The organism is Nocardioides sp. Z21_20, from assembly GCF_059766585.1.
Genome location: NZ_JCBAJX010000009.1, coordinates 1 through 55915, shown reverse-complemented (window position 1 = coordinate 55915; position 55915 = coordinate 1). Strand labels below are relative to the sequence as shown.

The following is a 55915-nucleotide window of genomic DNA, read 5'->3' as shown; positions in this document are numbered from 1 at the left end:
CCTGCGGCGGGCGGCTGAAGGTGCGACCGAGCTCCAGCAGCAACGCCGCGACCCCCTGCCGGGCCAGCGCCGCGACGTACGTCGTGATCGCGGCGTCGCCGACCCCGACCAGTCCCAGACCGGTGGTCAGCAGCACCTCGCCACCCTTGAGCAGCGGCGAGATCTCGTAGATCTCCGAGGTGTGCACCCAGCGCACCACCCGCCGGTCCAGGTGCTCGCCGACCACGACCTCGGCGCGCGCATCGGCCATCAACGGCAGGTCGAGCAGCTGCTGGAGGGTGAAGGACATGGCGACATCCTGCCGCCCGCGACGGCGCGGTGGGCGACGAACCGTCCGTCTGTAACCCCGACGAAACGACAGGTTGTCCCTTGTTGGCCCCCGGCTCCACGCGGTTGACTCGGCTCGCGCCCAACTCGCAGCGTCAGCCCGCTGCCCCGTCGGAGGAGTCCCCATGTCGCTCACCCTGTCCCGCGCCCGCGCCACCCTCGCCGCGGGAGCGGCGCTGTTGCTGCTCGCCGCCTGTGGCGGCGCCACCGGCGAGGAGGAGGGCGACGGCGGCTCGTCGAGCGACCTGCCCCTGGTGTACGGCGTCTTCGCCACGCCGCTGGAGGAGCCCTGGGACGGCGCGATCCACGCCGCCCTGCAGCAGGCCGCCGACGACGGCACGATCGAGTACAAGCACGTCGACGACCTGAGCACCGCCGACGTGATGGAGCGCAGCCTGCGCGACATCGCCACCAACGAGCAGCCCGACGCCATCATCGGCGACGCGTTCGCCGCCGAGGAGGCGGTGCGCAAGGTGGCCGCGGAGTTCCCCGAGATCCCGTTCGCGTTCGGGTCGGGCGAGAAGCCGGTCGAGCCCAACATGAGCGTGTTCGACAACTGGCTGCAGGACCCGGCGTACCTGGCCGGGATGCTGGCCGGCGGGGTGTCGAAGTCCGACACCATCGGCGTGGTCGGTGCGATGCCGATCCCGGAGGTCAACCGGATCGTCAACGCGTTCGTGCTCGGCGTGAAGGAGACCAACCCGCAGGCCACGGTGAAGGTGTCGTTCATCAACAGCTTCTTCGACCCCGCCGCGGCCAAGGACGCGGCCGAGGCCCACGTCGCGGCCGGCGCGGACGTGCTGTTCGCCGAGCGCGACGGGGTGATCGCCGCCGCCGAGGAGGCCGACATCCCGGTGATCGGCATGATGGTCGACCAGGAGGAGGAGGCCCCGGGACACGTGATGACCTCGCTGCTGTGGCACATGGGCCCGACCGTCGAGGCCGTCGTCGAGCAGATCACCGACGGGCCGAAGGCCGTCGACCTGGGGGAGTACTCGTTCATGAAGGTCGGCGGCTCCGAGCTCGCCGAGATCAACACCCAGATCGTGGGCGGGATCCCCGAGGCCCTGGTCACCCAGGTGGAGGAGAAGCAGGCCGCGATCATGGACGGCAGCTTCGAGACCCCGGTGGACGAGAGCGCGCCCGCCAAGTCCATCGACGTCTCCAGCAAGTGAGCGCGCTGCTCGAGCTGCGCGGCATCACCAAGCGGTACGGGGACCTGCTGGCCAACGACGCGGTCTCCCTCGACGTCGGCGCCGGCGAGGTGGTCGCGATGCTGGGTGAGAACGGCGCGGGCAAGTCGACGCTGATGAAGATCGTCTACGGCCTGGTCGGCGCCGACGCCGGCACCGTCGCGATGGACGGACGGGTGCTCTCGATCGGCTCGCCGCGCGACGCGATGGACGCCGGGATCGGCATGGTCACCCAGGAGTTCTCGCTGGTGGAGACGATGACGGTGGCCGAGAACGTCGCGCTCTCCGGGCTCGGCCTCGGACCGGTGGACCGCGGCGCGCTGCGGTCGAAGGTGCTCGCCACGATGGAGCGGGTCGGGGTGCGCCTGGACCCGGACCGGCTGGTCTCCAGCCTGTCCATCGGGGAGCGCCAGCGCGTCGAGATCGTCAAGGTGCTCTTCCACGACTGCCGGGTGGTGATCCTCGACGAGCCGACCGCGGTGCTCACCCCGCAGGACGTGCAGGCGCTGTTCGCCACCGTGCGCCGGCTCACCGGGGCCGGGCTGGGCGTGCTGCTGGTCTCGCACAAGCTGCGCGAGGTCGCCGAGATCTCCGACCGGGTCGTGGTGCTGCGCCGCGGCCGGCTGGTCGGCACCCGGGCCACCGCCGACGTCGACGCCGCCGAGCTGGCCGGGTTGATGATGGGCACCGTCACCGCCTCGGTGACCGACGCCGACACCGGTGCCGCCGTCGGGATCGAGGCCCAGCCGCAGCACGACGCCGGCGCGCGCCGTACGACCGGGCCGGCGGTGCTGCGCACGGTGGGGCTCTGCGCCGCCCACGGGGGGCGGGAGGCGCTGCGCGGCCTCGACCTGACCGTGCACGCCGGCGAGATCGTCGGCGTGGCCGGGATCTCCGGCAACGGGCAGAGCGAGCTGGTCGGCGCCCTCGGCGGCACCGTGCCGGTCACCGCGGGCCGCATCGAGGTGGACGGCGTCGACATCACCCGCGCCCCGGTCGCCGACCGGCTGGCCGCCGGGCTCGGGCGGCTCACCGAGGACCGGCGCGGCAGCGTCGTGGCCCGGCTCAGCGTCGAGGACAACCTGGTGCTCGAGGACCTGCACGCCTGGACCCGCTGGGGGCTGGTGGACCGGCGCGGGATCCGGCGCCACGCGCAGGCGCTGATCGAGCGCTTCGACATCCGGGCCCGCCCCACCGACGCGGTCGCCACGCTGTCGGGAGGCAACATGCAGAAGGTGCTGCTGGCCCGGGCGCTGGCCCGCACCCCGCGCGTGCTCGTCGTCGCGCAGCCCACCCGCGGCCTCGACATCGGCGCCTACCGCTACGTGCACGAGCAGCTGGCCGCCGTGCGCGACGGCGGCGGCGGGGTGCTGGTGGTCTCCGAGGACCTCGACGAGCTGCGCAGCCTCTCCGACCGGATCGTGGTGCTCTTCCGCGGGGAGCTGGTCGGGGAGCTGAGCGCCGCGGAGGCCGACCCCGAGCGGCTCGGCGTGCTGATGGCCGGCGGTGAGGCCGCATGAGGCTCGTGCTGCGCGGCCACGAGCCCCGCTGGCTGGCCCCGGCGGCGGTCCTGGCCGCCGTCCTGGTCACCCTCGCCCTGACCGCCCTGCCGATCCGGCTGGCCGGGGCCAACCCGCCCGCCGCCTTCCAGCGCTACCTGCTCACCCCGCTCACCAGCGCGCACGGCGTGCACGAGGTGCTGCTCACCGCGACCCCGCTGATGTTCACCGGCATCGCCGTCGCGCTGGCGTTCCGGGCCGGCTACTGGAACATCGGGGCAGAGGGACAGTTCCTGCTCGGCGCGGTCGGCACCACCGCCGTCGGGATCGGGCTGCCCGACCTGCCGGCGGCCCTCGCGCTGCCGGCCGGGTTCCTCGCCGGCGCCGTCGGCGGCCTGGCCTGGGCCGTGGTCCCGGCCTGGCTCAAGCGGCACGCCGGGATCGACGAGGTGGTCACCACCCTGCTGCTCAACCCGGTGGCGCTGCTGGTGGTGCAGGGCCTGCTCAACGGCCCCTGGCGCAACTCCGCCAGCGGCTTCACCGACTCCGACCGGCTCGGCGCCGGCTACGACCTGCCGGCCCTGATCCCCGGCACCCGGGTGCACTGGGGCTTCGCCGTGGCGCTGGCGGTCATCGTGGTCGTCGGCGTGGTGCTGGCCCGCAGCGCGACCGGCCTGCGGATCCGGGCCGCGGGCCAGTCCCCGCGGGCCGCGGAGTTCAGCGGCATCGCCGTCGGCCGGCTCCAGCTGCGCTGCGCGCTGGCCTCCGGCGCCATCGCCGGGCTCGGGGGCGCCTCGCAGGTGATGGGCGTGCAGCACCAGCTGACCTCGGGGATCAGCAACAACTACGGCTACACCGGCGTCATCGTCGCCACCCTGGGCGGGCTCGGCGCGCTCGGCGTGCTGCTGGTCGCCGGACTGCTCGGCGACATCACCGTCGGCGCCCAGAACGTGTCGCTGGTACTGCAGGTGCCCACCCAGCTCGGGGCGATGTTCAGCTCGCTGCTGCTGCTGGCGGTGCTCTCGGCGATGAGCTGGCGGCGCTACCGGGTGCAGTGGCGCCGGCCCCCGCCGCCGACGTCGCGACCGGGGCACGTCGAAGCCAAGGAGGCAGCACGATGAGCATCAACCTGCTCGCGCTGCTCGGCGCCATGCTCACCATCGCCACCCCGCTGCTGTGGGCGGGGATCGGCGAGCTGGTCACCGAGCGCAGCGGCGTGCTCAACCTCGGCATCGAGGGGACGATGTACCTCGGCGCGTTCACCGGCTTCCTGGTCGCCGCGCGCACCGGCTCGCCGATGCTCGGGCTGGGGGCCGCGGTCCTCGCCGGCGTCGTAGCCGGCGCCCTGCTCGGGCTGTTCGTGGTCACCCTGGGCCTCAACCAGCACGTCGCCGGACTGGGCCTCACCCTGCTGCTGATCGCCGGCTGCGAGTTCACCTTCCGGCTGCTCTACGCCGGAGAGCGCCCGCGGCTGGAGGAGCGCTTCGCGGTGCTGCTGCCCGACGTCGAGGTCCTCGACCAGCACTGGCTGACCTACCTGGGCTTCCTGGTGCTGGCGCCGCTCACCTGGTGGGTGCTGCGCGCGACCGGGGTCGGGATGCGCCTGCACGCGGTGGGCGAGAGCTTCGAGGCCGCGGACGTGGCCGGCATCTCGGTGACCCGGACCCGCTACGCGGCGCTGATGGTGGGCGCGGCCCTGATGGCGGTCGGCGGCGCGTTCCTCACCCTGGCCGTGCTCGGCAGCTTCACCCTGGACATCGTCAGCGGACGCGGCTGGGTCTGCGTCGCGCTGGTCATCTTCGCCCGGTGGCGCGTGTGGCCGCTGGTCGGCGGGGCGCTGATCTTCGCCGGCACCGACGCGCTGCAGCTGCAGCTGGCGATCTCGCCGGCGTTCGGGGACGTGCCCGGGGAGCTGATGCTCGCCCTGCCGTACCTGGCGGTGATCGCCGCCCTCGCGGTCTGGGGCCGCACCGTGCGCTACCCCGGGTCGTACCTGCAGGCCTACCGGCGGGCCTGACCCCGCGCCCGCCGTACGCCCGACCCGACCGATCCGACCCCACCCCGACCGACCCGACCCCACCCGATCCGACCCTGAGAAGGAGACCCAGATGAGCGACGAAGAGATGCTGGCCCTGGCCGTGGCGCAGGCCCGGGCGGGGCTGGCCGAGGGCGGGATCCCGATCGGGGCGGTCCTGGTCGCGGACGGCGAGGTGCTGGGCGTCGGCCGCAACCGTCGCGTCCAGCAGGGCAGCGCCATCCGGCACGGCGAGACCGACTGCCTGGAGAACGTCGGGCGGCTGCCCGCCAGCGTCTACGCGCGCTCCACGATGGTCACCACGCTGTCGCCGTGCGACATGTGCACCGGCGCGATCCTGCTCTACGGCATCCCGCGGGTGGTGGTGGGGGAGAACCGCAGCTTCCTCGGCGGCGAGGAGCTGCTGGCGGCCCGCGGGGTGGAGGTGGTGGTGCTCGACGACCCGGGCTGCGCACAGATGATGTCGGACTTCATCGCCGAGCACCCGGGCCTGTGGAACGAGGACATCGGCGAGCAGGACTGACCCCCGGCGAGCGTCAGGCGCTGTCGCGGCGTACCAGCTGCGGCTGGATGACCACCCGCATCGGCCGGCCGGCCCGGTCGCCGTCGATCTGCTCGAGCAGCAGCCGGGTGGCCCGCTCGGCCATCTCCTCGATCGGGTTGCGCATGGTCGTCAGCGGGGGACGGGTCTGCTCGGCCACGCCGAGGTCGTCGTAGCCGATCACCGCGATGTCCTCGGGGACCCGGCGACCGTGCTCGGCGAGCACCTTGAGCGCGCCGCGGGCCATCAGGTCCGAGGCGACCACCAGCCCGTCGAGGTCCGGGTGCGCGGCCAGCAGGGCCCGCGCCGCCAGCTCGCCGCCGGACTCGGTGAAGTCGCCGTGCCGGATGGCGTCGTCGGCGAGCCCCGCGGCCCCCATCGCCTGGCACCACCCCTGGAGGCGGTCCTGGGAGACCGTCATGTCGACCGGCCCGGCGATGGTGCCGATCCGGCGGCAGCCGCGCGCGATGAGGACCTCGGTCGCCTCCCGCTCGCCCGCGAGGTTGTCCACGTCGACGTAGGCGACCTTGTCGCCGCCGCTCCACGGCCGCCCGCCGAAGACGCAGGGCAGGTTGATCGCGGCGAGGTGGTCGGCCAGCCCGTCGTCGCGGTGATGGGAGACCACGATCGCGCCGTCGACGTGGCGGTTGCTGAGGTAGCGCAGGGTGCGCTCCTTCTCCGCGCCGGCCCGCGCCAGCAGCAACAGCAGCTGCAGGTCGCGCTCGGCCAGCACGTGGGTGACCCCGCGCAGGGTGGCGGCGAAGAACGGATCGGAGAAGACCCGGTCGTCGGGCTCGGGCACCACGATCGCCACCGAGTCGGTACGACGCGTGACCAGGCTGCGCGCGGCCCGGTTGGGGACGTAGCCCAGCGTCCGCACCGCCTCCTCGACGGCCTGCTGGGCCTTCGCGCTGACCCGGTCCCCGCCGTTGACCGCCCGCGAGGCGGTCGCCCGGGACACGCCGGCCACCCGCGCCACCTCGTCGAGGGTCGGCGAGGTGGACGCGGTCTGGGGGTGGCGCCCGTTCCCGTTCATCGTCGTCACGGTACTGGCCTCAGCCGGCGTTCTCGTGTGCCGGTCCGGGCCCCGGCAGCGCCGGTCCGGGGGCCGGCAGGGCCCCGGTGCGGGCGACCTCGGCGTACCACAGGGCGCTGGACTTGGGCGTGCGCACCTGGGTCTCGTACTCGACGTGCACGATGCCGAACCGCTGCGCGTAGCCGTAGGCCCACTCGTAGTTGTCCAGCAGCGACCAGGCGAAGTAGCCCCGCACGTCGACGCCCTGCTCGATCGCCTCGTGCGTGGCGCGCAGGTGGGCGTCGATGAACGCCAGCCGCGCCGGGTCGTCGACGCTCCCGTCGGGGCCGACCTCGTCGTCGTAGGCCGCGCCGTTCTCGGTGATGTGGATCGGCGGCACCGCGTACTCGTCGCGCAGGCGCACCAGCAGCCGGGTCAGCCCCTCGGGCTGGACCTCCCAGTCCATCCCGGTCACCGGCAGTCCGCGGCGCGGGAAGCTGATGTCCGCGCAGCCCGGGAACGGCGAGCCGACCGGTCGGGGCGCGTGCTCGATGCGCGACCCGAGCAGCTGCGCGTGGTCCGCGACCGGGCGGCCGCACGCGGCGTCGCCGTGGTAGTAGTTCACGCCCAGCACGTCGAGCGGCGTGCTGATCAGGGCCAGGTCGCCGTCGTGGACGAAGTCCTGCCACGGCCGGCCCGCGAAGGTCATCCCCTCGGTGTCGCCGGCCAGGTCGTCGGCGTAGCGGCCGCGGAAGATCGGGTCGAGGAAGACCCGGTTCCACAGCCCGTCGATGCGACGTGCCGCGTCGACGTCCGCGGGCTCGGCGGGGTCGAAGGGGTCGGCCACGGTGAGGTTCAGCGTGATCCCGAGCTGGGCGGTGCTCGCGCGCCGGCGCAGCTCGTCGACGACCAGCCCGTGCCCGAGCATCAGGTGGTGGGCGGCGACGACCCCGGCCACGCCCTCCTGACGGCCCGGCGCGTGCTGGCCGCCGGTGTAGCCGAGGAACGCCGAGCACCAGGGCTCGTTCATCGTGGTCCAGTACGGGACGCGGTCGCCCAGCGCGTCGTGGAGCGTGAGCGCGTACTCAGCGAACCGGTAGGCGGTGTCGCGGTTGGTCCAGCCGCCGGCCTCCTCGAGCGCCTGCGGCAGGTCCCAGTGGTACAGCGTGACCCAGGGCGTGATGCCGCTGCCGAGCAGCTCGTCGACCAGGCGGGAGTAGAAGTCGATGCCGGCCTGGTTGGGGGCGCCGCCGTCGGGGCGCACCCGCGGCCACGCGGTGGAGAACCGGTAGGCGTTGAGGTGCAGCGAGCGCATCAGCGCGACGTCCTGGGGGACGCGGTGGTAGTGGTCGCAGGCCACGTCGCCGGTGTCGGCGCCGAGGACGGCGCCGGGCACCCGCGAGAAGGTGTCCCAGATCGACGGGGTGCGGCCGTCCTCGCGGGCGGCGCCCTCGATCTGGTACGCCGCCGTCGCCGCTCCCCACAGGAAGCCGGGAGGGAAGACCAGCTGCCCGGTGGTGGCGGGCGTGATCATGGTGGTGGGGGAGGTCATCCCTTCACGGCTCCTTGCATGATGCCGGCGACCAGCTGGCGGCCGGAGAGGATGAACAGGACCAGCAGCGGGATGGTGGCGAGCCCGGTACCGCAGAGCACGAGCGCATAGTCGGTGGTCTGGCCCTGGCCGCTGATGGCCAGCTCGTCCAGCGCCACCTGGAGGGTCTGGTTGTCCTTGAGCGCGACCAGCGGCCACATGTAGTCGGTCCACACGGTCATGAAGGTGAACAGCGACAGGATCGCCATCGCGGGGCGGGCGGCCGGCACGGCCACCGTCCAGAAGGTGCGCAGCATCGAGGCGCCGTCGACGCGGGCCGCCTCGATCAGCTCGCCGGGGATCGCGTCGAGCAGGTACTGGCGCATGAAGAAGACGCCGAACGCCGTGACCAGGGTGGGCATGGCGACCGCGAGCAGCGTGTCGTACAGGCCGTAGTCGGTGACCAGGATGAACAGCGGCACGATCGCGAGCTGGGTGGGGACCGCCATCGTCAGCACGACGAAGCCCATCAGCGCGTTGCTGCCGCGGAACCTCAGCTTGGCGAAGCTGTAGCCGGCCAGCGTGGAGAAGAACACCACCGACGCCGCGCAGGCGGTCGAGACGATGATGCTGTTGAACATCGCCTGCCAGAACTCGATGGTGTCGAACACCCGGCTGGCGTTGTCGAGGACGTGCCCACCAGGCAGGAGCGGCGGGGGCATCTCCATCGCCTCGGCCTTGGTGTGCGAGCCGATCACGAACGACCAGTACAGCGGCAGTGCCGAACCGATGACGAAGGCGGCGAGGAGGCCGTAGACGACCCATCCCGGGCGATCGACCAGCTTGCTGCGCGTGCTCATGCGGACTTCCTGGTGAAGTAGCGGGTCAGGGCGAAGTTGAGCAGCGCGATCCCGACGACGATCAGGAAGAGCAGCCATGCGGCTGCCGAGGCGCGCCCGTAGAAGCCGTCGACGATGCCCCGGTCGTAGATGTAGAGCGCCAGGGTCATGTACTGGTGGTCCGCGCCGCCCTCGCGGCTCATCGAGTCGTCGAAGAGGCGGGGCTCGGTGAAGATCTGCAGGCCGCCGATGGTGCTGGTGACGATGACGAACACCATCGTCGGGCGGATCATCGGCAGGGTCACCGAGAAGAACTGGCGCACCCGCCCGGCGCCGTCGAGCGCGGCGGACTCGTAGAGCTCGCGTGGCACCGCCTGCATGGCCGCCAGGAAGATCAGGGTGTTGTAGCCGGTCCAGCGCCAGTTGACCATGCTGGAGATGGCGAAGTGGCTCCAGAGGCGGTCCACGTGCCAGCGGATGGGCTCCAGGCCGATCTCGCGCAGGGTGGCGTTGATCAGGCCGGACTGGTCGGCGAAGAGGCTGCCGAAGATCAGGGCGGCGGCCGCCGGCGCGACGACGAACGGCAGCAGCACGCTCATCCGCCAGAAGGTGGCCGCCCGGAGCCGGTTGTCCAGGAGCGCGGCGATGGTGACCGCGAGGACGATCTGCGGCACCGACGACATCAGGAAGATGCTGAAGGTGTTGACCAGCGCCTTGCGGAAGATCGGGTCGGAGAGGACGAACTCGAAGTTCTCCAGGCCGGTGAACTCCCCGCGCTGGCGGTAGATCTTGTCCCAGTCGTGCACCGAGAGATAGCCGGTGTAGAGCAGCGGGAAGAGGCCGACCAGCATGAACAGGAGGAAGAACGGCGAGATGTAGAGGTACGGGGAGAGCCTCAGGTCCCAGCGGTTCAGTCGCTGGCGGCGCAGGATCCGTCGCTGGCTCGCCGGGTCCGGGGGCGTGATGGGTGCGGACTCGGTGGTCTCGGCGCCGGGGCCTGGACGTTCGTCGATGAGCATCGGCGCCCTTCCTGTGGGTCCTGGGGGTTCAGGGGTGGTGCGGGGAGTGTCGGGCCGCTCGGGGAGAGCTTCGAGCGGCCCGACGCTCCGAGTGCTGCTGGGCGGAGCGTGATCAGTAGGCTCGGGGGAGCGCGATCACTGCAGCGAGGCGACGTCCTGCTCGAAGGTCTTCCAGGACTTGTCGGGCGCGGTGCCCTGGTCGACGCGGTTGATGGCGTCCTGGAACTTCTGCAGGATGTCCGAGTACAGCGGGCCGTGGTGCGGCTGGACGGTGATCGCCGCGGCGCGGCTGGAGAAGATCTCGCCGGCCGGCGCGTTGTTGAAGTACTCGTCGGTGGCGGCGAGGACGGTCTCGTTCTCGAGCGCCTCGACCTGCGAGGGGAAGTTGCCGGTCAGCTCGAAGACCTTGGCCTGCTGCTCGGGAGCGGTGATCCAGGTGATGAACTCCTTCGCCTCGGCCTGGTGGCTCGAGACCTTGGGGATCGTCAGGTAGGAGCCGCCCCAGTTGCCGCCGCCGCCGGGGAAGACGTCGGCGATGTCCCAGACGACGCCCTTGGGGGCCGGGTCGCCGGTGTTCTCCTTGATGTTGCTGCGCATCCAGCCGGGGCAGGCGATCGTCGCGATGCCCGGCTTCTTGAACGCGGAGGTCCAGTCGGGGCTCCACTGGACGGCCTTGCTGCCCAGGCTGGTGTGCGAGGTGACGTCCTTCCAGATCGCCTTCAGCTCCTCACCGCTCACGTCCACCTCGTTGTCGGCGGTCTCGAACGGGAACTCGACCTGGTTGAGCATCGCCTGGGCGATCGACCCGCTGGCGTCGTAGAAGTGGGCGTTCGACTTCTTCTTGAACTCCTCGCCGAGGGCGAAGTAGTCCTCCCAGGTGCCCATCCGGGCGGCGATCTCCTCGCGCTCGCTGGGCAGGCCGGCGGCCTCGAAGAGGTCCTTGCGGTAGCAGATGGCCTCCGGGCCGGCGTCGGTCGCGTAGCCGAGCAGTTGGCCGTCGTCGGTGGTGGCCTCGGCCTCCTTGAAGTCCAGCCAGCGGCCCTCGACCTCGGACTGGGCCAGGTCGACCCAGACGTCGGGAGCGGCCACCACGGCCGGCATGTAGTCACCCTCGACCGAGACGATGTCGGGCAGGCCCTTGCCGCCGGCCTGCAGGCTGGTGGTGATCTCCGCCTTCCAGTCGTCCCACTTGGACACCTTGGTCTGCTCGACCTGGATGTCGGGGTTGGCCTTGTTCCACTCGTCGATCAGCGCGTCGTAGCCGAACTCGCCGAACGTGGTGATGGTGACGGACTCGCCGTCGGCGAGCTTCTCCTGCTCTGCGGACTCCTTCGGGTCGCTGCCGCCGCCGCACGCGGCCGTGGTGGCGCCCAGCGCCAGCGTCGTCAACACGCCGATGGCGAGTCGTGCTCGCCTGCTCTGCCTCGTGTGCACCGTTCTCTCCTGCCCTCACGTGCCGTCCGCCCAGGGTGGGCGACGGGGCGGGCGGTCAAGCGTGAAAGGGTGTGGGAGCGCTTCCATTGATCGCCGTTCGTCACCATGACAGCCGTCACATTCGGTGTCAAGAGAGCGCCAAGTCTCAGCGTGAATCGGGACTTTGGTCCCGCTGAGAGCGCTCCCACTAGACGCGGCGCGGCGCGCGTCGTACCTTGGCGAGAACAGCTCTGTCCGGCCCGCTTCGGGCGACGGACTCCGCACTGAAGGGACCCCCATGGCCACGGTCAGCTTCGAGCACGCACAGCGCCGCTACCCCGGCACCGACCGGCCCGCGGTCGACGACCTGTCCCTCGAGATCGAGGACGGCGAGTTCATGGTGCTGGTGGGCCCGTCGGGCTGCGGCAAGTCCACCTCGCTGCGGATGCTGGCCGGCCTGGAGAGCGTCGATGCCGGCCGGATCCTGATCGGGGACCGCGACGTGAGCAACGAGGCGCCCAAGGACCGCGACATCGCGATGGTGTTCCAGAACTACGCGCTCTACCCGCACATGACCGTCGCGGAGAACATGGGCTTCGCGCTCAAGGTCGCCCGGGTCGGCAAGGAGGAGCGCGCCCGGCGGGTGGCCGAGGCCGCGCGGCTGCTCGACCTCACCGAGTACCTGCACCGCAAGCCCAAGGCGCTCTCGGGCGGTCAGCGCCAGCGCGTCGCGATGGGGCGCGCGATCGTCCGTCAGCCCCAGGTCTTCTGCATGGACGAGCCGCTGTCCAACCTCGACGCCAAGCTGCGCGTCTCCACGCGCACCCAGATCGCGGCCCTGCAGCAGCGCCTGGGGACCACCACCGTCTACGTCACCCACGACCAGGTCGAGGCGATGACGATGGGCGACCGGGTCGCGGTGATGAAGGACGGTCTGCTCCAGCAGGTCGACACCCCGCTGGGCCTCTACGACCGGCCGGTCAACCTCTTCGTGGCAGGCTTCATCGGCTCCCCGGCGATGAACCTGCTGCCGGCCAAGGTCGCGGACGGCCACGCCTGGATCGGCGGCTACGAGATCCCGCTGGAGCGCCACGTCGCGGCGCAGGCGACCGGCGACGTGACCCTGGGCGTCCGGCCGGACGCCTGGCGGCTCGGCGGCGCGGACGAGGTGGGGCTGCCGGTCACCGTCACGATCGTCGAGGAGCTCGGCGCGGACGCGTTCCTCTACGCCCTGGTGGACGACGAGGCCACCCCCGACGACACCCCCTCGCAGGCGGTGGTCCGGCTCACCGGGCGGCCCCAGCTGCAGAAGGGCGCCCCGATCCAGCTGGTCATCGACCCGGGCGCCGTACACGTCTTCGACACCCACACCGGAGCGCGCCTCTCCGCGTGAGCCGCGCGCCCGGCGAGGGCTGAGACGCCGCGAGCCGGTGGCCGGCCGGAGGATGTCCGGCGCGGCCACCGGCTCGCGGGGGTGCGGTGCAGCGGGTTCCTACTTGTTGGCCTTGCGGGCGCGCGAGGCGGTCTTGGCGCGCTCGTTGGCGTCCAGCACCACCTTGCGGATGCGGACCATCTCCGGGGTCACCTCGACGCACTCGTCGTCGCGGCAGAACTCCAGGCACTGCTCCAGCGACAGCTTCTTCGGCGGGATCAGCTTCTCGAAGTTGTCGGAGGTGGCCGAGCGGATGTTGGTCTGCTGCTTCTCCTTGGTGATGTTGACGTCCATGTCGTCGGCGCGGGAGTTCTCGCCGACGATCATGCCCTCGTAGACCTCGGTGGTGGGCTCGACGAACATCACGCCGCGCTCCTGCAGGTTGGTCATCGCGTACGCCGTGGCGGCGCCCTTGCGGTCGGCCACCAGCGAGCCGTTGTTGCGCGAGCGGATCTCGCCGGCCCACGGCTCGTACTTTTCGAAGATGTGGTGGGCGATGCCGGTGCCGCGGGTCTCGGTGAGGAACTCGGTGCGGAAGCCGATCAGGCCGCGGGCCGGAACCAGGAACTCCATCCGGACCCAGCCGGTGCCGTGGTTGGTCATCTGCTCCATGCGGCCCTTACGGGCGGCGAGCAGCTCGGTGATCGCGCCGAGGTACTCCTCAGGGGCGTCGATGGTGAGGCGCTCCACGGGCTCGTGGACCTTGCCGTTGACCTCCTTGGTGACCACCTGGGGCTTGCCCACGGTCAGCTCGAAGCCCTCGCGGCGCATCTGCTCGACCAGGATGGCCAGCGCCAGCTCGCCACGGCCCTGGACCTCCCAGGCGTCGGGACGCTCGGTGGGCAGCACGCGCAGCGACACGTTGCCGACCAGCTCGGAGTCGAGGCGGTCCTTGACCAGGCGGGCGGTGACCTTGGAGCCCTTGACCCGGCCGACCAGCGGCGAGGTGTTGGTGCCGATGGTCATCGAGATGGCGGGCTCGTCGACCGAGATCAGCGGCAGCGCGATCGGGTTCTCCGGGTCGGCCAGGGTCTCGCCGATCATGATCTCCGGGATGCCGGCGATGGCGACGATGTCGCCGGGGCCGGCCTCGGTGCCGGGGACCCGCTCGAGGCCCTCGGTGACCAGCAGCTCGGTGATCTTCACGGTCTTGACGGTGCCGTCGGTGCGCATCCAGGCGACGTTCTGGCCCTTGCGCAGGGTGCCCTGGTGGACGCGGACCAGCGCGAGACGACCCAGGAACGGCGAGGCGTCGAGGTTGGTGACGTGGGCCTGCAGCGGGGCGCCCTCGTTGTACATCGGCGGCGGGATGGTGTCGAGGATCGTCTTGAAGAGCGGCTCGAGGTCGGGGGAGTCGGGCAGCGCGCCGTTCTCGGGCTGCTCCAGGCCGGCGACACCGGCGCGACCGGAGGCGTAGACCACCGGGAAGTCGAGGGCGTCCTGGCTGTGCGACTCGTCGAGCAGGTCCATGAAGAGCTCGTAGGTCTCGTCGACGACCTCGGCGATCCGGGCGTCGCTGCGGTCGGTCTTGTTGACGACCAGGACCACCGGCATGTCGGCGTTGAGCGCCTTGCGCAGCACGAACCGGGTCTGCGGCAGCGGGCCCTCGGAGGCGTCGACGAGCAGCACGATGCCGTCGACCATCGACAGGCCGCGCTCCACCTCGCCACCGAAGTCGGCGTGGCCGGGGGTGTCGATGATGTTGATGACCATCGGCTTGCCGTCGGCGGCCGGGCCGGCGTAGTGCACCGCGGTGTTCTTCGCGAGGATCGTGATGCCCTTCTCGCGCTCGAGGTCGCCGGAGTCCATGACGCGCTCGGCGACGCTCTCGGCCTGGTGGGCGGAGAAGGCCCCGGCCTGGCGCAGCATCGCGTCCACCAGGGTGGTCTTGCCGTGGTCGACGTGCGCGACGATGGCGACGTTCCTGAGGTCGTTGCGTGCGGTGGTTCCAGACATGGGTGAGCGGCGCCGTTCTGTAGGGCTTCTATGGAGGGCCCAGCGGGGCCCGTAGCAGTCTAGTCGCCGAGCCCCACAGGCTCCGAAACCCCGATCGCCCTCGGACCGTTGCGCAGTGTCGGTGGTGGGGCGGAGGGTGGCCCCATGAGCTGCCAGTTCGTGCCGTCCTATCTCCTGGAGCACATCGCCGCCGCCTGCGCCGAGGAGTCGTCCGCCCTCGCCGCGGCGGACCCGTGCCGCGAGACGCTGGTGCTCGACGAGCAGCTGCGCGCCGCCCGCACCGCCCGGGACGCGCCCCCGGAGCTGCTGGTGGCAGCGCAGGCGCCCGCGTGGACGGTGCACACCGCGGGCGGCGGCACCGCCCTGCCGGGGATGCCGGCGCGGGCCGCGGGGGAGCCGGCGAGCGGGGACGCGGCGGTCGACGAGGCGGCGGCCGGCATCGCCGCCACGCTCGCGCTCTTCGCCGAGGTGTGGGGGCGGGACTCCTACGACGGCCGCGGCGCACCGGTGAGCCTCACCGTCCACTACGGCCGCGACTACGCCAACGCCTTCTGGGACGGCACCCAGCTGGTCTTCGGCGACGGCGACGGCCGGGTCTTCGAGCGGTTCACCAAGCCGGTCGACGTGCTCGCCCACGAGTTCGGGCACGGCGTGGTCCAGCACGCCGCGGACCTGGCCTACCAGGACCAGCCCGGCGCCCTGAACGAGTCGCTGTCCGACGCGTTCGCCTCCTGCCTCAAGCAGCGCCTGCTCGGGCAGCAGGCGGCCGAGGGCGACTGGCTGATCGGAGAGGGGCTGTTCCTGCCGGGGGTGCGGGCCCGCGGCCTGCGCGACCTGGCCGCGCCCGGCACGGCGTACGACGACCCGGTGCTGGGGCGCGACCCGCAGGTCGGCCACCTCGACGACTACGTGGAGACCCAGGACGACAACGGCGGAGTGCACCTCAACTCCGGCATCCCCAACCGCGCCTTCCAGCTGGCGGCGGTGGCGATCGGCGGCTCGTCGTGGGACGGCGCCGGCAGGGTCTGGTACGACGCGTTGACCTCCGGCGACGTCGGCCCCGGCACCGGCTTCGCGTCGTTCGCCGCCGCGACGCTCGCGGTGGCGGGCGCGCATCGGGAGGCGGTCGCGTCGGCCTGGGCGCAGGTGGGAGTGGTGCCCGCGGGGGCGGCGGTGCCCGCGGGGGCGGCGGTGCCCGGTGGGCAGGCGGTCGAGCCGTCCCGGTCCGGCGCGCCCACGGCCCCGGTCGACGGCGCCGGACAGGTCGCCGCCGCCCATGTGCTCGAAGTGCGGCGCTCGGGCGGCTTCGTCGGGCAGACCACCGCGGGACGCCTCGACCTCGACGGTGACGATCCTCGGGTCGCCGAGGCCCGCGACCTGCTCGGCCGCGTCGAGCTCACCGGCCTCATCCAGACCCCCGCGCACCCCGACCGCTACGTCTACTCCTTCGTCCTCGACGACCACACGGTCGCGGTCGGCGAGCAGCACCTCACCGACGACCTCCGGCGCCTGGCCTCGTTGGCGCTACCCGACGAGGCGGCACCGTAGTCGGTGCCGCGGGAGTGAGGAGGGGTGGTGGGGCGGAGGACGGTGGGGGTCGCCGATTGGGCGGAGACGGATGGCTGGCGCCGGTTTTCGTCGCCGTTTGGTCCCCAACGGAGGGTGATTCGCTGTCTCGGGGACGGTGGGGTCGCCGATTGGGCGGAAACGGATGCCGGATGCCGGTTTTCGCTCCCGTTGGGGACCAAACGGCGACGGGTTGAGGCGCCGACGGCCCCGTACGCCTCAGCCCAGGGCGCGGTCGAGCGCAGCCGAGACGTGCAGGGCCGTGCTCGGGAAGAGCGGGAGCTCCACGTCGGCCTGCTTGACCAGGAGCTCGAGCTCGGTGCAGCCGAGGACGACGCCGCCGGCTCCCTTGTCCCAGAGCTGGTCGACGAGCTTGACGATCTCGCGGCGCGAGGCGTCCAGGACCCGGCCGTGGACCAGCTCGTCGTAGATGATCCGGTCGACCCGCTCGTGCTGCTCGGGGTCGGGTACGACGACCTGCAGGCCGTGGGAGGCGATGCGGTCGGTGAAGAAGCCGTCGGCCATCGAGAACGCCGTACCCAGGAACCCGACGGAGCTGAGCCCCTCGCGCTTGCACGCCTCGGCGATCACGTCGGCGAGGTGGAGCAGCGGGATGTCCACGGCGGCCGCCACCTGGTCGGCGACCCGGTGGAAGGTCGTCGTGCACAGCAGGAGGAAGTCCGCTCCCGCCCGCTCGACGCCGCGGGCCGCCTCGGCGACGACCTCGGCGAGGTCGTCCCACCGCTCCTCGCGCTGCAGGGAGGTCACCTCGGCGAAGTCCACGGAGGACAGCACGCTCTTGGCGGAGGAGTAGCCGCCGAGTCGCTTCTCCACACCGAGGTTCAGGTCGCGGTAGTAGACGGCACTGCTTTCCCAGCTCATGCCGCCGATGAGTCCGATGGTCTGCACGGGATCAGTGTTGCATCGACGCGGTGACCGCGCGGCGACACCCAGGTATTCGCGCGCCGCAGCGGGGCGGGTCACCGGTGCGCCCGGGGCACGCCGGCCCTCGGTCGGGGCACCGCGAGGTGGGAGTCGCCCACGGTGTGTCAACCCCCGTTGTCTCTTCGGGTTGTCTTTGGGAGTGTCACCCCATGACTCTGAGGAGCACCGTGGGCATCGCCGGCGTTCTGGGCGCCGGAGCCTGGATCGCCCGCTCGGCGCTGTCGCGCGGTGAGCGCACCACCGCGGGCCAGCTCGACGGGCTCTACTGGGCCGGTCTGGTCCTGCTCGCGGTGGCGCTGGCCGGGATCGGGGTCGCGATGGTGCGCCGGGCGCCGCTGTGGCTGCGTGTCGTCGTGGGGGCGGCGCTCCCGCTCCTGGTCTGGTCGGTGTTCGCGCTGGTGCGCCCGGTCGCGGACGGCGGCCTCGCCGACGCGCACGTCGTCGACGCCTTCGCGGGTGCGCTGGTCGCGCTGGCCTGCCTGTGGTGGGCCGGGACCGCGGCTCCCGCCGAGCCGCGGGGGCGCCGGGCGGCGCCGCCCTCGCGGCGGGCGCCGCGCGGAAGCCATGCCCGCTGAGGCGCGCGCTTGGGGAATCCAGGAGAATCCTCCGTGGTTCAGACTGCGGGACTCGATCCCGCAGGAGCGACGGAAGGGATCACGTGAAGCTTGCGCGAGTGCGCCGGGGCAGCGAGCCCGCCCTCCACGTCCGCGGTGAGCAGATGTCCGGCGACGTCTCCCGGGTGGCGATGATCAGCCTGCACACCTCACCCCTGGACCAGCCCGGCACCGGCGACGCCGGCGGGATGAACGTCTACGTCCTCGAGCTCTCCCGGCGACTGGCCCAGCGCGGGATCGCCGTCGACATCTTCACCCGCGCGACGTCCTCGCGGCTGCCGCCGCTGGTGCAGGTCGAGGACGGGATCCTGGTGCGCCACATCCACGCCGGCCCCTTCGAGGGCCTGGGCAAGGCGGAGCTGCCCGGCCAGCTGTGCGTGTTCGCCCGCGAGGTACTGCGCGCCGAGGCCGCCCAGCCGCTCGGCCACTACGACGCCGTGCACTCCCACTACTGGCTCTCCGGGCAGGTCGGTGCGCTGGCCCGCGACCGCTGGGGCGTGCCGCTGGTGCACACGATGCACACGATGGCGAAGGTCAAGAACGAGGCGCTCGCCGCCGGCGACGTCCCCGAGCCCGCCGCCCGGCTGATCGGGGAGGAGCAGGTGGTCGAGGCCGCCGACATGCTCATCGCCAACACCGACCTCGAGGCCAAGCAGCTGATCAACCTGTACGACGCGGAGCCGGCGCGGGTCGAGGTCGTCCACCCCGGCGTCGACCTCGACGTCTTCCGGCCCCTCGACCGCACCCGAGCACGCGCCGGCCTGGGCCTGCCGGCCGACGCGCACGTGCTGCTCTTCGCCGGCCGCATCCAGCCCCTCAAGGCCCCCGACGTGCTGCTGAGGGCGGTCGCGGTGCTCATCGAGCAGTCCCCGGCGCTGCGCTCGCGCCTGGTGGTGCCGATCGTGGGCGGCCCCTCCGGCAGCGGTCTGGAGCATCCCGAGTCGCTGGCCCAGCTCGCCGACGAGCTCGGTCTGCACGATGTGGTCCGGTTCGTCCCGCCGGTCGCCCAGGACGAGCTGGCCCGCTGGTGCGCGGCCGCGACCCTGGTCGCCGTACCGTCCTACAACGAGTCCTTCGGCCTGGTCGCCGCCGAGGCCCAGGCCACCGGCACCCCGGTCGTCGCCGCCGCAGTGGGGGGCCTCACCACCGTCGTGCGCGACGGCCACAGCGGGCTGCTGGTCGAGGGGCACGAGCCCCGCGACTGGGCCGCCGCGCTGCGCCGGGTGCTCGAGGACGAGGGCCTGCATGCGCGGCTGTGCGAGGGCGCCGTGCGCCAGGCGTCCCAGTTCGCCTGGGAGGCGACCGCCGAGCGCACGCTCGCGGTCTACCGTCGGGCGCGAGCCCAGATGAAGCAGGAGGTCGCGTCGTGAGCGCCGAACAGGTCCAGGTGGTCCGCGACTACCTGAGCGCAGCCGAGATCGAGCACCAGGAGCCCTCCGAGGGCGTCTTCACGCTGACCGTGCCGGGGGAGAAGAAGCTGCAGGTGCCGATGCGCCTCGACGTGGGCCCGCACGCCCTCGGGGTGCACGCCTTCGTGTGCCGCAAGCCCGACGAGAACCACGAGCGCGTCTACCGCTGGCTGCTCGAGCGCAACCTGCGGCTCTACGCCGTCGCGTTCGCGGTCGACCGGCTGGGCGACATCTACCTCGACGCCCGGCTCCCGCTCGCCTCGATCACCCCCGAGGAGCTGGACCGGCTGGTCGGCGCGGTGCTGTCGTACGCCGACGACTCGTTCAACGCCATCCTCGAGCTCGGCTTCGCCTCCTCCATCCGCAAGGAGTGGGAGTGGCGCAAGCTGCGTGGCGAGTCGACCCGCAACCTCGAGGCCTTCCGCGGCTGGCTCGAGGCCGGCGACGAGGCCCCCCAGCCCACCCCCTGACCCCCAGCCCCCAGCCCCAGCCTCCCCCCACCCCCGCGACCCGTCACTCCCTCGACCTTCTGCGCGGCGTGTCGCGGCGCCAGTGACGGCTCGCCCCGCATCAGGCCCGCCCGCTTCAGGCCCGCCCGCTCAGCCCGGTACGACGTCCTCGGGCGCCGCCTGGGCCGGGCGCGGGCGGGCGGAGCGGCGGGTGAGCAGGACGCCGCCGATGCACAGTGCGCCGCCCAGGAACGCCAGCGCCGGCGGCACCTCGTCGAGCGCGGCCCACGCCATCAGCGTGGCCAACAGCGGCACCAGGAACGTCGTCAGCGCCATCTTGCCGGCGTCGGTGCGCGCCAGCGCATAGGCCCAGGTGGTGAACGCGATCGCCGTCGGGAAGACCCCGAGATAGACGATCCACAGCAGCGTGGACGCCGACGCCTCGCGGGTCACCTCGACGAGCTGCCCGGCCCAGGGCAGGCAGACCGCGGCGCCGATGACGGTGGCCAGGAACGTCACCTCCAGCGGTGGGAGGCGCGCGAGCAGCGGCTTCTGGGCCAGCACGCCCACGCCGTACGTCACCGCGGCGACGGCGGCGAGCAGCACCCCGACCACGTCGCCGTCGGCGTGACCGGCCGAGCCGCGGGCGATGATCAGCACGCCGGCGAAGCCCACCACCATGCCGATGACCAGCCACCGGGTGAGCCGCTCGCCGAGGAACACCGTCGCCAGCAGCGCCACGATGATCGGGCCGACCTGGACGATCAGCGCCGCGGTGCCGGCGTCGATGCGGCGCTCGGACTCGTTGAGGGCCAGGTTGTAGACACCCAGCCAGGCGACCCCGCACAGCACCAGCAGCGGCCAGTCGCGTCGTTCGGGCCAGGTGCGCGGTCGCCGGGCGAGCAGGGCGGCGAGCACGACGGCGGCGACCAGCAGCCGGCCCAGCGACAGCGCTCCGGGCGGTACGTCGCTGCCCAGGTGGCGAATCGCGACGAACGCCGAGGCCCAGAAGACCAGCGTCACCGTCGCGGCAGCCACGGGCAGCCACGCGCGCGTGGGTGCCGTCGCGTGGCCGGTACCGGTACGGGTCAGAGTCACCCCACGGAGCCTAGGTCGCGCGCGAGCCGCCCGACACGCGGTTTCCGGACGTCGATACGCGAGGTGCTGCCAGTTCCCCGTGGGTACGACGCGGGCCGGGCCGGGTCGGCCGGGCCGGGCGCGCTACACCTCGAACTTGTAGCCCAGTCCCCGCACGGTGACGAGGTAGCGCGGCACGGACGGCTCCGGCTCGAGCTTGGCGCGCAGCCGCTTGACGTGCACGTCGAGAGTCTTGGTGTCGCCCACGTAGTCGGCACCCCAGACCCGCTCGATGAGCTGTCCCCGGGTGAGCACCCGGCCGGGGTTGCGCAGGAACATCTCGAGCAGCTCGAACTCCTTGAGCGGGAAGCGCTGCTCGGCACCGTCGACGGTCACCTTGTGCCGCTCCACGTCCATCCGCACCGGCCCTGCCTCGAGGGCGGCCGGCTCCTGGTCAGGCTCGCCGCCGCGGCGCAGGACGGCCCGGATCCGGGCGACCAGCTCACGCGGGGAGTAGGGCTTGGTGACGTAGTCGTCGGCGCCCAGCTCGAGCCCGACCACCTTGTCGATCTCGTCGTCCTTGGCGGTCACCATGATCACCGGCACGTGCGAGGTGGCGCGGATCCGTCGACACACCTCGGTGCCCGAGAGGCCGGGCAGCATCAGGTCCAGCAGCACGATGTCGGCGCCGTGCCGCTCGAACTCGCTGAGCGCCTCGGGGCCGGTGGTGGCGAGAGCGACCTCGAACCCCTCCTTGCGCAGCATGTAGGAGAGCGCGTCGCCGTAGCTCTCCTCGTCCTCGACGACGAGTACCCGCGTCACAGTGTTGTCTCCTGGGCCGGTCGGGGAAGGGTCAGGCTGAACGTAGACCCCTGGCCCTCGACCGACCAGACCCGGACCTCCCCGCCGTGGGTGGAGGCGACGTGCTTGACGATCGAGAGGCCGAGCCCGGTGCCGCCGGTGGAGCGACGCCGGGCCGGGTCGACGCGGTAGAAGCGCTCGAAGATGCGTTCGAGGTCGTCGGGCGAGATGCCGATGCCCTGGTCGACCACGGAGATCTCCACCTCGCCGTCGGTGCCGCGCGCGCCCACCGCGACGGTCGAGCCGGCGGGGGAGTAGGTCACCGCGTTGGCCACCAGGTTGCTCACCGCCAGCGCGATCTGGTCGGGGCTGCCGAGCACCATCAGGTCCTCGGGCGCGTCGGTCACCACGGCGATGCCGCGCGAGCCTGCGTCGGTGGAGCTGGCGTCCACCGCCCGCGCCAGGACCTCGTACACCGGCACCGGCTGGGTGGTCTCCAGCGGGTCGTCGGCCTGGAGCCGGGACAGCTCGATGACCTGCTGGACGAGCATGGTCAGCCGGTCGCTCTCGGTGACCATCCGCCCCGCGAAGCGGCGTACCGCCTCGGGGTCCTCGGCCGCCTCGTCGACGGCCTCGGCCAGCAGCTTGATGGCGCCCACCGGGGTCTTGAGCTCATGGCTGACGTTGGCGACGAAGTCGCGCCGGACCGCCTCGATGCGGTGTTCGCGGGTCCGGTCCTCGACCAGGACCAGCACCAGCCGCGAGCTCAGTGGGGCGACCCGGGCGCTGACGTGGCGCTGCGGCACGCCGAGGCCGCCGGCGATGACGAGGTCGGACTCGCGGATCTGGCCGTCGCGGCGGACCTGGTGGACCAGCTCGGCCAGCTCCTCGTGGACGAGCCGGGCCCCGCGGACCAGACCGAGCGCGTACGCCGGGGCCGAGGCCTTGCGCACGACGTCGTCGGTGTCGAGGACGACGGCACTGCTGCGCAGCACCGAGAGCACGGTGCGCACGTCTGCGGAGACGATCGGCTCCTCCAGCTCGGGGAGGCGACGCTGCTGACGTTCGCTGACGTGCCAGGCGAGGACCGCGCTGCCGGCGACGACGGCCCCGAGGATGGCGGCCAGCAGCGCCTGCGTCGTCGGGTCCACGGGCTGAATGTTACGCAGTCGCGCAGGCGGGTCCGGGCCGGGACGAGGGGCTGCGGGAGTGTTCATCGTGCGTTCATCTCACCGCTCCCTGGTGTCACCGGCGCGGCCTAGGGTCGCCGCATGCGCGAGGCCTACACCGACCAGCTCGATTCCATGTTCGGCGATCTGCACCAGATCGCGACCACCGTGGGGCTCGCCGTACGGCGCGCCACCGCGGCCCTGTTGGAGGGTGATGCCGGCCTTGCCGAGGGCGTCATCACCGGCGACGCCGAGATCGACCTCGCCCGCGAGCGGCTCGAGGACCGGGCGTTCGCGCTGCTCTCCCTGCAGCAGCCGGTCGCCGGGGACCTGCGCACGATCGTGGCGGCGCTGCGGATGGTCGCCGACCTGGAGCGGATGGGGGACCTGTCGGTGCACGTGGCGAAGATCGCCCGGCTGCGGGTGCCCCACGTCGCCGTGCCCGAGGAGCTGCGACCGCTGATCGGCCGGATGGCCACGGTCGCGGAGACGATGGTCGAGGAGATCGCCCGGATCATCTCCGAGCGCGACGTCGAGGGGGCCCGGGAGCTGAGCGTCGTCGACGAGGAGATGGACCGGCTGCGACGTACCAGCTTCAGCGAGCTGCTCTCCGCGGACTGGAGCCACGGCGTCGAGGCGGCGGTCGACATCGCCCTGCTGGGCCGCTACTACGAGCGCATCGCCGACCACGCCGTGTCGGTCGCCAACCGGGTGGTGTTCGTGGTCACCGGCGAGGCGCCGTACCTCGCCGACGTCTGAGTCGCCGGGGCCGGGAAACGAAGAAACCCCCGCCGTTTGGTCCCCAACGGAGGTGATTCCGTGAGAAATCGCTCCGTTGGGGACCAAACGGCGAGGGGTGGGACGCCGCCGAGGCGCAGGCTCAGCGCCCCTGGTTGGCGACGGCCGCGGCCGCGGCGGCGGCGGTCTCCGGGTCCAGGTACTCGCCACCGGGGACGGTGGGCTTGAGGTCGCTGTCGAGGCGGTAGACCAGCGGCATGCCGGTGGGGATGTTCAGCCCGGCGATGTCGGCGTCGCTGATGCCGTCGAGGTGCTTGACCACCGCGCGCAGGCTGTTGCCGTGCGCGGCCACCAGGACCGTCTTGCCCGCGCGCAGGTCGGGGACGATGCCGGACTCCCAGTAGGGCAGCATCCGGGCGATGACGTCCTTGAGGCACTCGCTGCGCGGCAGCTCGTCGCCGAGGTCGGCGTACTGCGGCAGGTGGGCCGGGGAGAACTCGCTGGCGTCGTCCAGCGGCGGCGGCGGCACGTCGAAGCTGCGGCGCCAGAGCATGAACTGCTCCTCGCCGTACTCCTCCAGGGTCTCCTTCTTGTTCTTGCCCTGCAGGGCGCCGTAGTGGCGCTCGTTGAGGCGCCAGGAACGGCGCACCGGGATCCAGTGCCGGTCGGCGACGTCGAGGGCCAGGTTCGCGGTGGTGATCGCGCGGCGCTGCAACGAGGTGTGGACCACGTCGGGGAGCAGGTCGGCCTCGCGCATCAGCACGCCGCCGTTCGCGGCCTCCCGGCGGCCCTTCTCGGTGAGGTCGACGTCGACCCAGCCGGTGAAGAGGTTCTTGGCGTTCCAGTCGCTCTCGCCGTGGCGCAGGAGGATGAGGGTGTAGGTCATCAGTGGTCCTCGGTCTCGCTCTCGGTCTCGGGCGTCTCGCTGACAGCCGGGGCGGGGCCGTCGAGGTCGGCGAAGTCCCCGGCGTTCGGGACCACGGGGATCTTGATCTCGCTCTTCTCGCTGTTGCCGAACTCGAGCACGATCTCGACGAAGTCACCGTGGCTGAAGTCGCCCTCGACCTCGATGCCACCCTCCTGCGAGAGCGAGACGAAGCCGCCCGCGGGGATCTCGATCGGCTTGAAGCTCGGTGCGGTCAGGGACGAGTCGTCGCCGGCGCCGGCGAAGGAGGTCACGGAGGCCTCCTCGGTGGGCGAGTTGTTCGCGAAGCTGGCGATGAAGGTGCCGGAGTCGTCGTCGCTGGCCACGATGACCGCGCCCAGCACGTCGACGTCGCCGTCGCGGTCGTTGACCCCGTGGGCCGGCGTGTACACCTGGTCGGTGGCGTAGTCGAAACCGCAGGAGGAGAGGGTCGGAACGGCGAGCGCCAGGGCGCCGGTGGCCAGCGCGAGGCTGCGTCGGGTGATCATCGTGGTCTTCGATACCTTCGCGGTCGTCGTCGGCCTGTCGGGCAGGGCCGGGAGGCAGGGTGCAGACACAGCCTAGCGCCGAGCGCCTCGGTCAGCGTGCGAGGCCTACCGTCAGCCCGGCCCACACCAGCCCGGCCACGACGAGCGCGGTCCAGGCGATCGAGGCCCACAGCAGGCGCGGCGCCCCGGTGCGCAGGGCGATGCGCAGCGGCAGATGGCGCAGCCCGGCCCGGTTGTCGCCGACCAGGCCCGGCAGGGCCTTGAGGAAGTGGACGCCCACGCCCAGCAGCCCGGCCAGTACGACGAGCAGCGGCTCCGGCGGGCTGCCGGTGGCCTGACCGCCCCAGCCTCCGTAGGAGAGGAAGGCGGGGTACAGCGCGAACGAGGCTGCCCAGGGCAGCCAGGACAGCACGGTGCCGCGCAGCACGAGGTTGCCGAGCAGGCCGATGGCCAGCGACCCCAGGTAGTAGCTGCCGGCCGTCACCCCGTTGGCCACCGCCAGCGGGACGACCAGCAGCACCCCGCAGGCGAGCGCGAACCACACCGTGCCCGGGTCGATCTGCTCGTGGGCGAGCGGTTTGCGGGGGGCGTCGTCGGCACGATCGCGGGCCCGGTCGACAAGGTCGTTGTGCCAGCCCAGCACCACCTGGCCCACCAGCACGGTGAGCAGGACCAGGCCCACCTCCCGCCCGGAGCGCCCGGAGAGCGCGGCGGCGACGGCGAGCGCGAGCGCGGTGAGCACGGCCTGGCGGGGGTGGGCGGCCCGCAGCAGCGCCAGCCGCGGGTGCCGGAAGCCGGAGAAGTGCCGGCCCGGCTCGGGGGCCCCGGACGCCGGCTCGGCCGGCTTCCCGGCGGGGCGCGGGGTGCCGGGGGCCTTCTTGTCCTGCGTCTTGTCCGGCTGCGTCTCGGGGCTCGAGGATGCGGGGGCGCTGGCCTCGGGTGGGCGGGCATCGGAGGTCGAGGGACTGCGTCGCAGCCTGCGCAGGGTGGGCGGCATGGGTGCAGTATCGACCAACACCGGCGCTGACGACAGGGGCGCGGCCCAATCGTCGGGACAGGGGTAACTCCGAGTGTCTCTGCGTGTGTCCACAGGCTGTCCACGCGCGGCCGGAACGGCCCCAAATTCGTTGGGCAACACATCGACCCGCGATCTGTCAAGCCCTGATTGGGCGTCTGACCTGCAGAAACGCGGTCCCCGTAAGCCGGATCACGTGTTAACATAGTGGTCTGGAAAGGGGTACCTGACATATGACTTTCACCGTCGGCGAAACGGTTGTCTATCCGAATCACGGGGCCGCAGTCATCGAGGACATCGAGATGCGGACCATCAAGGGTGAGGACCGGCAGTACCTCGTGCTGCGCATCGTCGCCCAGCAGGACCTGGTCGTCCGCGTGCCGGCCTGCAACCTCGACCTGGTCGGGGTCCGCGACGTCGTCGACAAGGAGGGTCTCGACCGCGTGTTCGACGTCCTCCGTGCCGCGCACGTCGAGGAGCCCACAAACTGGTCGCGGCGCTACAAGGCCAACCTCGAGAAGCTGCACAGCGGTGACGTGATGAAGGTGTCCGAGGTCGTGCGCGACCTCTGGCGCCGCGAGCGTGACCGTGGTCTGTCGGCCGGCGAGAAGCGGATGCTGGCCAAGGCGCGACAGATCCTCGTCTCCGAGCTGGCCCTGGCCGAGCGGACGAACGAGGACAAGGCCGAGGCGATCCTCGATGAGGTCCTCGCCTCCTGAGTGAGCTGATCCTCGGACGCTGTCCGAGATCGACGATGTGAGGCCCCCGGGGGAGACCCCGGGGGCCTTCGTCGTCCCCGGTCGGCCTACCTTGGCCGCACCGACTCCACCCCCGTACCACCCGCACCACCCGACACCCGCACCACGAACGACTGGGGCTGCTTGATGACCACTCCGCACGATGCGCCCGAGCCGCAGCCCTTCGCGGCGTACGACGACGAGCCGCTCAGCGCCCTCGGCGCGGTGGTGGAGGAGGGGCGCGGCTCGCTGCCCTTCGCGCTGGTGCACGGCGAGTCCCTGGTCGCGTGCGCGGCCTGGGCGCTGGGCGACGCCGGGGTCACCGCCGTCGACACCGGCACGCCGTGGAGTGAGGTGCAGGCGTCGGGGGAGCCCTTCGTGCTCCACGACCCGCTCTGCCCCCTGGTCCCCGCCGAGTTCCTGCAGCACTGCCTCGAGCTCGCGGTGGAGCGCTCGTGTGTGGTGGTCGGGGTCCGGCCCGTCACCGACACGGTCAAGGTGGTCACCGGCCAGGACGGGGTGCCCAGCGTCGGCCGCACCCTCGACCGGGCCGAGCTGGTCGCGGTCGCCTCCCCGATCGTGCTGCCGCCCGCCGTGGTCGCCGCGCTCGAGGCGCTGCCCTCCCTCGACTTCGCGACGCTGGTGACCCAGCTGCGCGCGCGCTTCCCGCTCGTCTTCAGCCAGGCTCCGGCCCAGGGCCGCCGGATCAGCTCCACCGACGACCTTCGACTGCTCGAGGCGATGACCACCGCCTGAGTCCCGGGCAACCGCCCGGGCGGGAGCCACAGGCCCCGGCGAGCGTGGCCCCGGCGAGCGTGGGCCCGGCGAGCGTGGGTCAGGCCAGCGACTCGGCCAGGGAGACGTCCTCGGGGAACGTGATCTTGATGTTGAGCGGGCTCCCGTCGACCGCGACGATCCGGACCGGGGCCCCCTCGACGCCGCCGCAGCGCTCCAGGCAGCTCGCGGTGTCGGTGCCCTCAAAGCCGGCGACCTCGGCCGCGGCGTAGGCAGCCAACAGGTCGCGGGCCCGGAACGCCTGAGGGGTCTGCACCGCCACCAGCGCCTCGCCGTCGGCCAGCGGCACTGCGGAGCCGTCGCGGCCCACCAGCTGATCGAGCGGTACGACGGGCAGCGCGCCGCCGTGGTCGCGAGCCGCGCGCAGCGTCGCGGCGAACAGCGAGGGCCCGGCCAGCGGGCGGGCCCCGTCGTGGATGGCCACCACGTCGATCTCGCCGGCCTCGATCTGCGCGGCCAGCGCCCGCAGCGCGCGTGCCTCGGAGGCGTGGCGGGACTCGCCACCGGTGACCAGGAGGACCTCGGCGGTGCCGATGTGCGCCTCGACCGCCGCGCGCACGTCCTCCTCCTCGCCGGGACGCGCGACCACGACCACGTGCGCGACATCGGGCACGCTCAGCGCCTGGCGCACCGACCACGTCACCACCGGGGCGTCGAGCAGCGGCAGCAGGACCTTGTTGCGGTCGGCGCCGACACGGGTGCCGGACCCGGCGGCGAGGATGACGACGGCGGCACGCACGAGGTGATGCTAGCCCGGACGGCGCTCGGCCCGGCGGCCTCGGGGGCCTGTCGGCGCGTGCGCACGCGTTATCACGGTCGTAACACGGTGAAACCGCCACCACACACGCGACCCCTACCGTCAACGCACCAGGAAGGACATCGCATGCCGCATCCCGGCCACGACCGGGTGGCGCTGAAGTCCTTCGTCGACGTCGACGAGTCGGTACATCTCGGTAGCACCATCCCGGTAGGAGCACCATGAGTCCCAATGCGAGCTCGCGAGAGGAGTGGCACCCCGTCTGCCGGGTCGACGAGCTGGAGGTCGAGCGCGGCGCCACGGCGCTCGTCCACGGCCAGGCCGTGGCGATCTTCCGCACCTCCGACGACCAGGTCTACGCGCTCGGCAACCACGACCCGTTCGCGAAGGCCTCGGTGCTCGCGCGCGGCATCGTCGGCACCCGCGGGGACGTGCCGTTCGTGGCCTCGCCGACGCACAAGAACGCCTTCGACCTGCGCTCGGGGCAGTGCCTGGACGACGCCGGCGTCTCGGTCCCGGCCTACGACGTACGGATCGTCGACGGTGTGGTGATGGTGGGTCACCGCAAGCAGGCCCCTCGGGTCGCCTGAGCGACGTGCCTGCGACGACGCCGGCCACGAGGCCCGCGCACGGTGGGCGGCGACGCGGGCAGTCCGCGCGGTGTCCCCGGGCCGCTAGACGACGAGGGCGGTGGCGACGGCGGCCACGCCCTCGCCCCGGCCAGTCAGACCGAGCCCGTCGGTGGTCGTGGCGGAGAGGGTCACGGGCGCGCCGGCCGCCTGGGAGAGCGCCGTCTCGGCCTCGGCGCGGCGCGGCCCGATCCGGGGACGGTTGCCGATCACCTGGACCGCGACGTTGCCGATCTCGAAGCCGGCGGCACGGACGCGGCGGGCGGTCTCGGCGAGCAGGGTGACCCCGGAGGCACCTGCCCACTCGGGCTCCGCGGTGCCGAAGTTGCTGCCGAGGTCGCCCAGCCCGGCAGCCGAGAGCAGCGCGTCGCAGGCGGCGTGCGCGGCCACGTCCGCGTCGGAGTGACCCTCGAGCCCCTGCGGCTCCTCCGGCCAGGCCAGACCGCCCAGGTGCATCGGCGTCCCGTCGACGAGACGGTGGACGTCGGTACCGAGGCCGACGCGCGGGAGGCGAGGGGTGTCGTTCACGCACCGATCATGCCTGAGCAAGAATCACCGAGTGCATACCCCTCGTCGCCTGTGGGCCCTGAGCGGCATCGTCGCCGGTCTGGCCGGTTTGGCGACGAGCCACGCGGCAGCCCGCCTGCTCACCGTCGAGTCGCCGTTGGGCGCGGCGGGCGAGGCGCTGTCCTTCCTGGCCCCGGGCGAGCTCGACGGGCGCTTCGACGCGCTGGTCGGCACGCTGCGCACACCGGTCACGGTGCTGGTGGTGGTGCTGGTCCTCGGCACCGTCTTCGGGTACGCCGGGCGCCTGGCCGAGCGGCACTGGTGGCTCTCGTGCGTGGTCCTCGTCCCGCTCGCCGGCCTCGCCGCGCTGGCGGTGATCGCCCTGCCGGCCACGAACTGGTACGACCAGATCCCGGTGCTCGTCGCGCTCCTCACCTGGGTGGTGATGCTGCTGCTGCTCACCCGGCCGCTGCGCCGGTGGGCCCGGGCGCTGCGTGCGGGCCGCCTCGAGGAGCCCCAGCCGACCCAGCCCCAGCCGACCCAGCCCCAGCCCGTCCCGACCCACCCCGCCCAGCCCCAGCCCCAGCCCGAGCCGGCCCAGCCCCAGTCGCCCGAGCCCCCGCGGGCGCGCAGCCTGGCGCAGGTCGAGCACGACCGCCGCTCGTTCCTGGTGCGCGCCGGGGTGGTGACCGCCGGGTCGGTCGCGCTCAGCGTCGCGGCCAGCACCTGGGGCAAGGGCCGCCAGCTGGTCGAGCGCAAGCGCAAGCTCCTGCGGATCGCCGGAGTCTCCAAGCCGCTGGCCCCGGCCGACGCGCGGATCGGGCTCGCCGGCGTCGCGCCGTGGCGCACCCGCACCGACAAGTTCTTCACCGTCGAGACGGTGCTCGTGCCGCCCTCCATCGACCCCGACGCGTGGTTCCTGCGCATCCACGGGATGGTCGAGCGCGAGGTCGTGCTCAGCTACGAGGAGCTGTTGACCCGGCCGATGAGCGAGGCCTGGGTGACGCTCGTCTGCGTGACCAGCGAGGTGGGAGGCGACCAGGTCGGCAACGCCTGGTGGAGCGGCGTGCCGCTGCACGTGCTGCTCGCCGAGGCGGGCGTGCTCCCCGAGGCCGACGCCATCCTGCAGACCTCGCAGGACGGCTGGAGCTGCGGGACCCCGCTCACCGCGATCGACGGCGTCGACGCGGCCATGCTCGCGGTGGCGATGAACGGCGAGCCGCTCCCGGTCGAGCACGGGTCCCCGGCGCGCAGCGTGGTCCCGGGCGTGTACGGCTACGCGTCGGCGTGCAAGTGGGTCGTGGACATCGAGGTGACCCGCCTCGACCGGATGGACCCCTACTGGCCCAGCCGGGGGTGGGCGCTCGAGGCGCCGGTCAAGATCGCCTCGCGCATCGACGTACCCCGCGACGGCGAGGACCAGCCCGCCGGGCTGGTCCGCTTCGGAGGCGTGGCCTGGGCGCCGCCCGTGGGCGTCTCGGCCGTGGAGGTCACCATCGACGGCAGCGAGTGGTTCCACGCCGACGTCGCCGCGGCCCCCAACGACGACACCTGGGTGCAGTGGGCGATCACCTTCGACGTGCCGCCGGGCGACCACATCGCCATGGTCCGCGCCATCGACAAGAACGGCGACGTGCAGACTGGCGTCGAGACCGAGCCCCTGCCGGACGGCGTGACCGGCTGGCACTCGATCGAGTTCACCGCTCAGGAGGCCTGATGCCCGACCCCCTCGACTTCGCCGAACGGCCCGGCTGTGCGCTGGTGGTCGGCGGCAGCGGAGGCATCGGCCTCTCGATCGCCCGGATGCTCGCCCGCCGGGGAGCCGACGTCGCGCTGACCTACCGCACCCGCGCGGAGGTGGGCGCCGCGGTCGCGGCGTCGGTGCGCGAGTGGGGCGTGCAGGCCTCCGCGCATCAGCTCGACGTGTCCTCACCCGACGACGCGGCCCGGGTCGTGGCCGCCGTCGCCGAGCGGCACGGCGGGCTGCACACCCTGGTGCACGCGGCCGGCCCGCACGTGCCGATGCGCCACCTCTCCACGGTGGCCCCCAGCGAGCTGGCCACCCAGCTCGACGCCGACGCCGCCGGCTTCTTCAACGTCGTGCACCCGGCCCTGCCGCTGCTGCGCGCGGCGGAGGGCTCGGTGGTCGCGGTGACCACGGCCGCGACCAGCCGCTTCCCGGTGCGCGACGGGCTCTCCTCGGTGCCCAAGGCGGCGGTGGAGGCGATGGTGCGGGCGCTGGCCGTGGAGGAGGGCCGCTACGGCGTGCGGGTCAACGCGGTCGGCCCCGGCATGCTCACCGACGGGATGGCCGCGCGGCTGATCGAGTCCGGCGAGCTCGGCGAGCGCGCCCTCGCCGTGACTCGCGCCAACATCCCGCTGCGGCGCTTCGGCAACGCCGTCGACGTGGCCGAGGCCGTCTGCTTCCTGGCCAGCGACCGGGCGGCGTTCGTGTCGGGACAGAAGCTCGACGTGGACGGTGGCTACGGCGCCTGAGCGCCGCTGCTCACCGCCGGCTCACCAGTTGGGGGTCGCCCCCGCGCGCCGGGCCGGCAGCGGGTGGGCGGCGTCCCGGATCACGTAGGCGATCCCCTTCGAGCCGCCCAGCCAGGCCCGCTCGAGCTGCGCCCGGCCGTAGGTACGGCGTACGCCGGCGGCGCTGGCGGCGGCCGGGTCGTTGACCACCACGTCGCCGGACTTGGTGAACCCGACCACGACCAGCAGGTGCCCGGCGGTCGCGGAGATCGGCGCGCCGGTGAGCCGGCCGGAGGAGAACGACACCGAGATCACCACCGGGATGCCCGCCGCGACGAAGCGCTCGGCCTCGGTGAGGTCGCGCAGCCGGGTCACGAAGGCGGCGCCGGTGCGCGAGGCGGCGTAGGCGGTGGTGAAGGGCCAGTTGCCGGTGCCCCGGTAGGCGTAGTCGTAGGTCTGGCGCGCCGCGTGGTCCACGAACGGGTGCAGGTGTCCGCTGCCGACCCAGCGGTAGGCCTTCGGTCGCGGCAGGGCCCCGTAGTAGCCCAGCACCATCGACGCCGACGTCGGGGAGCACCACGCCTGCCCGCCGCCGCCCCACTGCGGCGAGTGGCCGCGGTGGACCATCTGCGAGTAGCGCGGCACGTCCAGGGTGATCCCGCGCGCGACGCCCGGCGCGGAGGTCGGCGCCTTCGACAGGTCGCCCAGGCGGGAGACCATGGCGCCGACGGTGTCCACGGCCGGGCTGGCCGACCGGGCGCCGTCGCGGCGCAGCAGCGTGATGCGCAGCTGCCACGAGGTCAGCCCCTCGGGTGCGGTGACCTGCCAGGTGTCGACGTTGACCTTGGCGCGGTCGTCGCTCTGGCCGCTGAGGGTGTCGCGGCGCTGGAAGCCGTCGCCGGCGCTCCACCGGGCGAGGGTGTCCCAGGTGGCGGGAGCGCCACTGGCGGTGCGGCCCCGGGCGTCCACCTGGATCCAGCTGTCGCGCGGGGTGGTCGCCTTCCAGGAAGCCACCATCTCGGTGAGTCCGAACCCGGTCCGCGCCCACGGCGAGACCCAGGTGCCGGCGCGATAGCTGCGCCCGGCGCGGGTGCGCAGAGCGGTGGGGGCGTCGAGCACGAGCTGGCCGCCGCTGACCCGGACGCCGCGCATCCGGCCCTTGGCCAGCTGGGCGTCGCTCGACCACTCGCGGTAGGCGACCTGCGAGTCGGCGGTGCGTACGGCGCGCGCGGCGTTGGCCGACGAGCCGCCGCGCGAGGACGCGTCGAGCGCGGCGGAGGGGGAGAGCAGGCCGAGCGGGGCGATGCTCACCGCGGCCAGCGTCCCCGCCAGCACCGCACGAGCACGCTGCTGGCGGCGGGGACGGACGGGGGACACGACGCGGGACTCGGGCACCGCCCGACGATAACTCCCACTGGTCACTGCTGTCCCGTGCGTCACGGATTCCGTCGTCGGTGCCGGCTCCGGCGATGCGGGCGCGGGTGCCGGCCACCCCTAGACTTGGCCGGGTGACGTTCAGGCTCTATGACTCCGCGACCCGCGCTGTCCACGACTTCGTGCCCCTGCAGGAGGGGAAGGTCGGCCTCTACGTCTGTGGGCTCACCGTGCAGTCCGCGCCCCACGTCGGCCACGTCCGCTCCGGCGTGAACTTCGACGTCCTCCAGCGCTGGCTGCGCGCGCGCGGCTACGAGGTGACGTTCATCCGCAACGTCACCGACATCGACGACAAGATCCTCTCCAAGTCGGCCGAGCAGGGCCGCCCCTGGTACAACCTCGCCTACGAGATGCACCGGGAGCTGAGCGCCGCCTACGCCGCGCTCAACGTGGCGCCGCCGACCTACGAGCCGGCCGCCACCGGCCACGTGCCGGAGATGATCGAGCTGATCACCGCGCTGATCGAGCGCAACCACGCCTACGCCGCCGAGGACGGGTCCGGCGACGTCTACTTCGACGTGGCCTCGTGGCCGTCGTACGGCGAGCTGACCCGCCAGGGCATCGACGACATGGAGGCGGCCGAGGACGCCGACCCGCGCGGCAAGCGCGACCCGCGCGACTTCGCCCTGTGGAAGGGACACAAGGAGTCCGAGCCGCTCACCGCCTCGTGGCCCAGCCCGTGGGGCCGGGGCCGTCCCGGCTGGCACATCGAGTGCTCGGCGATGGCCGGCAAGTACCTGGGCACCGCCTTCGACATCCACGGCGGCGGCGTGGACCTGCGCTTCCCGCACCACGAGAACGAGCAGGCGCAGTCCCGGGCCGCCGGGCACCCGTTCGCGACGTACTGGATGCACAACGCCTGGATCACCACCGCCGGCGAGAAGATGAGCAAGTCGCTGGGCAACTCGCTGACGATCCCCTCCGTGCTCGAGCGCTTCCGCGGCATCGAGCTGCGCTACTACCTCGTCGCGGCGCACTACCGCAGCCACGTCGAGTTCAGCTTCGAGGCGCTGGAGGAGGCGGCCGTCGGCTTCCGCCGCATCGAGGGCTTCCTCGAGCGCGCCTCCTCGTGCGTCGAGCCGGCCGCCGCGGAGCTGCCCGACGCCTTCGTCGCCGCCATGGACGACGACCTCGGCACCCCGGCCGCCACGGCCGTGCTGCACGAGACCGTGCGCGAGGGCAACCGGCTGCTCGCCGGCGGCGCGTCCCCCGCGCTGGCCACCGCCCTCGGGCAGGTGCGCGCGATGCTCGACGTGCTCGGCCTCGACCCCGCCGCCCCCGCCTGGGGCGCCGGCGCGGGCGCAAGCAACGACGACAAGCTCACCCACGCCGTCGACGTCCTCGTCGCCGGCCTCCTCGAGCAGCGAGCCGCGGCTCGGGCGGCGAAGGACTTCGCCGCCGCAGACGCGATCCGGGATCGGATCAAGGCCGCCGGCATCGAGATCGAAGACACCCCCTCCGGACCGAAGTGGAACCTCTGATGGCAGGCAACTCCCAGCGCAAGGGCGCGATCAAGAAGACCGGCAAGGGCAATCCCACCGCCGGCTCGGGGGGCCGCGTCAAGCGCGGCCTCGAGGGCAAGGGCCCCACCCCCAAGGCCAAGGACCGGCCCTACCACCAGGCCTACCGTGACGCGAAGCGCGCGGAGCGGACCGGCCCGCGTGCGCCCAAGCGTCGCGTCACCGGCACCTCGGAGGCCGAGTGGGTCGCGGGACGCAACTCCGTGGTCGAGGTGCTGCGCGCCCAGATCCCGGTGACGGCCGTGTACGTCGCGGAGGGCGCCGAGCGTGACGGTCGCCTGCGTGAGGCGTTCGCGATGGCCGCCGAGATGGGCCTGAGCCTGCTCGAGGTGCCCCGCGGCGAGCTCGACCGGATCACCAAGGGCGCAGTGCACCAGGGCCTGGCGGCCCGCCTGCCCAGCTACGAGTACGCCCACCCCGACGACCTGATCGACCGCGCCACCGAGCTCGGCGAGAAGCCGCTGATCGTCGCGCTGGACTCGGTCACCGACCCGCGCAACCTGGGCGCGGTGATCCGCTCGGCCGCCGGCTTCGGCGCCCACGGCGTGCTGATCCCCGAGCGGCGTGCGGCCGGGATGACCGCCGCCGCGTGGAAGACCTCCGCGGGAGCCGCTGCGCGCGTGCCGGTGGCCCAGACGGTCAACCTGGTGCGCCAGCTGAAGGCCTACCAGGACGCCGGCTGCATGGTCGTCGGCCTGGCCGCCGACGGTGACGTGTCGCTGCCCGACCTCGCGCTGGCCGACGGCCCGCTGGTGGTCGTGGTCGGCTCCGAGGGCAAGGGGCTGGGCCGCCTGGTCGCGGAGACCTGCGACCAGCTGGTGTCGATCCCGATGGCCAGCGACCTGGAGTCCCTCAACGCGGGCGTGGCCGCCTCGATCGCCCTGTACGCCGTCGCCCAGGCGCGCGTCTGAGCACGGCAGCCCCGCAGGTGCAGCGCCGTTGGCCCCGGGTCGCGGCGCTGCTGGCCGTGTGGGTCGTGGTCACGCTCGGGGCGAGCTGGCTGCTCTTCGTCACCGGCAGCCGGACCACCGTGCTCGCCGGTCACGAGGCGGTGGTGCGCCCCACCCGTGAGTCGTTCGTGGTGCTGCGCACCGGTCCCGTGCTGCCCGACGTCCGGGTGGACTCGGGGGCGCCGATCGGCGTCGACGTGACCCTGGGCAAGACGGAGTCGGAGTCCACCGACGAGCTGATCAGCCGGTACGCGTTCATCGCCAGCCAGCCCGAGGGTCAGATCGCCAAGGTGAAGGACGCCCTGAGGGACATGGCCGAGCTGGCGCTGCTGCGCGGCGCCGTGGTGGGCGCGCTGCCGGTGGGGCTGTGGCTGCTGCTGGGCTCCCGGCGTCGCCGGGAGCTCGCGCGCCGGGCGGCGACCCCGGCCGGTGCGGGCGTGGTGGTCGGCTCGCTGGTGCTGGTCACGGTGGCCTGGCAGCCGTGGGAGCGCCAGGGCGAGCCCTTGGACGCCTCGGCCGAGTGGGTCGGGCTGGGGGACTTCCTCGGCGAGGAGGTGCCGCTGCCCGGTGAGGCCGCCCAGGTGCAGATCCGCTCCGACGTGACCACCGAGCAGACCCGGCGGCTGGTCTCGAGCGCGGTGGAGACCTTCGACGAGTCCAAGACGTTCTACGCCGAGGCGGCCGAGGCGGCCGCCGAGCTCGAGCTGCGCCAGCCCGACGACGACGAGACGGTGGCGATCCTGGTCAGCGACCGCCACGACAACATCGGCATGGACCCGGTCGCCCGGGCGATCGCCGACAACGCCGGCGCCACCGCGATCCTCGACGCCGGCGACGACACCTCCACCGGCAAGGCCTGGGAGGCGTTCAGCCTGGACTCCCTCGACGCCGCCTTCCACGACTTCGACAGGTTCGCGGTCACCGGCAACCACGACACCGGCGACTTCGTCGGCGACTACCTGGCCGAGCGCGGCTGGACGGTGCTCTCCGGCGACGTGGTGGAGGGGCCCGGCGGGTCGCGGCTGATCGGCGTCCCGGACCCGCGCTCCAGCGGGCTGGGCAGCTGGCGCGACGAGAGCGGGCTGACGTTCGCCGAGGTGGAGGAGCGACTCACCGAGGAGGTGTGCGACGCCGACGAGCGGATCGCCACCGTCCTGGTCCACGACGCCAACCTCGCCAGCGACGTCCTGGACGCGGGGTGCGCCGACCTGGTCGTGGGCGGCCACACCCACGTCCGCTCGGGGCCGGACCTGGTGCTCGGGCCCGAGGGGGAGCGGGGCTACACCTTCACCAACGGCACCACCGGCGGCGCGGCGTACGCGATCGCGGTGGGCAGCAAGCCGCGCCGGGCGGCCGAGGTCAGCCTGATCACCTACCGCGACGGCCGGCCGGTCGGGATCCAGGCGGTGGTGCTGCAGACCAACGGCCGCTTCGACGTCGGCGAGTACGACGAGCTGAGCCTGACCGAGCCGGCCGCCGAGGCCGCCGCCGCGCCCTCCAACTGACCGTCCTTACAGCGCGGGCGGAGTGGTGAGGTCCTCGTCGCGGCGCCGGGTCAGGAAGCGGGTGATGTAGTCGCGGGCGGTCTCGAAGATGTCGATCTCGTGCCCGGCGCGCTCGGAGAGGTACCACCGGTGCACGAGGATCTCGTGGAAGATCTCGGCCGGCTCGAGCTTGCCGCGGGCCTGCGGCGGGACCATCGCGATGATCGGCTCGTAGACCTTCGTCAGCCACCGGTTGGCCACCACCGCACGGTCCTCGGCGCCCAGGTCGTGGTAGGCGGTGTAGGAGGCCAGGTCGTTGAGCAGGCGCCGCGCCTGGTTGTCCTGGACGTCGAGCCCGGTCAGCGACTGCAGCTCCTTGCGGTGGTGCCCCAGCTCCACGACCTTCGGCTGGATCATCACCCGGTCACCGTCCCAGTCGGTGACGATGTCGAGCTCGTCCACGTCGAAGCCGAGGTCGTTGAGCCGCTCGATGCGCTGCTCGATGCGCCACATCTCGTCGGGGGAGAACTCCTCGGCTCCGGTCAGCTCGTCCCACAGGGCCTGGTAGCGCAGCTCGATGCGCTCGATGATCTCGTGCGGATCCACCTCGTCGAGGGCCTCGCTGGCCTTCAGGTCGAGGAGCTCGGCGAAGACGTTCTCGCAGCCCACGCTCACGTCGTAGGCCCGCATCTGCGCCGAGAGCGTCCGGCGCAGCTCCCCGGTCTCCGCGTCGACCAGGTACGCCGCGAACGCGCCCGCGTCGCGGCGGAAGAGCACGTTCGACAGCGACACGTCGCCCCAGAAGAAGTCGGCCAGGTGCAGCCGGACCAGCAGCACCACCAGCGCGTCCACCAGCGGGGGCAGGCTCTCCGCGGTGGCGCCGCGCGCGAAGAGGCTGCGGTAGGGCAGCGAGAAGCGCAGGTGGTCGGTGATCAGCACCGCGGGCAGCTCCACGCCGGCGTCGTCGACGCGGCCCGCGACCACCCCGCGGGGCGCGACCGCGGGCAGCTGCAGCTGCTGCAAGGCGCGCAGCAGCCGGTACTCGCGGAACGCGATCGGCTCCTGGGTCTCCTTGACCGCGTAGGTGCTGGAGCCGAGCCGGATGATGCGTACGACGTGACGCGAGAGGCCCCGCGGCAGCGGCACGACGTAGTCGTCGGTCCACTGCGCCAACGGCGTGGACCAGGGCAGTCTCAGCAACGCCGGGTCCGGGCGCCCGGCCACGATGCGCAGCGCCATGGTCCAGCAGCCTAGACCCGAGCGGCGCCGGGGGGCAGGGTCATCGTGGGCCGGCGCAGCCGAGTTCGGGGCAGGGCGCCCGGGCCCACTACGATGAGCGCGCGCCGCTGCGGCGGCCGCGCCGCGTTAGCTCAGCTGGTAGAGCATCCGTCTTGTAAACGGAAGGTCGTCGGTTCGATCCCGTCACGCGGCTCCACCCGGTCGGGACGCCGATGCGCCTCAGCGGACCCGGCTCAGCTCGAACTGCATCCGCGGGGTGGCGAAGGCGTCCTGCGACTCGATCAGGCGCAGCTCGCGGTCCCCGGAGTCCAGGGTGTTCTGCAGCAGGTCGAAGACCGACGAGGCGGTGCGGGCCAGCGCCAGCGCCGGGTCGCCGGTCTCGCCGAGGTGCGCGCTGAACAGGGCGGCGGTCACGTCGCCGGAGCCGTTGGCCTTCATCGGCAGCAGCGGGGTCTGCACGATCCAGGCGCCCTCCCCGGTGACGGCCATCATCTCGATGGTGCCCGCGGGCCGGTCCTCGCGCTCCACGCTGGTCACCAGGATCGTGGAGGGGCCCATCGCGCGGGCCAGGTCTGCGGAGGCGAGCACGTCGTCGAGGCTCTTGGGGTCGGTGCCGGTGAGGTAGCCCAGCTCGAACTGGTTGGGGGTGATCACGTCGGCCACCGGCACCACCCGCTCGCGCAGCAGCACCGGGATCGCCGGGTTGACGAAGCACCCCGACTTGGCGTTGCCCATCACCGGGTCGCAGGTGTACGTCGCGCGCGGGTTGGCGGCCTTGACCCGGGCCACGGCGTCGATGATCACGTCGCCGATGTCCTCGCCGCCCTGGTAGCCGGACAGCACCGCGTCGACCTGGCCGAGCACGCCGCGCTCCTCGATGCCGGTGATCACCGCGCGCACGTCCTCAGCGGGCAGCATCGGCCCGCGCCAGGAGCCGTACCCGGTGTGGTTGGAGAAGTGCACGGTGAAGACCGGCCACACCTCGTGGCCCCGGCGCTGGAGGGGGAAGACGGCTGCGGAGTTGCCGACGTGGCCGTAGGCGACCGAGGACTGGATCGAGAGGAACTTCACCAGGCCATCTTGCCCGATCCGGGGGCGAGCGCGCCTGTACGTCCAAACTAGAACTTGTTACAGTGTGTCCGCGATCACATACCGAGAGTACGACTGCACCGAGCGGGGACATCCATGGGTAAGCAGCAGCTGGTGAACGAGGCCGACTACGTGGTGGCGGGAGCGGGAAGCGCCGGCTGTGCGGCCGCGGCCCGGCTGGCTGCCTCGGGCGCCTCGGTGATCCTCCTGGAGGCAGGCAAGCGCGACACCCAGTTCGTCGTCACCAAGCCCGGGATGATCGGCCCGATGCACTCGGTGCCGCAGGTCAAGAAGCCGATCGACTGGGGCTACTACACGACGCCGCAGCGCCACCTCCTCGGCCGCCGCATCCCGCAGACCCGCGGCAAGGTGCTCGGCGGCTCGAGCTCGGTGAACGGGATGCTCTGGGTGCGCGGCAACCGCGCCAACTACGACGCCTGGGCCGCCGAGGGCAACCACGGCTGGAGCGCCGGCGAGGTCAACCAGGTCTACAAGCGCGTCGAGGACTTCGAGGACGGCGAGAGCGCCTACCGCGGTGCCGGCGGGCCGATCAAGGTCACCCGCCACACGATGCGCACGGAGGCCTCCGAGCAGTTCGACCAGGCGACCGCCGACACCCTGGGCGTGAAGATCCTGCACGACTACAACGCCGCGGCGCAGGAGGGGGTCAGCCACTTCCAGCAGAGCATCCACCACGGCCTGCGCTACAGCTCCTCGCGTGGCTACGTGCACAACCAGGACCTGCCCACGCTCTCGGTGCAGACCGAGGTGCACGTCGCCCGGATCGTCCTCGAGCGGGGGCGCGCGACCGGCGTCGAGGTGATCGACAAGTCGGGGGAGCGGCGCGTGGTCCGCGCCGGCAAGGAGGTCATCCTCGCCGCCGGCGTCTTCGGCTCGCCGCAGGTGCTGATGCTCTCGGGGATCGGCCCGGCCGCGCACCTCGATGCGATGGGGCTCGCGGTCCGCGCGGACCTGCCGGTCGGCGACAACCTGCACGACCACATGTTCGTGCCGCTGTCGTTCCACATGAAGAACTCGCTGCACCGCGGCACGCCGGCGTACTTCGCCAAGGGCGTCGCCCGCGAGCTGACCCGCACCGCCTCGTCGTTCCTGGCCAACTCGGTCTTCGAGTCGACGGCGTTCGTGCGGACCTCGCAGGCCACCGACGTCCCCGACCTGCAGATCCACGTGCTGCCCTGGGCCTACCCCTCGCCCAACCAGGACGCGCCGATCCGGCACAAGGTCGACAAGCGCACCGCGCTGACGGTGATGTCGACGCTGATCTACCCCAAGAGCCGCGGCACCGTCCGGCTGGCCTCGCCCGACCCGCGCGCCGCGCCGCTGATCGACTTCAACTACCTCGCCGAGCAGTCCGACCGCGACGTCCTGGTGGAGGGGGTGGAGATCATCCGCGAGATCATGCGCAGCGCCGCCTTCGGCGACAACGTGCTCGGCGAGATCCACCCCGGCGCGGCGTACGACGCACGCGCGATGCGCGCGGAGATCCTCAATCGGGCCACCACCGTCTACCACGGGGTCGGCTCGTGCCGGATGGGCGTCGACGAGCGGGCGGTCGTCGGCCCGGACCTCAAGGTGCGCGGCGTCGAGGGCCTCCGGGTCGCCGACGCCTCGATCATGCCGTCGATCACCGGTGGCAACACCAACGCTCCCTCGATCATGATCGGCGACAAGTGCGCCGAACTCGTCCTCAACGGCTGAGACCGGAGACCTTCGATGACCCTGCAGCGCCCCGCCTCCCTGACCGACTCCTTCCTGCAGCGCCTCGTCGCGCGGGTGCCCTCCACCTCGGGAGGCACCTGGAAGCTCACCGAGGTCTACTCCGGCGAGGTCCTCGTCGAGCTGCCGCAGTCGACCCCGGCCGACATCGAGCAGGCCTTCGCCGCCTCCCGGGCCGCCCAGCGGGTCTGGTCGCAGTGGCCGCTGCGGCGCCGGCTCGCGGTGTTCAAGCGCTTCCACGCCCTGCTCCTCGAGCACAACGAGACCATCGTCGACCTGATCCAGGCCGAGAGTGGCAAGGCGCGGCGGATGGCCTTCGAGGAGATTTGCGACGTCCCGATGGTGATCAGCCACTACCTGCGCCGCGCGCCCCGGCTGCTGCGCCCGGTCAAGCGGCCCGGGCCGATCCCGCTGGTGTCGTCCTCCACCGAGATCCGTCAGCCCAAGGGGGTCGTCGGGATCATCGCCCCGTGGAACTTCCCCTTCGCCACCGGACTCTCCGACGCGATGCCGGCGCTGATGGCCGGCAACGGCGTGGTGGTCAAGCCCGACAACAAGACCGCGCTCTCGCCGCTCTACGGCTTCGCGCTGCTCGAGGAGGCAGGCCTGCCGCCGGGGCTGCTGCAGGTGGTCTGCGGTGAGGGCCCCGCGGTCGGGCCCACCCTGATCGACAACGCCAACTACGTGATGTTCACCGGCTCCACGGCGACCGGGCGCACCATCGGCGAGCGCGCCGGACGCAACCTGATCGGCTGCTGCCTGGAGCTCGGCGGGAAGAACCCGATGATCGTGTTGCCCGACGCCGACCTCGACGAGGCCGTCGAGGCGGCCGTCTTCGGGGCCTTCGGCAACACCGGCCAGATCTGCATGCACATCGAGCGGATGTACATCCACGACTCGATCTACGACGAGTTCCGCGACCGCTTCGTGGCCACCACGCGGGCGCTGCGCGTCGGGGCGGCGTACGACTTCGACCCGCAGGTCGGCTCGCTGATCTCCGTCGAGCACCGGGACCGGGTGGCCGCCCACGTCGGGGACGCGGTGGCCAAGGGAGCCACGGTGCTCGCCGGCGGCCGGGTGCGCCCCGACCTCGGCCCGGCCTTCTACGAGCCGACGATCCTCGAGGGCGTCACCACCGACATGCTGACCGGCTCGTGCGAGACGTTCGGGCCGGTGGTGGCGCTGCACCGCTACCGCACCGAGGACGAGGCGCTCCGCCTCGCCAACGACACCGACTACGGGCTGAACGCCAGCGTCTGGGGCGCCGACCTCAAGCGCGCGGTGCGGGTGGCGAAGCGGGTCGAGGCGGGCAACGTCAACGTCAACGACATCCTCGCCACCGCGTACGCCGCGAAGGCCACGCCCTCGGGCGGGGTCAAGCAGTCCGGGGTCGGAGCCCGCCACGGCGACCAGGGGCTGCTGAAGTACACCGACTGCCAGAACCTCGCGGTGCTCAAGAAGCAGGTCATGCAGACTCCCGACGACGTGCCCTTCGCGGACGCGGCGCGCAAGCAGCTGCAGGGGCTGGCGATGATGCGCAGGCTCCGGATCCGCTAGCGCCCCGGCGGGGTGGGGCCAGGGCGCTCAGGCGACCTGCAGCGAGCGCTTGGAGAGCCCCATCCAGAAGCCGTCGATGACCTGGGTGCCGGGCGTCGCGGGGTCGCTGGCCGCGCCCAGGGTCACGAACAGCGGGGAGTAGTGCTCGACCGTGGGATGCGCGTAGGGCATGCCCGGCGCCCGGTGGCGGTACGCCGCCAGCTCGTCCACATCGCCGCGCGCCAGCGCCTCGCCGGCCCAGGCGTCGAACTCGCGCGACCAGCCCGGTGCGGCGGCGTCGATGCGGAACTCGCGCAGGAACGGCAGGCCGTGGGTGAGGAAGCCCGAGCCGATGATCAGCACGCCCTCCTCGCGCAGCGGCCGCAGCCGCTCGCCCAGGGCCAGCAGGCGCTCGGGGTCGTGGGTGGGCAACGACATCTGCAGCACCGGGATGTCCGCGTCGGGGTACATGATCCGCAGCGGGACCCAGGCGCCGTGGTCGAGGCCGCGCGAGGCGTGCTGGTGGACCGGCTCGCCGGGCGGCATCATCGCCGCCACCCGCCGGGCCAGGGCGGTGGCGTCCGGGGATGGGTAGGTCATCGCGTAGTACTTGGCGTCGAAGCCGCCGAAGTCGTAGACCAGCGGTGCGCTCGAGGCGCTCAGCGAGACCGGCGCCGACTCCCAGTGCGCCGAGACGATCAGGATCGCCTTGGGGCGCGGCAGGTCGCGCGCCCAGCCGGCCAGCTCGCCCGACCACCGCGGGTCGTCGAGCAGGGGCGGGGCGCCGTGGCCCAGGAACAGGGCGGGCATGAGGGTCATGACACCAGTGTGCGCCTGTTTAGTTAAAGATTCAACAAGGCGTCGGGGGGAGGCGCCAGCGGCAGCCGCCAGTCGACCGGCGTACCTCCGCTCTCCACGAGGAGAGCGTTGACCCGGCTGAAGGGGCGGGACCCGAAGAACCCCCGCCTCGCCGAGAGCGGCGAGGGGTGGGCCGAGGACACCGCCGGCACCTCGCCCAGCATCGGCGCCAGGGACTGGGCGTCTCGTCCCCACAGGATCGCGGCCAGCGGGCCACCGCGGCGCGCCAGCGCGCGGATCGCGCACTCGGTGACCTCCTCCCAGCCGCGCCCGCGGTGCGAGGCGGCCTCGCCGGGGCGCACGGTGAGCACCCGGTTGAGCAGCATCACGCCCTGCTCCGACCAGGCGGTCAGGTCCCCGTGCTCGGGTCGCTCGATGCCGAGGTCGGTGCCGAGCTCGGTGTAGATGTTGGCGAGGCTGCGCGGCACGGGGCGAACGTCGGGGGCGACGGCGAAGCTCAGCCCGATCGGGTGCCCGGGGGTCGGGTAGGGGTCCTGGCCCACGATCAGCACCCGCACCTCGGCGAGCGGGCGGGCGAACGCGCGCAGGATCTGCTCACCGGCCGGCAGGTAGGGCCGCCCGGCCGCCAGCTCGGCGCGCAGGAACCGTCCCATCACCTCGATCCGGTCCTCGACCGGAGCCAGCGCCTCGGCCCAGTCGGGGGCGACGAGTCCGCGGTCCACGAGTCCAGTCAGCACGCTCACGGCCGCCATTGTGCCGTCGACGCGGCGCCCTGTGCCGGCCCGGTGCCGGGACCGGCCCGATTGCCGACCCGGATCGGTCGTGGACGCCTCCGAGGGGGGTACCGCAGTGGTATGAACGTGGGTGTGGCGCAGTACCTCCCCGGTGGGCAGGGCCTGGTCACGCGACACGGCTCTCGGGGAGGCGGGCGATGAACGATGAGATCACTCAGCGGTTCGGGGCCGGGCGGGAGAGCCGACGAGACGCCCGCCGCGCGGTGGCGGCGGCGGCGCGGCGGCTGGCCGAGGAGCGGTTGCTGATCGGCACCGCCGGCAACGTCAGCCTGCTCGTCGCCCCGAAGCTGGTGGCGATCACCGCCACCGGGGTGGTGCTCCAGGAGTGCCGGCCCGAGGACGTCTCCTTCGTCAACGCGGCCGGCAAGGTGGTCGACGGCTCGCTGCGGCCGACCTCGGAGCTCGACCTGCACCTGGCCATCTACGACGGGAACCCCGGGGTCGGCGCGGTCGTGCACACCCACGCGCCGTACTCCACCGCCGTCGCCTGCGTGCTCGACGAGCTGCCGGTGATGCACTACGAGCAGCTGCTGCTCGGCGGGACGGTGCGGGTGGCGCCCTATGCCACGTTCGGGAGTCGGGAGCTGGCGCTGGCGGTGCGCGACGCGCTGTGCGGGCGCAGCGCCGCGCTGATGGCCAACCACGGGTCGGTGGCGCACGGCGAGACGCTCGGCGAGGCCATCGAGCGGGCCCTGCTCCTGGAGTGGCTGTGCCAGCTGCACCACCGGGCCTCGGCGCTCGGCGTCCCACGGGTGATCACCGAGGAGCAGCTCTCCGACGTCGTTGAGGCGGCGCGGAGGCGCAACTACGGCCGTCCCGAGCCGGACGGCTGAGCCGCCCGGGCGGGCGCGCCGCTTCCGCGGTGCGCGACAATCGGTGACCATGAAGTTCACCGAGCGCGAGATGACCGTCGCCGTCGAGGCCGTCGCCCGCCAGCTGTACGTCGCGAAGCGGGCGCCCTGGCGGCGCGGCGGCGCCGACGCGTCCTGGGAGGCGCAGGCGCCCATCGACAGGTACCACCACAAGGCCGCCGCCGGGGAGATGATCCTGCCCGCGCTGCTGGCGCTGCCGGAGCGGCCGACCGTGGGCGCGACGCCCCAGTTCAGCGCCGACGAGTACGCCGCGGCGGCCGAGGAGGCGATCCGCTCCCTGATGGACCACCGCAACCCCGGCTCCTGGGACGCGATGCCCCCGCGCCGGCGCGCGCTGCTGGTGAAGTCCACCGCCGGGCTGACCCGGAGCGCGGTCGAGGCGATGCCGGTGCGCCAGGACCCCGACGCGCTGATCGTCCCCGACCACCTCTAGCCGGCTCGCGCCCGGCCGCCCGTCAGCGGGCGGGCCGGGCCAGCCGGTCGAGGAAGGCGGCGAGCAGGGCCTCGCGCATCGCCGGGCTGGCCACGTCGAGCAGCGCGTTGACCTCGGCCATCCGCTCGGGCAGGGCCAGCGGGCCGGCCTCCCCGGAGGTGAGACCGGCGGCGGCGAGAAGGCCGTCGAAGTCGTCCTCGCCCAGCGACGCCGGGTCGAGCGCCTCGACGAACGCCACGATCTGCGGGTCCACCGTCACCGGCCCCGCGGCCACCGCCGCGGCCACCGAGTCACGCAGCGCGCCGAGGAGCTCCGCGACGTGCGGGTGCGTCGCGGCGCTCACCGACAGGTGGATGGTGGGCGGCTGAGCGCCGTGGGTCATCTGCGGCTGCACGAACCAGCCGCGTGCGGCCATCTCGTCGCACACCGTGAACGCATCGCAGGACCCGTCGGTGGACAGCGCCACCAGCGTGGAGTCCGGCGCCACCACCAGCCGCAGCTCGGGGATCTCGCCCACCCCCGCCACGATCGCGTCGACCGCCGCGAACACCTCGCGCGCCAGCGACAGGTAGCCCGCGTCGCCCAGCGTCTCCACCACCGCCCACGCGCCGGCCAGCGGTCCGCCCGACTTCGTCGACTGCATCGTGGAGTTCAGCATCGTGTAGCCGGGCCAGCGCGCCGAGGCGAACAGCTGCGGACGGCGCAGCTGCGCGGTCCGGTGCAGCAGCAGCGAGGTGCCCTTGGGGGCGTAGCCGTACTTGTGCAGGTCGACGGAGATCGAGGTGACGCCCTCGACGGCGAACGTCCACCCGGGCACCGCGCGCCCCAGCCGCTCCGCGTAGGGCAGCACCCAGCCGCCGATGCACGCGTCGACGTGGCAGCGCACCCCGGCCGCCGCGGCGACCGCGGCGATCGGGGCCACCGGGTCCACCACGCCGTGCGCGTAGGACGGCGCCGAGACCACCACCAGCACGGTGTCGTCGTCGATCGCCGCCGCCATCGCCTCGGGCACGGCCCGGAAGTCCGGACCCACCGGCACCATCACCGCCTCGACGCCGAAGTAGTGGGCGGCCTTGTGGAACGCCGCGTGCGCGGTCTCGGGGATCACCATCCGCGGTCGCCGCACGTCGGGGCGGGCGTCGCGGGCGCCCTGCACCGCGAGCAGCACCGACTCGGTGCCGCCGGAGGTCACCGTGCCGACCGCGGAGGCGGGCGCGTCGAGGAGGTCGCAGGCGAAGCCGACCAGCTCGTTCTCCATCGTCAGCAGGCTCGGGAAGGCCGTCGGGTCCAGGCCGTTCGAGCCGGCGTACGCCGCGACCGCCGCACGGCCGATCCGATCCACGTCGGCCAGCCCCGAGTCGTAGACGTAGGCCAGCGTCCGCCCGCCCTGGACCGGGAGGTCGCCGCTCTGCAGCTCGTGCAGGCGGGCCAGGGCGTCACTCATGCGGAGGTCCTCTCGGAAGGCGGTGACGCGGCGTCGAGCGCGGCCGCGTCCAGGGAGTAGCGGGCCAGCCAGCACAGGCTGAGGACGACGAGCGCGGCGGGCAGCAGCGAGAAGCCGAGCACGATCGCGGTCACCGCGGAGTCGGGCTGGACCGCGTCGCCGTCGGTGGAGGAGACGTAGCCGCCGAGCGCGAGCAGGGCGGCGAACACCCCGGGGCCCAGCGCCATCCCGAAGGTCTCTCCGGCGGTCCAGACCCCGGTGTAGACCCCGGCCCGGTTCTCGCCGGTGCGCCGCGCGTCGACGGCCGCGGCATCGGGCAGCATCGCCATCGGGAACACCTGACAGCCGGCGTAGCCGACGCCCACCAGGGCGGTGGCGGCGAGGACTCCCGCCGCCGGCATCCACGAGGCCATCACCAAGAGCCCGGCGCCGAGGGCCAGGAGCACCGAGGAGGCGAGGTACCCGCGCTTCTTGCCCAGCCGCTCGCCCAGTCGCGCCCACAGCGGGGTGAGCACGATCGCGGGTCCCACGAAGCACACGAACAGCAGCGTCGAGGAGCCCTGACGCCCGAGCACGTCGCCGGCGACGTAGTCGACGCCGGCCAGCATGCAGCCGACCGCCAGCGCCTGCAGCACGAAGGTGACCAGCAGCAGCCGGAAGTCGCGGGCCGCGGCGACGATGCCCAGCTGCTCGCGCAGCGTGCCGGCGCCCGGGGCGCTGGCGCCGATCGGGGCGCGGCGGGTGCCGCGGTAGGCGAGCACGACGCCCAGGGCGATCAGGGCGGCCATCGCCACGCCCATCGCGCGGTAGCCCTCGCGGCCGCCGATGCCGTCGCGGATCAGCGGGGCGGAGGCGCCGGCGAGCAGGATGGTCAGCGCCAGGATCGCCACCCGCCACGTCATCAGCCGGGTCCGCTCGTCGTAGGAGTCGGTGATCTCGGCCGGCATCGCGACGAAGGGGACCTGGAAGAAGGCGTACGCGGCCGCTGCGGCCAGGAAGAACACCAGCACCCACGCCGCCTCGGCGAGCGAGGAGTCCCACGCCGGGCCGGCGAAGATCAGCGCGAAGCAGACCGCGAGCACCAGGCCGGCGCGCAGCAGCCAGGGGCGGCGCGGGCCGCGCGGGTCGACGGTGCGGTCGCTGATCCGCCCGGCGACCGGGTTCAGCACCACGTCGAGGAACTTCGGCACGAAGACGATGACCCCCGCCCACAGCGCGGCGATGCCGAGGCTGTCGGTCAGGTAGGGCAGCAGCATCAACCCGGGCACGGTGCCGAAGGCGCCGGTGGCGACCGATCCCGATCCGTAGCCCAGGCGCACCCCGCGGGGGAGGACGTCGTGTGACATGGCTGGCACCCTAGCGACGTCCGCCCCCACGCGGTGAGGATCAGCCGATGCCGCAGCCCGGGGCGCTCCAGTAGACCCGGTCCGGGCGGATGTCGACGTGGGTGTGGTCGTCGTGGCCGGGGTAGCCCGGCCCGAGGATCGTGTTGAACGCCGTGGAGCGGGCTGCCTGCGCGATCTGGCAGAACGAGGGGCTGCCGTTGATGCCGGTGAAGTCCAGCGCCCGGCCGTAGGTGTGCTGGCCGGTGCCGCTGCCGCCGACGGACCTGTCGCAGGCCTTCGAGCGGAAGCCCGAGGTCACCCGCAGCGGCTTGTTGCCCAGCCGCTGGCGCAGGGCCTCGGCGCGCCACATCGCGCGCTCGAGGTTCTCCTTGACCTGGGCGGCGCTCACCGAGCCCCCGCTGTAGCCCCCGGCCCCGCAGCCGCCGTCGACCTCGGCCCAGGTGAAGTGCAGCGTCGAGCAGTCGTCGTCCTGCAGGGCGTAGATCTTGGCGAACGTGGCGGGCCCGGCCAGGCCGTCGGCGCTCAGGCCGTAGGCCTTCTGGAAGTTGCGCACCGCGGTGGTGGTCGCGGGGCCGTAGCTGCCGTCGATGACGAAGGTCGCGCCGTACCCGGCCCAGCCGGCGACGCGGACCTGCAGCTCGGTGACGTCGGCGCCGGTCGCGCCCGGGGCGAGGTTGCGGCTCCACGAGTAGCAGCCGTCGGCCATTGCCGGAGCCGCGGTCACCGACGTGACGCCGACCAGGGCGGCCATCGTCAGCAGCAGGGTGGACAGGGCGGCGAGAGCGCGTCTGCGCATGGTGGTACTCCTGAAGTTCCCGAGAACGGGCCGCGAGGGCCCCTTGGCGGCTGATAGTGCCGGTAGCCGGCCCTCCCGCGCCAGCACCCCGCCTCGACACGCCTTGGGTGGTGCGGCTAGACACGGTGCCATGAGGTGGAGGAGAACGACGGCGGCAGGCACGGCGGCACTCGGCGCGCTGGGGGTGGTGGGGGTCCACGACCTGCGTCAGAAGCGGCACGCGATCCTGCGCAACTTCCCGGTGATCGGGCACGGGCGCTTCCTGCTGGAGCGGGTCGGCCCGGAGCTGCGGCAGTACATCGTCACGTCCAACGACGAGGAGCGGCCCTTCAGCCGCGACCAGCGCAGCTGGATCTACGCCAGCTCCAAGCTGGAGAACAACTACTTCGGCTTCGGCACCGACAACAACATCGAGCACGTCGTGGGCTACCCGGTGATCAAGCACCGCACATTCTCCGGGCAGGGCGCCTCGACGTACCCGCACACCGAGGACAGCATTGCGGTGCCCGCGGCGAAGGTGCTCGGCGGTCCTCGGGGACGGCGCCACGCCTTCCGGCCGCGCTCGGTGGTGAACATCTCGGGGATGAGCTTCGGCTCGCTCTCGCACGCGGCGATCGAGGCGCTCAACCGGGGAGCGGCGTCGGCCGGGGTCCTGCACAACACCGGCGAGGGCGCGCTCTCGCCGTACCACCGCCACGGCGGAGAGATCGTCTTCCAGATCGGCACCTCCTACTTCGGCTGCCGCGACGAGGAGGGCAACTTCGACCTCGACCAGCTGCGGCGGGTGGTGGAGTCGGCCCCGGTGCGGGCCATCGAGATCAAGCTCAGCCAGGGCGCCAAGCCCGGGCTCGGGGGGATGCTGCCGGGCGCCAAGGTGACCGACGAGATCGCCGAGATCCGGGGGATCAAGGCCGGCGTCGACTGTGCCTCGCCGAGCCGGCACCAGGTCTTCCACGACGTCGACTCGCTGCTGGACTTCGTGGAGCTGGTCGCCGACACGACGGGTCTGCCGGTCGGCATCAAGTCGGCGGTCGGCAACCTCGACTTCTGGGACGAGCTGGTCTCGATGATGGTCTCGCGCGAGCGGGGAGTCGACTTCGTCAACATCGACGGCGGCGAGGGCGGCACCGGGGCGGCGCCGATGATCTTCGCCGACGCGGTCGCCTACCCCTTCCGGGTCGGGTTCGCCGAGGTCTACAAGCGCTTCGCCGCCGCCGGACTGGCCGACGAGGTGGTGTTCATCGGCGCCGGCAAGCTGGGCATCACCGAGAACGCGGTGGTCGGCTTCGCGCTCGGCGCCGACATGGTCAACGTGGGCCGCGAGGCGATGCTCGCGATGGGGTGCATCCAGGCCCAGAAGTGCCACACCGACCGGTGCCCGGTGGGCGTGGCGACGCAGAACCCCCGCTACGTCCGCGGCCTGGACCCGGACCTGAAGAGCGAGCGGGTCGCCAACTACCTGGTCTCGCTGCGCCGCGACCTGCTCAAGGTCTCCGAGGCCGTGGGGGTGGCCCACCCCGGGCTGATCACGCCCGAGGACGTCGACCTGATGGACGGCCAGCAGGGGATGACGTCGCTGGCCGAGGTCTTCGGCTACCAGCCCGGCTGGGGGCGGCTGGGCGCCGAGCTCGCCGCGTCGGTGAGCAGGCTGATGGAGCCCCGGGTGCCGGGCTCGGAGGCCCCGCCGACGGACTGAGCCCGGCTCAGCTGCGACGGGCGGGGCGGACGACCTTGCCGTGGTCGGGCCGGGTGGCGGCGAGCTCCTCGAGGAAGCGGTTGGCCCACTTCGAGACGTCGTTCTCGCCGACCGTCTTGCGCATCGCCCTCATCCGCCGGGTGATCTCCTTGGGCGGGGCCTCGTAGGCCTCCATCAGCGCGGACTTCATCCCGTTGATGTCGTAGGGGTTGACCAGCCAGGCCTGGCGCAGCTCCTCGGCGGCCCCGGCGAACTCGGAGAGGACCAGCGCGCCGTCGTTCTCCAGGCGGGTGGCGACGTACTCCTTGGCGACCAGGTTCATCCCGTCGCGGAACGGCGTGACGACCATGATGTCGGCGGCCCGGTAGAGCGCGGCCATCTCCTCGCGCGGGTAGGACGAGTGCAGGTAGGAGATCGCGGGCGTGCCGATCCGGCCCAGGTCGCCGTTGATCCGGCCGACGAGGCGGTCGATGTCGTCGCGCAGGATGCGGTACTGCTCGACGCGCTCGCGCGAGGGCGTGGCGACCTGGACGAACACGGCGTCCTCGACGTCGAGTCGCCCCTCGGCGAGCAGCTCGCTGAAGGCGCGCAGCCGGGCGAAGATGCCCTTGGTGTAGTCGAGGCGGTCGATGCCGAGCAGGATCTTGCGCGGGTTGCCGAGGGCCTCGCGGATCTCCTGGGCGCGCTTCGCGACGCCCTCGGAGCGGGCCAGCTCCTCGAATCCCTCCACGTCGATCGAGATCGGGAACGCGTGCGCCTTCACCGAGCGGCCGTCGGGCAGGTAGACCATGTCGCGGTGCGTCTTGTGCCCGACCCGCTGGCGGACCAGGCGGACGAAGTTCTGGGCCGCGCCGGGCAGCTGGAAGCCGACCAGGTCGGCGCCCAGCAGCCCCTCGAGCAGCTGCCGGCGCCACGGGAGCTGCTGGAAGAGCTCGGCGGGCGGGAACGGGATGTGCAGGTAGAAGCCGATGCGCAGGTCCGGGCGCAGGTCGCGCAGCATCTGCGGGACCAGCTGCAGCTGGTAGTCCTGGATCCACACGGTCGCGCCCTCGGAGGCGACCTCGGCCGCCTTCTCGGCGAAGCGGCGGTTGACCACGACGTAGGACTCCCACCACTCGCGGTGGAACTCCGGCTTGGCCACGACGTCGTGGTAGAGCGGCCACAGGGTGCCGTTGGAGAAGCCCTCGTAGAACTCCTCGATCTCCTGGGCGCTCAGCGCGATCGGGATCAGCGAGAGGCCGTCGTCGACGAACGGCTCGAGCTCCTCGTCGGCGCCGCCGGGCCAGCCGATCCAGGCGCCGTCGTTGGCCCGCATCACCGGCTCCAGGGCGCTCACCAGCCCGCCGGGCGAGCGGCGCCAGCCGAGGTTGCCGTCGCTGTCGGTCACCCGGTCGACGGGCAGTCGGTTGGCCACGATGACGAGGTCTGCCGAGCCGATGTGCGTCACGACAGCCACCCTAGTGCTTCGGGTCGAACGGAGGCGTGGTCCACACGCATGTGACCCACGGCGCGTCAGCGCTCGTCGGGGTAGCGGACGCCGATCTGGGCGCGCAGGTCGTCGAGCTGGCGCATCAGGGTGAGGGTCTGCTCGTGGGGGACCAGCGGGCTCTCCAGGAGTCCCGCGCGCAGGCAGCGGCCCGCCTCGGCGATCTCGTTGCCGTAGCCGCGTCCCAGCACCGGCTCGTCGGTGGTGATCGCGACCGGCTCGGTGTGCCCGGCCTGGTCCGCGCCCGCGGCGTCGTACGGCGTGAAGGTCACGCGGGTGGGGTGGTGGAAGTCGGCGACGTCGATGCGGCCCAGGTCGGTGGCGATCGCCGCGGCGCGCGAGGACCACGAGGTCATCGACGCCGACATCGTGGCCAGCGCTCCGCCGGGGTAGCGGCCGGTCACCACCACGTCGAGGTCGATGCCCCGGTCGGAGAGGGAGGCGGTGCCGTGCAGGTCCTCGGCCGCGCCGAGCATCAGGTGGGCGAAGGTGAGCGGGTAGATGCCCATGTCGAGCAGGGTGCTGGCGCCCAGCGCGGGGTCGAGCATCCGGTCGTCCTCGGAGGCGTCGACGCGGAAACCCAGCTCGGCGTGCAGCATCCGCGGGGTGCCGAGGCGGCCCGAGGTCAGGACCCGGCCGAGCTCGCGGACCAGCGGGTGGCAGGCGGTCCACATCGCCTCCATCAGGAACAGGCCGCGGTCGCGGGCCAGGGCGATCATCTCCTCGGCCTCGGCGACGTTGAGGGTCAGCGGCTTCTCGCAGAGCACGTGCTTGCCCGCCTCCAGGGCGAGCCGGGCGTCGGCCAGGTGGCGCGCGTGCGGGGTGGCGACGTAGACCACCTCCACGTCCGGGTCGGCCACGAGGTCGGCGTACGAGCCGTGCGGGGTGACGCTCTCGGGGTCCGCGCCCACCTCGGTGATGAACTCCCGGGAGCGCTCGGCGCTGCGCGAGCCGACCGCGACCAGGCGCGCGCCGGGGGTGGCGGCCAGGTCGTCGGCGAAGCTGTGGGCGATCTTGCCGGTGGCCAGGATGCCCCAGCGCACGTCGGTGTCGGTGCTCATGCGCCGAGGCTAGTGGCACGGATCTCGCGCGGCACCTCCGCTCGCCGCGCGACGCGCGGGGATCGAATGACACCGTTGTGGTTCGTCGCCTAGAGTGGGACCTCAGCACCTCGTATCTCGTTCGCCCACGGCCGAGAGCCAGACGCACCACCGGGAGACCTTGCATGGACGCCGCAAACGCCTTCCAGGGCCACGAGGCCCCGGAGCAGAGCCTGTCCGACCGCGACCGCGAGATCCTGGAGTTCGAGCGCCAGTGGTGGAAGTACGCCGGCGCCAAGGAGCAGGCGGTCCGCGAGAAGTTCGACATGTCCTCGACGCGCTACTACCAGGTCCTCAACGCCCTCATCGACAAGCCGGCCGCCCTCGAGGCGGACCCGCTGCTGGTGCGCCGGCTGCGCCGACTGCGCGCCGCCCGCCAACGGCAGCGCTCGGCCCGCCGGCTCGGCTTCGACGTCTGAGGCCGCGGTGACTCTCCTTTCCCACACCCCCCGGCGCGACGAGCGCGGGGTCGCCCTGCCCTCCCCGCTGGTGATGCTGAGCGTGGTCGCGGTCGCGATGGCCGGGGTCGCCTTCGTGGCCACCCAGGACGACGGCTCCGGCGAGACGGTCCAGGTCGTCTCCCAGCCCGAGGCAACCACCTCGCCGACGCCCACCCCCAGCACCGCGCCGGCGCCGGTGAAGAAGAAGCCGGTGAAGAAGGCGCCCGCGGTCAAGCGCGGCGAGGTCTACGTCGAGATCTTCAACAACTCCGGCATCACCGGGCTGGCCGGAACCACGGCAGGCAAGGCCTCCGGGGCCGGCTGGAAGGTCGTCGGCTCGGACAACTGGGTCGGCACGATCCCGGCGTCCACGGTCTACTTCCCCCCGCGCCTGGAGGCGGCCGCCACCATGCTGGCGCGCGACCTGGGGATCAAGCGGCTGATGCCCGCCGTCGCGCCGATGCGCTTCGACCGGCTCACCGTGATCCTGACGGCCGACTACAGCTGAGCGGTCCGACACGGGGCTGAGGCCTCAGGGCTTTGCCCGGCGCAGCCTCGCTGGCTGCGGCGGGCGTCCGGTTCCGTGATTGGCTGTCACCATGGAGTTCACGTCCCCTGAGGGCGAGCAGCGCTACGCCGCCCTGGTCCGCGTCGCCGAGTCTGTCGTGGTCGGGCTCGACTTCGACGGCACGCTGTCGCCGATCGTGGACGACCCCACCGAGGCGCACATCCACCCGGACGCCCCCGAGGTGCTGGTCGGCCTGGCCGACGTCGTGCGCGCCATCGCGGTGATCACCGGGCGGCCGGCCCGCCAGGCGCTCGCGCTCGGCGGTCTCGACGAGGTCGGTGACCAGCTCGGCGGCGCCGGTCGCGAGCTCTACCTGTTCGGCCAGTACGGCAACGAGCGCTGGTCCTCGACCAACCGCCGGGTGATCTCGCCGCGCCCGCCGCACGGGCTCTCGTCCTTCATCGCCGCCCTTCCTGCCACGCTGCGCCGCGCCGGCGCTGCCGACGCCTACATCGAGGAGAAGGGGCTCGGCGTCGCCGTGCACACGCGCCGCCTGGCCGACCCCGCCGGCGCGTTCGCGCAGCTGCTCGCCCCGGTCTCGAAGCTGGCCGAGAGCTACGGTCTCGCGGTGGAGCCGGGGCGCAACGTGGTCGAGGTCCGCTCGCCGGGCATGCACAAGGGCAACGCCGTGCATCTGATCGCCGAGGAGGTCGGCGCGGGGGGCTTCCTCTTCGCCGGTGACGACCTGGGCGACGTCGAGGCCTTCCGCGCGGTCGCCGAGCTGCGCGAGGAGGGGCTCGCCACGCTCCTGGTCTGCTCAGCCTCCGAGGAGCAGAGCGCCCTGGTGGAGCTCGCCGACATCGTGGTGAAGGGCCCCGACGGCGTGATGGAGCTGCTGCGCCAGCTCACCGCGGACGCGCTCAACGCGGGCGGCTGAGGGGCGGGTCTTCCGGGGTGGCCCGGGCCGGGGCGGGCCGGGGCGGGCCGGCGGGCCGGCGCCGTACTGGCCACACGGAACCCGTACTTCCCACACGTTGCGACACGTGGGAAGTGCGGGTTTCACGAGTTAACTCGTGGTCCCGCCGACACCGATAACCCCAACGGACTAACCAGTCCCACCAGCCCCATGCGCGCAGGCTTCGACCGCACGCTGGCACCCCCTCGCCCCGCTGCGCCGTACTGGCCACACGAAACCCGTACATCCCACGCGTTGCAACATGTGGGAAGTGCGGGTTTCACGAGGTGGTCTCCAAGTCCTAGTGCAACACCTCGATGTTGGAGGTGCTTGTGGCGCGT

53 protein-coding genes and 1 tRNA gene (1 of these 54 cut by a window edge) are annotated in these 55915 nt (G+C 72.7%); 28 read left to right on the top strand and 26 right to left on the bottom strand.

Features of this window, described 5'->3' with window-relative positions; all coding sequences use genetic code 11:
* Positions 1-289, bottom strand: the 5' end (the start) of a protein-coding gene (locus AC6EH9_RS14450) for a PucR family transcriptional regulator (RefSeq protein ID WP_498424095.1). 1247 nt of this gene lie to the left of the window's left edge; only the first 289 of its 1536 coding nucleotides appear in the window; the start codon lies at positions 287-289; its stop codon lies off the left edge, out of view.
* Between the two features lie 163 nt (positions 290-452).
* On the opposite strand from AC6EH9_RS14450, the gene AC6EH9_RS14445 reads away from it, so the two are divergent.
* From AC6EH9_RS14445 to AC6EH9_RS14425, 5 genes are all read left to right on the top strand, one after another.
* The gene (locus AC6EH9_RS14445) at positions 453-1502 is read left to right on the top strand and encodes a BMP family protein (RefSeq protein WP_498424093.1); all 1050 of its coding nucleotides are present in this window, start codon (positions 453-455) and stop codon (positions 1500-1502) included.
* Entirely contained in the window at positions 1499-3040 is a 1542-nt protein-coding gene (locus AC6EH9_RS14440) for an ABC transporter ATP-binding protein (RefSeq protein WP_498424092.1), read from the top strand. Before AC6EH9_RS14445 ends, AC6EH9_RS14440 begins: the two co-directional genes overlap by 4 nt.
* Complete coding sequence (locus AC6EH9_RS14435; RefSeq protein ID WP_498424091.1) at positions 3037-4140, top strand: ABC transporter permease; 1104 nt, start codon at positions 3037-3039, stop codon at positions 4138-4140. The genes AC6EH9_RS14440 and AC6EH9_RS14435 overlap by 4 nt, the downstream gene beginning before the upstream one ends.
* Complete coding sequence (locus AC6EH9_RS14430) at positions 4137-5036, top strand: ABC transporter permease (RefSeq protein WP_498424090.1); 900 nt, start codon at positions 4137-4139, stop codon at positions 5034-5036. Before AC6EH9_RS14435 ends, AC6EH9_RS14430 begins: the two co-directional genes overlap by 4 nt.
* A 91-nt stretch (positions 5037-5127) precedes the next feature.
* Entirely contained in the window at positions 5128-5577 is a 450-nt protein-coding gene (locus AC6EH9_RS14425) for a nucleoside deaminase (RefSeq protein WP_498424089.1), read from the top strand.
* A 13-nt stretch (positions 5578-5590) separates the two neighbouring features.
* On the opposite strand, the gene AC6EH9_RS14420 is transcribed toward AC6EH9_RS14425, so the two are convergent.
* The 5 genes from AC6EH9_RS14420 to AC6EH9_RS14400 form a co-directional block, all read right to left on the bottom strand.
* A complete protein-coding gene (locus AC6EH9_RS14420) occupies positions 5591-6631 on the bottom strand; it encodes a LacI family DNA-binding transcriptional regulator (protein ID WP_498424088.1) in 1041 nt (346 codons plus the stop codon).
* A gap of 19 nt (positions 6632-6650) precedes the next feature.
* Positions 6651-8162 (bottom strand): glycoside hydrolase family 1 protein, encoded by a 1512-nt coding sequence (locus AC6EH9_RS14415; RefSeq protein ID WP_498424087.1) that lies wholly within the window; start codon positions 8160-8162, stop codon positions 6651-6653.
* Positions 8159-9001, bottom strand: a complete 843-nt coding sequence (locus tag AC6EH9_RS14410; RefSeq protein WP_498424086.1) for a carbohydrate ABC transporter permease — start codon at positions 8999-9001, stop codon at positions 8159-8161. The genes AC6EH9_RS14415 and AC6EH9_RS14410 overlap by 4 nt, the downstream gene beginning before the upstream one ends.
* Complete coding sequence (locus tag AC6EH9_RS14405; RefSeq protein ID WP_498424085.1) at positions 8998-9999, bottom strand: carbohydrate ABC transporter permease; 1002 nt, start codon at positions 9997-9999, stop codon at positions 8998-9000. Before AC6EH9_RS14405 ends, AC6EH9_RS14410 begins: the two co-directional genes overlap by 4 nt.
* Before the next feature lie 135 nt (positions 10000-10134).
* A complete protein-coding gene (locus AC6EH9_RS14400) occupies positions 10135-11433 on the bottom strand; it encodes an ABC transporter substrate-binding protein (protein ID WP_498424083.1) in 1299 nt (432 codons plus the stop codon).
* Between the two features lie 277 nt (positions 11434-11710).
* Between AC6EH9_RS14400 and AC6EH9_RS14395 the strand changes: the two genes are divergently transcribed.
* Positions 11711-12805, top strand: coding sequence for an ABC transporter ATP-binding protein (locus tag AC6EH9_RS14395; protein WP_498424082.1), 1095 nt, complete (start codon positions 11711-11713; stop codon positions 12803-12805).
* Positions 12806-12904: 99 nt separating this feature from the next.
* Here the strand turns inward: AC6EH9_RS14395 and typA are convergent, their stop codons facing one another.
* A complete protein-coding gene (typA, locus tag AC6EH9_RS14390; protein ID WP_498424081.1) occupies positions 12905-14800 on the bottom strand; it encodes a translational GTPase TypA in 1896 nt (631 codons plus the stop codon).
* Positions 14801-14944: 144 nt separating this feature from the next.
* On the opposite strand from typA, the gene AC6EH9_RS14385 reads away from it, so the two are divergent.
* Positions 14945-16348 carry a protealysin inhibitor emfourin gene (locus AC6EH9_RS14385; RefSeq protein WP_498424079.1) on the top strand — a complete coding sequence of 468 codons (1404 nt, stop codon included), beginning with the start codon at positions 14945-14947 and terminating at the stop codon, positions 16346-16348.
* A gap of 237 nt (positions 16349-16585) precedes the next feature.
* Here AC6EH9_RS14385 and AC6EH9_RS14380 read toward each other — a convergent pair whose 3' ends face one another.
* Positions 16586-17275, bottom strand: coding sequence for an aspartate/glutamate racemase family protein (locus AC6EH9_RS14380; protein ID WP_498424078.1), 690 nt, complete (start codon positions 17273-17275; stop codon positions 16586-16588).
* A 185-nt stretch (positions 17276-17460) separates the two neighbouring features.
* Here AC6EH9_RS14380 and AC6EH9_RS14375 point away from each other — a divergent pair, with 185 nt between their 5' ends.
* The 3 genes from AC6EH9_RS14375 to AC6EH9_RS14365 all read left to right on the top strand — a co-directional run bounded on the left by AC6EH9_RS14375 (position 17461) and on the right by AC6EH9_RS14365 (position 19804).
* Positions 17461-17886, top strand: a complete 426-nt coding sequence (locus tag AC6EH9_RS14375) for a hypothetical protein (RefSeq protein WP_498424077.1) — start codon at positions 17461-17463, stop codon at positions 17884-17886.
* Positions 17887-17969: 83 nt separating this feature from the next.
* On the top strand, positions 17970-19295 hold the full coding sequence (mshA, locus tag AC6EH9_RS14370) for a D-inositol-3-phosphate glycosyltransferase (protein WP_498424076.1): 1326 nt from the start codon (positions 17970-17972) through the stop codon (positions 19293-19295).
* Entirely contained in the window at positions 19292-19804 is a 513-nt protein-coding gene (locus AC6EH9_RS14365) for a type III secretion system chaperone family protein (RefSeq protein WP_498424075.1), read from the top strand. The genes mshA and AC6EH9_RS14365 overlap by 4 nt, the downstream gene beginning before the upstream one ends.
* 129 nt (positions 19805-19933) lie before the next feature.
* On the opposite strand, the gene AC6EH9_RS14360 is transcribed toward AC6EH9_RS14365, so the two are convergent.
* The 3 genes from AC6EH9_RS14360 to AC6EH9_RS14350 form a co-directional block, all read right to left on the bottom strand.
* On the bottom strand, positions 19934-20881 hold the full coding sequence (locus AC6EH9_RS14360; protein ID WP_498424074.1) for a DMT family transporter: 948 nt from the start codon (positions 20879-20881) through the stop codon (positions 19934-19936).
* A gap of 123 nt (positions 20882-21004) precedes the next feature.
* On the bottom strand, positions 21005-21682 hold the full coding sequence (locus AC6EH9_RS14355) for a response regulator (RefSeq protein ID WP_498424073.1): 678 nt from the start codon (positions 21680-21682) through the stop codon (positions 21005-21007).
* Positions 21679-22812 (bottom strand): sensor histidine kinase, encoded by a 1134-nt coding sequence (locus AC6EH9_RS14350; protein WP_498424072.1) that lies wholly within the window; start codon positions 22810-22812, stop codon positions 21679-21681. The genes AC6EH9_RS14355 and AC6EH9_RS14350 overlap by 4 nt, the downstream gene beginning before the upstream one ends.
* Before the next feature lie 120 nt (positions 22813-22932).
* Here AC6EH9_RS14350 and phoU point away from each other — a divergent pair, with 120 nt between their 5' ends.
* Positions 22933-23589, top strand: a complete 657-nt coding sequence (gene phoU / locus AC6EH9_RS14345) for a phosphate signaling complex protein PhoU (protein WP_498424071.1) — start codon at positions 22933-22935, stop codon at positions 23587-23589.
* Positions 23590-23710: 121 nt separating this feature from the next.
* On the opposite strand, the gene AC6EH9_RS14340 is transcribed toward phoU, so the two are convergent.
* From AC6EH9_RS14340 to AC6EH9_RS14330, 3 genes are all read right to left on the bottom strand, one after another.
* Positions 23711-24454, bottom strand: coding sequence for a phosphoglyceromutase (locus AC6EH9_RS14340; RefSeq protein ID WP_498424070.1), 744 nt, complete (start codon positions 24452-24454; stop codon positions 23711-23713).
* Complete coding sequence (locus AC6EH9_RS14335; RefSeq protein ID WP_498424068.1) at positions 24454-24981, bottom strand: hypothetical protein; 528 nt, start codon at positions 24979-24981, stop codon at positions 24454-24456. Before AC6EH9_RS14335 ends, AC6EH9_RS14340 begins: the two co-directional genes overlap by 1 nt.
* Positions 24982-25072: 91 nt before the next feature.
* A complete protein-coding gene (locus tag AC6EH9_RS14330) occupies positions 25073-25978 on the bottom strand; it encodes a UbiA family prenyltransferase (protein WP_498424066.1) in 906 nt (301 codons plus the stop codon).
* 251 nt (positions 25979-26229) lie between these two features.
* Here AC6EH9_RS14330 and AC6EH9_RS14325 point away from each other — a divergent pair, with 251 nt between their 5' ends.
* Together AC6EH9_RS14325 and AC6EH9_RS14320 are read left to right on the top strand one after the other, a co-directional pair.
* Positions 26230-26715: a CarD family transcriptional regulator gene (locus tag AC6EH9_RS14325; RefSeq protein WP_498424065.1), complete on the top strand. Its 486-nt coding sequence runs from the start codon at positions 26230-26232 to the stop codon at positions 26713-26715.
* A gap of 165 nt (positions 26716-26880) precedes the next feature.
* Positions 26881-27489: a 2-C-methyl-D-erythritol 4-phosphate cytidylyltransferase gene (locus AC6EH9_RS14320; protein ID WP_498424063.1), complete on the top strand. Its 609-nt coding sequence runs from the start codon at positions 26881-26883 to the stop codon at positions 27487-27489.
* A gap of 79 nt (positions 27490-27568) precedes the next feature.
* On the opposite strand, the gene AC6EH9_RS14315 is transcribed toward AC6EH9_RS14320, so the two are convergent.
* Positions 27569-28267, bottom strand: a complete 699-nt coding sequence (locus tag AC6EH9_RS14315) for an IspD/TarI family cytidylyltransferase (RefSeq protein WP_498424061.1) — start codon at positions 28265-28267, stop codon at positions 27569-27571.
* A 239-nt stretch (positions 28268-28506) separates the two neighbouring features.
* Between AC6EH9_RS14315 and nirD the strand changes: the two genes are divergently transcribed.
* On the top strand, positions 28507-28875 hold the full coding sequence (gene nirD, locus AC6EH9_RS14310) for a nitrite reductase small subunit NirD (RefSeq protein ID WP_498424059.1): 369 nt from the start codon (positions 28507-28509) through the stop codon (positions 28873-28875).
* 84 nt (positions 28876-28959) lie between these two features.
* Here the strand turns inward: nirD and ispF are convergent, their stop codons facing one another.
* A complete protein-coding gene (gene ispF, locus AC6EH9_RS14305) occupies positions 28960-29442 on the bottom strand; it encodes a 2-C-methyl-D-erythritol 2,4-cyclodiphosphate synthase (RefSeq protein WP_498424058.1) in 483 nt (160 codons plus the stop codon).
* Between the two features lie 31 nt (positions 29443-29473).
* Here ispF and AC6EH9_RS14300 point away from each other — a divergent pair, with 31 nt between their 5' ends.
* Together AC6EH9_RS14300 and AC6EH9_RS14295 are read left to right on the top strand one after the other, a co-directional pair.
* Positions 29474-31138, top strand: a complete 1665-nt coding sequence (locus AC6EH9_RS14300; protein ID WP_498424056.1) for a molybdopterin-dependent oxidoreductase — start codon at positions 29474-29476, stop codon at positions 31136-31138.
* Positions 31138-31917, top strand: coding sequence for an SDR family NAD(P)-dependent oxidoreductase (locus tag AC6EH9_RS14295; RefSeq protein ID WP_498424055.1), 780 nt, complete (start codon positions 31138-31140; stop codon positions 31915-31917). Before AC6EH9_RS14300 ends, AC6EH9_RS14295 begins: the two co-directional genes overlap by 1 nt.
* Positions 31918-31938: 21 nt before the next feature.
* On the opposite strand, the gene AC6EH9_RS14290 is transcribed toward AC6EH9_RS14295, so the two are convergent.
* Positions 31939-33291 carry a C39 family peptidase gene (locus AC6EH9_RS14290; protein WP_498424053.1) on the bottom strand — a complete coding sequence of 451 codons (1353 nt, stop codon included), beginning with the start codon at positions 33289-33291 and terminating at the stop codon, positions 31939-31941.
* Between the two features lie 113 nt (positions 33292-33404).
* Between AC6EH9_RS14290 and cysS the strand changes: the two genes are divergently transcribed.
* The 3 genes from cysS to AC6EH9_RS14275 are packed head-to-tail and all read left to right on the top strand — an operon-like array spanning position 33405 to position 37305.
* Positions 33405-34811: a cysteine--tRNA ligase gene (gene cysS, locus AC6EH9_RS14285; RefSeq protein ID WP_498424052.1), complete on the top strand. Its 1407-nt coding sequence runs from the start codon at positions 33405-33407 to the stop codon at positions 34809-34811.
* Complete coding sequence (gene rlmB, locus AC6EH9_RS14280; protein WP_498424050.1) at positions 34811-35761, top strand: 23S rRNA (guanosine(2251)-2'-O)-methyltransferase RlmB; 951 nt, start codon at positions 34811-34813, stop codon at positions 35759-35761. Before cysS ends, rlmB begins: the two co-directional genes overlap by 1 nt.
* Positions 35762-35778: 17 nt before the next feature.
* Positions 35779-37305 carry a metallophosphoesterase family protein gene (locus AC6EH9_RS14275; protein ID WP_498424049.1) on the top strand — a complete coding sequence of 509 codons (1527 nt, stop codon included), beginning with the start codon at positions 35779-35781 and terminating at the stop codon, positions 37303-37305.
* Positions 37306-37311: 6 nt separating this feature from the next.
* Here AC6EH9_RS14275 and AC6EH9_RS14270 read toward each other — a convergent pair whose 3' ends face one another.
* Positions 37312-38523: a DUF4032 domain-containing protein gene (locus AC6EH9_RS14270; RefSeq protein WP_498424048.1), complete on the bottom strand. Its 1212-nt coding sequence runs from the start codon at positions 38521-38523 to the stop codon at positions 37312-37314.
* 120 nt (positions 38524-38643) lie between these two features.
* Here AC6EH9_RS14270 and AC6EH9_RS14265 point away from each other — a divergent pair.
* Positions 38644-38719: transfer RNA gene (locus AC6EH9_RS14265), tRNA-Thr, on the top strand.
* A gap of 23 nt (positions 38720-38742) precedes the next feature.
* Here the strand turns inward: AC6EH9_RS14265 and pdxY are convergent.
* The gene (pdxY, locus tag AC6EH9_RS14260; RefSeq protein WP_498424046.1) at positions 38743-39594 is read right to left on the bottom strand and encodes a pyridoxal kinase PdxY; all 852 of its coding nucleotides are present in this window, start codon (positions 39592-39594) and stop codon (positions 38743-38745) included.
* Positions 39595-39708: 114 nt separating this feature from the next.
* Between pdxY and AC6EH9_RS14255 the strand changes: the two genes are divergently transcribed.
* Together AC6EH9_RS14255 and AC6EH9_RS14250 are read left to right on the top strand one after the other, a co-directional pair.
* Complete coding sequence (locus AC6EH9_RS14255) at positions 39709-41331, top strand: GMC family oxidoreductase (protein ID WP_498424045.1); 1623 nt, start codon at positions 39709-39711, stop codon at positions 41329-41331.
* 15 nt (positions 41332-41346) lie between these two features.
* The gene (locus tag AC6EH9_RS14250; RefSeq protein ID WP_498424044.1) at positions 41347-42906 is read left to right on the top strand and encodes a succinic semialdehyde dehydrogenase; all 1560 of its coding nucleotides are present in this window, start codon (positions 41347-41349) and stop codon (positions 42904-42906) included.
* 27 nt (positions 42907-42933) lie between these two features.
* On the opposite strand, the gene AC6EH9_RS14245 is transcribed toward AC6EH9_RS14250, so the two are convergent.
* Together AC6EH9_RS14245 and AC6EH9_RS14240 are read right to left on the bottom strand one after the other, a co-directional pair.
* Positions 42934-43704 carry a dioxygenase family protein gene (locus tag AC6EH9_RS14245; protein WP_498424043.1) on the bottom strand — a complete coding sequence of 257 codons (771 nt, stop codon included), beginning with the start codon at positions 43702-43704 and terminating at the stop codon, positions 42934-42936.
* Between the two features lie 23 nt (positions 43705-43727).
* Positions 43728-44456, bottom strand: a complete 729-nt coding sequence (locus AC6EH9_RS14240) for a uracil-DNA glycosylase (protein ID WP_498424042.1) — start codon at positions 44454-44456, stop codon at positions 43728-43730.
* A gap of 179 nt (positions 44457-44635) precedes the next feature.
* Between AC6EH9_RS14240 and AC6EH9_RS14235 the strand changes: the two genes are divergently transcribed.
* Together AC6EH9_RS14235 and AC6EH9_RS14230 are read left to right on the top strand one after the other, a co-directional pair.
* The gene (locus AC6EH9_RS14235) at positions 44636-45331 is read left to right on the top strand and encodes a class II aldolase/adducin family protein (protein ID WP_498424041.1); all 696 of its coding nucleotides are present in this window, start codon (positions 44636-44638) and stop codon (positions 45329-45331) included.
* Between the two features lie 49 nt (positions 45332-45380).
* Entirely contained in the window at positions 45381-45803 is a 423-nt protein-coding gene (locus AC6EH9_RS14230; RefSeq protein WP_498424040.1) for a hypothetical protein, read from the top strand.
* Positions 45804-45825: 22 nt separating this feature from the next.
* Here the strand turns inward: AC6EH9_RS14230 and AC6EH9_RS14225 are convergent, their stop codons facing one another.
* The 3 genes from AC6EH9_RS14225 to AC6EH9_RS14215 are packed head-to-tail and all read right to left on the bottom strand — an operon-like array spanning position 45826 to position 49389.
* Complete coding sequence (locus AC6EH9_RS14225; RefSeq protein WP_498424038.1) at positions 45826-47247, bottom strand: pyridoxal phosphate-dependent decarboxylase family protein; 1422 nt, start codon at positions 47245-47247, stop codon at positions 45826-45828.
* On the bottom strand, positions 47244-48593 hold the full coding sequence (locus AC6EH9_RS14220) for an MFS transporter (RefSeq protein ID WP_498424037.1): 1350 nt from the start codon (positions 48591-48593) through the stop codon (positions 47244-47246). Before AC6EH9_RS14220 ends, AC6EH9_RS14225 begins: the two co-directional genes overlap by 4 nt.
* Positions 48594-48633: 40 nt before the next feature.
* Complete coding sequence (locus tag AC6EH9_RS14215; RefSeq protein WP_498424036.1) at positions 48634-49389, bottom strand: D-Ala-D-Ala carboxypeptidase family metallohydrolase; 756 nt, start codon at positions 49387-49389, stop codon at positions 48634-48636.
* 130 nt (positions 49390-49519) lie between these two features.
* Here AC6EH9_RS14215 and AC6EH9_RS14210 point away from each other — a divergent pair, with 130 nt between their 5' ends.
* Positions 49520-51085 carry an FMN-binding glutamate synthase family protein gene (locus AC6EH9_RS14210; RefSeq protein WP_498424035.1) on the top strand — a complete coding sequence of 522 codons (1566 nt, stop codon included), beginning with the start codon at positions 49520-49522 and terminating at the stop codon, positions 51083-51085.
* Positions 51086-51092: 7 nt separating this feature from the next.
* Here the strand turns inward: AC6EH9_RS14210 and AC6EH9_RS14205 are convergent, their stop codons facing one another.
* Positions 51093-52532, bottom strand: coding sequence for an alpha,alpha-trehalose-phosphate synthase (UDP-forming) (locus AC6EH9_RS14205; protein ID WP_498424034.1), 1440 nt, complete (start codon positions 52530-52532; stop codon positions 51093-51095).
* A gap of 65 nt (positions 52533-52597) precedes the next feature.
* Positions 52598-53632 (bottom strand): Gfo/Idh/MocA family protein, encoded by a 1035-nt coding sequence (locus tag AC6EH9_RS14200; RefSeq protein WP_498424032.1) that lies wholly within the window; start codon positions 53630-53632, stop codon positions 52598-52600.
* A gap of 164 nt (positions 53633-53796) precedes the next feature.
* Between AC6EH9_RS14200 and AC6EH9_RS14195 the strand changes: the two genes are divergently transcribed.
* The 3 genes from AC6EH9_RS14195 to otsB all read left to right on the top strand — a co-directional run bounded on the left by AC6EH9_RS14195 (position 53797) and on the right by otsB (position 55556).
* Complete coding sequence (locus AC6EH9_RS14195) at positions 53797-54090, top strand: DUF3263 domain-containing protein (RefSeq protein WP_498424031.1); 294 nt, start codon at positions 53797-53799, stop codon at positions 54088-54090.
* A gap of 7 nt (positions 54091-54097) precedes the next feature.
* On the top strand, positions 54098-54619 hold the full coding sequence (locus AC6EH9_RS14190) for a LytR C-terminal domain-containing protein (protein ID WP_498424030.1): 522 nt from the start codon (positions 54098-54100) through the stop codon (positions 54617-54619).
* Positions 54620-54710: 91 nt separating this feature from the next.
* Entirely contained in the window at positions 54711-55556 is an 846-nt protein-coding gene (gene otsB, locus AC6EH9_RS14185; protein WP_498424029.1) for a trehalose-phosphatase, read from the top strand.
* Positions 55557-55915: the final 359 nt, after the last annotated feature.

Coding starts and splice junctions, on each gene's coding strand:
- AC6EH9_RS14220 (WP_498424037.1), bottom strand. CDS start 48,593: ATGTCACACGACGTCCTCCCCCGCGGGGTGCGCCTGGGCTACGGATCG.
- AC6EH9_RS14425 (WP_498424089.1), top strand. CDS start 5,128: ATGAGCGACGAAGAGATGCTGGCCCTGGCCGTGGCGCAGGCCCGGGCG.
- AC6EH9_RS14410 (WP_498424086.1), bottom strand. CDS start 9,001: ATGAGCACGCGCAGCAAGCTGGTCGATCGCCCGGGATGGGTCGTCTAC.
- AC6EH9_RS14415 (WP_498424087.1), bottom strand. CDS start 8,162: ATGACCTCCCCCACCACCATGATCACGCCCGCCACCACCGGGCAGCTG.
- AC6EH9_RS14200 (WP_498424032.1), bottom strand. CDS start 53,632: ATGAGCACCGACACCGACGTGCGCTGGGGCATCCTGGCCACCGGCAAG.
- AC6EH9_RS14445 (WP_498424093.1), top strand. CDS start 453: ATGTCGCTCACCCTGTCCCGCGCCCGCGCCACCCTCGCCGCGGGAGCG.
- nirD (WP_498424059.1), top strand. CDS start 28,507: ATGAGTCCCAATGCGAGCTCGCGAGAGGAGTGGCACCCCGTCTGCCGG.
- AC6EH9_RS14295 (WP_498424055.1), top strand. CDS start 31,138: ATGCCCGACCCCCTCGACTTCGCCGAACGGCCCGGCTGTGCGCTGGTG.
- AC6EH9_RS14235 (WP_498424041.1), top strand. CDS start 44,636: ATGAACGATGAGATCACTCAGCGGTTCGGGGCCGGGCGGGAGAGCCGA.
- AC6EH9_RS14215 (WP_498424036.1), bottom strand. CDS start 49,389: ATGCGCAGACGCGCTCTCGCCGCCCTGTCCACCCTGCTGCTGACGATG.
- AC6EH9_RS14270 (WP_498424048.1), bottom strand. CDS start 38,523: ATGGCGCTGCGCATCGTGGCCGGGCGCCCGGACCCGGCGTTGCTGAGA.
- AC6EH9_RS14195 (WP_498424031.1), top strand. CDS start 53,797: ATGGACGCCGCAAACGCCTTCCAGGGCCACGAGGCCCCGGAGCAGAGC.
- AC6EH9_RS14250 (WP_498424044.1), top strand. CDS start 41,347: ATGACCCTGCAGCGCCCCGCCTCCCTGACCGACTCCTTCCTGCAGCGC.
- AC6EH9_RS14385 (WP_498424079.1), top strand. CDS start 14,945: ATGAGCTGCCAGTTCGTGCCGTCCTATCTCCTGGAGCACATCGCCGCC.
- AC6EH9_RS14240 (WP_498424042.1), bottom strand. CDS start 44,456: ATGGCGGCCGTGAGCGTGCTGACTGGACTCGTGGACCGCGGACTCGTC.
- AC6EH9_RS14335 (WP_498424068.1), bottom strand. CDS start 24,981: ATGATCACCCGACGCAGCCTCGCGCTGGCCACCGGCGCCCTGGCGCTC.
- AC6EH9_RS14320 (WP_498424063.1), top strand. CDS start 26,881: ATGACCACTCCGCACGATGCGCCCGAGCCGCAGCCCTTCGCGGCGTAC.
- AC6EH9_RS14340 (WP_498424070.1), bottom strand. CDS start 24,454: ATGACCTACACCCTCATCCTCCTGCGCCACGGCGAGAGCGACTGGAAC.
- typA (WP_498424081.1), bottom strand. CDS start 14,800: ATGTCTGGAACCACCGCACGCAACGACCTCAGGAACGTCGCCATCGTC.
- AC6EH9_RS14435 (WP_498424091.1), top strand. CDS start 3,037: ATGAGGCTCGTGCTGCGCGGCCACGAGCCCCGCTGGCTGGCCCCGGCG.
- AC6EH9_RS14330 (WP_498424066.1), bottom strand. CDS start 25,978: ATGCCGCCCACCCTGCGCAGGCTGCGACGCAGTCCCTCGACCTCCGAT.
- AC6EH9_RS14325 (WP_498424065.1), top strand. CDS start 26,230: ATGACTTTCACCGTCGGCGAAACGGTTGTCTATCCGAATCACGGGGCC.
- otsB (WP_498424029.1), top strand. CDS start 54,711: ATGGAGTTCACGTCCCCTGAGGGCGAGCAGCGCTACGCCGCCCTGGTC.
- AC6EH9_RS14420 (WP_498424088.1), bottom strand. CDS start 6,631: ATGAACGGGAACGGGCGCCACCCCCAGACCGCGTCCACCTCGCCGACC.
- AC6EH9_RS14375 (WP_498424077.1), top strand. CDS start 17,461: ATGACTCTGAGGAGCACCGTGGGCATCGCCGGCGTTCTGGGCGCCGGA.
- AC6EH9_RS14430 (WP_498424090.1), top strand. CDS start 4,137: ATGAGCATCAACCTGCTCGCGCTGCTCGGCGCCATGCTCACCATCGCC.
- phoU (WP_498424071.1), top strand. CDS start 22,933: ATGCGCGAGGCCTACACCGACCAGCTCGATTCCATGTTCGGCGATCTG.
- AC6EH9_RS14255 (WP_498424045.1), top strand. CDS start 39,709: ATGGGTAAGCAGCAGCTGGTGAACGAGGCCGACTACGTGGTGGCGGGA.
- AC6EH9_RS14230 (WP_498424040.1), top strand. CDS start 45,381: ATGAAGTTCACCGAGCGCGAGATGACCGTCGCCGTCGAGGCCGTCGCC.
- AC6EH9_RS14225 (WP_498424038.1), bottom strand. CDS start 47,247: ATGAGTGACGCCCTGGCCCGCCTGCACGAGCTGCAGAGCGGCGACCTC.
- AC6EH9_RS14405 (WP_498424085.1), bottom strand. CDS start 9,999: ATGCTCATCGACGAACGTCCAGGCCCCGGCGCCGAGACCACCGAGTCC.
- AC6EH9_RS14210 (WP_498424035.1), top strand. CDS start 49,520: ATGAGGTGGAGGAGAACGACGGCGGCAGGCACGGCGGCACTCGGCGCG.
- rlmB (WP_498424050.1), top strand. CDS start 34,811: ATGGCAGGCAACTCCCAGCGCAAGGGCGCGATCAAGAAGACCGGCAAG.
- AC6EH9_RS14245 (WP_498424043.1), bottom strand. CDS start 43,704: ATGACCCTCATGCCCGCCCTGTTCCTGGGCCACGGCGCCCCGCCCCTG.
- AC6EH9_RS14395 (WP_498424082.1), top strand. CDS start 11,711: ATGGCCACGGTCAGCTTCGAGCACGCACAGCGCCGCTACCCCGGCACC.